Here is a 55,613-nt window from a genome sequence, read left to right on the forward strand (position 1 = left end):
TTTCCACTACCTTGGGAATTGAGATGCCTAAGCCTCTCCTGGTGTGATCGAGTCATCCTGTGGACGCGGCTTGCCGCGTCCCATCGTCACCAATCCCTTGGGCGCAAGCGGATGGATATCCGGTAGGATGCCGCCGTCATTCCATCTGGATGTTCGCGTCCCTGACGACCGGCCCCCATTTGGCGAGCTCGGCTTTCACATGCGCTGCGAGTTCCTCCGGGGTCGAGCCGACAATGGTGGCGCTGAACTCCTTCATCCGCTCGGCAACGGCGGGGTCGGCGAGCGCCTTCTTGGCTGCGGCATTGAGGCGCATTACCACCTCGTTCGGCGTCTTTGCCGGCGCGAAGAGTGCGTTCCAGGTATAGGTCTCATAACCTGGAATGCCGGATTCCGCGACCGTCGGCACGTCGGGGAAGGAGGGTGCGCGCTCAGCCGTCGTCACTGCCAGCGCCCTCAGCGTGCCCCCCTTGATGTGGCTAGATGAGGAGGGCAGGTTGTCGAACATGATCGGCACCTGGTTGCCGATGACATCGTTCAAAGCCGGGCCGGCGCCCTTATAGGGGATATGCTGCATGCTGACGCCGGCCATGGATTTGAAGAGTTCGCCGGAAAGATGCAGCGGCGTGCCGTTGCCTGACGAAGCGTAACTGTATTTGTCGGGTTCCGCCTTCAGCAGCGTGATCAATTCCGGCACTGTCTTTACCGGCAATTCCGGATTGACGACCAGCACGTTCGGCACGACGACGAGCAGCGAGATCGGCGCGAAATCCTTCTCGGGATCATAGGGGGTCGATTTGAGGATCAGCGGATTGAGGGCGTGGGTCGCGACCGTGCCCATCAGGATGGTGTAGCCGTCGGGGTCGGCGCGGGCGACGTTGCCGGCGCCGAGATTGCCGCCGGCGCCGGCGACGTTCTGGACGATCACCTGCTGGCCGAGATCTTCCGACATCTTCTGCGCGACGATGCGGGCGACGACATCGGTCGAGCCGCCGGCGGCGAAGGGCACGACCATGGTGATCGCACGATCCGGAAAATCCGCGGCAACGGAAGCCGTGCCGAGACCGAGCGTCGCAGCCAGGCCGAAAACGAGCGCAAGGCCCGTGCGTCGCGTCATGTTGGAAAGCGCCATTCCTATCTCCTCCCACGATTTCAACAGCAACCCCCTACCCGGGGAATGAAGAGGGTAGGGCAGGAGGCGGGAAAGACAACCGCGAGAAAGTGTAGGAGAGGTCAGACTTTAGTTGCTGTCCTGGGAAAAGCGGATGCCGGTCATTTCGCGGAAGCGAGTACGTCCTCGTTGGCGGCGTCGAACTGCAGCCGGGCGAGGCGCGCATAGATGCCGCCGTGGCGGATGAGGCTCTGATGCGTGCCCTCCTCGACGACGCGGCCCTGATCCATGACGAGGATGCGGTCGGCCTTCAGGACGGTGGCGAGGCGATGGGCGATGACGAGCGTCGTGCGGCCGTCGACCAAGCCGTCGAGCGCCTTCTGCACCAGGGTCTCGCTTTCGGCGTCAAGGGCAGACGTCGCCTCGTCGAGCAGCAATACGGGCGCGTTCTTCAGGATGGCGCGAGCAATGGCGATGCGCTGCCGCTGGCCGCCCGAGAGGGTGACGCCGCGTTCGCCGACCTCGGTCTCATAGCCGCTTTCCAGCCGGGCGATGAACTCGTCGGCCTGGGCGGCAAGCGCTGCGGCGCGGACCTCCTCACGCGAGGCACCGGGGCGGCCGAAGGCGATGTTGTCATGGATCGAAGCGGCAAAGATGGTGACATCCTGCGGCACGATGGCAATGCGCCGGCGCAACTCGTCCGGTGTCGTCAGCCGGGCGTCGACACCGTCGATCGTCACGCTGCCCTGTTGCGGATCGTAGAAGCGTAGCAGCAGCGAAAAGACGGTGCTCTTGCCGGCACCGGAGGGGCCGACGATGGCGACGGTTTCGCCCGGTGCGATGGCGAAGTTCAAGCCATGCAGCGCCGATTTGCCGGGACGTGAGGGATAGGCGAAATGCACGTTGGAAAATTCGACGCGGCCGCGGCTGGGCGAGGGCAGGGCTTCGGGGCTGGCAGGGGCGGCGATCGGCGAGACCTCGTCGAGAAGCTCGGTCAGACGGTCGGCAGCGCCGGCCGCCTGCGAGAGTTCGCCCCAGACCTCCGACAGTGCGCCAAGCGATCCGGCCGAAATCACGGCATAGAGCAGGAACTGACCGAGCGTGCCGGCCGAAAGCGTGCCGGCAAGCACGCTGTGGGCGCCGACCCAGAGCACGGCGACGACGCTGCCGAAGATCAGCGTGATGGCTATGCCGGTCAGCAAGGCGCGCGAGCGGATGGCGGCGCGGGCGGCCTCATAGGCGGATTCAACGGCGCCGCCGTAGCGCGTCGCTGCGGCATCTTCGCCGTTGAAGGCCTGGACCGTGCGGGTTGCGGCGATCGTCTCGTTGGCAAAGGCGGACGCTTCGGCAAGCGTGTCCTGCGCGGCGCGGGAGCGCCTGCGCACCGAGCGGCCGAAGGCAACGAGCGGGAAGACGATCAGCGGGATCGCCCCGATGACGAGGCTGGAAAGCTTCGGCGAGGTGACGACCATCATGCCTATGGCGCCGAGACAGAGGATGAGGTTCCTGAGCGCCACGGAAGCAGTGGCGCCGACGGCAGACTTGATCTGCGTCGTATCGGCCGTCAGACGCGAGATGATTTCGCCGGACTGATTGACGTCGAAGAAGGAGGGCGACAGCCGCGTCACATGGGCAAAGACATCACGGCGAAGATCGGCAACGATGCGTTCGCCGATGGTAATGACGAAATAATAGCGCAGCGCGCTGGCGATCGCGAGCACGATGGCCATGACCATCAGCATGGCGAAGTAGCTGTTGATGAAGCGGCCGTCCGACTGGGTGAAGCCGTGATCGATCATGCGGCGCACGGCGAGCGGCAGCGCCAGCGAGGTGACGGCAGCAAGCGTCAGCGAAATCAGCGCCCCGGCCACCAGGCCGCGATAGCGCATGAGATAAGGCGTCAGTCTGCCGAGCGGCCGCAACGACCGCCTTTTGTTTTCTTCAGCCCGTCCCTGTTCTGCCAAATCATCTCCGATCGCCTGAGGACCCGCTAATGCGGCCTGTTGGCTCTTGTTATCCCGGCGTCCTTCATGTATAGGCACGCCATCCTAATGGGAAGCCGTAGCCATCACGACTGCGGCTTCATTTATTCAATCGGTTCGGTGGCCGCAACTGCATGCGGCAAATTGAACTCCGGTATCGCAGGAAGATTGTTATGAAGGCAGGCATCCATCCCGACTATCACATGATCAAGGTAGTCATGACCGATGGCACCGAATACGAAACCCGCTCGACCTGGGGTTCGGAAGGTGCTGTCATGAACCTCGAAATCGATTCCAAATCGCATCCGGCCTGGACCGGCGGCAACCAGCAGCTGATGGACCGCGGTGGCCGCGTTTCCAAGTTCAACAAGCGTTTCGGCGGCCTCGGCCTCTAATCGCCTCTGCTCAACGGAATTTGAAAAAAAGGCCCGGTTCTGCCGGGCTTTTTTGCGTTCGCAGGCTGGCGCGGTAGCGCAGCAAATGAAAAACCGGCCGCGCAATGCGCAGCCGGTTCAAACGGAATTTGTCAGATCGGTCAGTTGTTGCCGAAGGCCGTCTGCAGCAGGGAAAGCTGGGCCTGCACGCTGTTCTGATTGTCGTGAACGATGACGGCTTCGGCCGGGCGATAGATTTCGCGATCAAGCAGGGCGATGCGGTTCTGCAGGCGTAGCGAGCGCTCGACGAGATCGCGGAAGGATTCCGGCAGATCGCCCCAGCCCGGTGCGGCGCGGTCGACGTTGAAGCCGTCCAGGCGGACCTTGTTCTTCTCGGCCAGGACCTGATCGCGGGACATTTCGCCGTTGTTGACGGCGCGCTGCAGCAGCAGCCAGGAAGCCATCTGCATCAGGCGGGTGGTCAGCCGCATCGATTCCGCGGCGTAGAGGACGGAAGCCATGCGCGGCAGGACCTTGGAGGCTGCGCGGCCCTGGCCGTCGAGATAGGCGGCGGTCTCCTCGACCAGCGACATGCCTTCGGCATAAAGCGCCTTGAACTGCGAGGATGCAGCCGCGCGGCCTGCAAAACTGATCGTGTTCAATCCAACTTCCGACATCGCAATAGTCCCTGTTGCACGCAGCTACTTATGGTCAGGTAACGCCGGCGCCGACGGAGAAGTTTCCCGAGCCGGTTTTTATGACTTTAAGATGGTATCATTAGCGCAAATGCGCAAGCCGTTTCTTAAGAAAGGGTTAATCTCCACAGTTTCATGGAAAACGCGCTGGACGCAGCAAAAAGAAGAGCCGCAAAAGCGGCTCTCAAGGTAAAACAGGGAGAAAAATCAGACCAATTCACCGCGTGGAAAACTGTCTGAGACCCAGAGGAAATCTGGATGAATATAGTAATACCTTATAAAGCTTAATATTTTATTAACATTGTGCTGAATTAAGACTTGAGGCTGGCTCGTTTTGCCTGCCATGGTCTTGTTTTTGAGGTTTTTGCCAGTCACGATCGGAAGAAGCTTTCCGCCGCCTGTCGTCCGGAGGCCTTGCGGGCGGCCTCGGCTTCCAGGCGGGTGATCTCGGTCTTCAGCAACTCCACTCGAGCCTTCAGCTCGTCCACAGAAAGCATGGAGAGATCGGCGCCGATCTCGTGGGCGGTTTTCTTCTGCGGCCGGTCGTCATCGATAAAGCTCATCGGTTCTCCTCCTTTTGCTGCAGGCAGCATGATGGCGAAAAATACGGGCGATGCGGAAGGAAGAATATAGGCCGATCCGGCCTAAACCCACCCTCGTCCTGAGCTTCCCGTTCATGAGTTACGGAAAAAACCGCAGCGCAGTTCTGCGGGACGCTCTATCCGAACTTTACAGCAGGATCGCCGCTTTCGGGAGACTTGCCGGTGCCGCGATCGGCAAGCGACATGCTTTCCGGCGTCAGCATCGGCGAAGTGCCGGTCGGGATCGTCGTATAGGCGTCGCGATCGCTGGCCGGGACGGCGGCGCGGATGCGGCTTCTTATAATGGCATAACCGGTGATCAGCACATGGGCGACCGCGGTGACCAGGAAAAGCGCATGCGGGGTGATCGCCGACATGACGGGGCCGCCGAGCGTTGGGCCGATGACCGTGCCGATGCCGTAGAGGAGCAGCAGGCCGCCGGAGACCTTGACGAAATCCTCCGATGCCGCGAAGTCGTTGGCGTGAGCGACCGCGATCGGGTAGAGCGTATTGGCCACCGCGCCGTAAAGGACAACCAAACCGATCAGCAAGGCGGGCGATGTCGGGTGGAGCATGAAGATCAGCAGGCCGGCGAGGGCGGCGATCGCCGACATGGCGGCGAGCACGTAGCGCCGGTCGATACGATCAGACAGTCGGCCGGCCGGCAACTGCATCATGGCGCCGGCGAAGATGGTGGCGCTCATCATAACGGCGATGCTGGTGTCGGAAAGGCCGGCGCCGGCGCCGAAGACGGCTCCTAACGTGCCGTAGGCGCCGTTGGCGATGCCGACGAGCAGGATGCCGAGGCAGGAGACGGGCGAATTGCGGTAGAGCGCCGGCAGGTCGAGACGCACGGCCTTCAGCGGCTGCGGCGAGGCGGCGGTCGAAAGCGTCGTCGGCAGCATGGCGATGCAATAGAAGATGCCGCAGATCATGAACAGTACCGGCGTGCGCACATCCTCGAGCGGGATCATCATCTGGCCGCCGACGACGCCGAGCAGTGTGATGCCGATATAGAGCGAGAAGATCGCACCGCGGCTTTCATTGCTGGCGCGCTCGTTCAGCCAGCTTTCGATGATCATCGACGTGCCGGCAGTGGAGAAGCCGGTGACGGCGCGCAGGACCACCCACCAGATGGGATCGATGATGATGCCGCTGACGAGCGCGATGATGGCGATGATCGAGATGAAGCCGGAGAAGGCTCTGACATGACCGACGCGGCGCACCAGTTTCGGCGCCACCAGGCAGCCGATGACGAAGCCTCCGGCCCATGAGGTGCCGAGCAGGCCGAGCGTCGTGGTGGCGTAGCCTTCGAGATTGCCGCGCACGGGAAGCAGGATGCCCTGCAGGCCGTTGCCCATGAAAAGGAAGAGCGTGCCAAAGAGCAACGCGGCGACGGACAGCAGATTTCTCTTCATTTCCCCAGACTCGGTCTCAGCGATTGTAAACGGACATAAGGCAAGACATGCGCCTGGCCAGCCTCAAGATGATTGATTGTGCCCCGGAATATCTTTACGGCGTGTCGAGATGCTCTTGTTCGCGCGGAAAAATGTCCGTCCTGTGACATTCCGAAAAATGGAAAAAATAAAGCATGACAAAGCTGATAGCCTTGCTGCTCATGCTTGCCATGGCGATACAGGTGATCAAGCCGCTCGGGCTCCCCGGCCTCCGGCGGCGCATGGATTTCTGGAAGATCGCGCTCATCGCCTTCGGTGTCTGGGCCGTGGCGCTCTTATCGCGCGACTTCCTGATGTAAGCCCGCACGTCCTCCAGGATCGTCAGTCCCGCAGGATGATTTCTCCGCGCATGACGGAAACGCAGCGTCCCGAGATGACGACATCGGTGACGATCCCGCCGGATTTCACGACATCGAGGGCAATGATACTGCGGCGGCCCATTTCAACGCCTTGTTCGATGATGATGCGGACGTCCATATCGGCGTCCGGCGCAAGCGAGACAAGATAGGCGCCGAGTGCTGCCGAAGCGCTGCCGGTCGCCGGATCCTCGGGCACGTTATCGAGGGGGGCAAACATGCGGGCGCGAATGTTCCACGGATTCTCGGCCGACCTGGCATAGACAAAGAGCGAGAAATCGTGGCCGCTCGTCGTCTGGCGGCCTGCGGCTACCTGGAAGCCGGCGAGGTTCGGGCGAGCGGCGGCGAGGGTTTCGAGCCCGTTCAATTCGGCGACGGCGAAGTTCAGGCCGACGGAGGCAAAGACCGGCGCGTGGGTGGTGGTGATGATGAGGCCCGGATCGAGCGAGATGCAACGGGCGACGGTTTCCTCGGCAATGGTGTCGCCGATCGTCAGCGGCTGCGGCGCGCGGATGGCGGTGGCCTCGATCTGTCCGCCGTTGCGTTTCAGGTCGACTTCGACGATGCCGGCCTTTTCCTCGAAGCGCAGCCTGTCGCCGACCGGCTTGCCGAAGATCTCGGCCTGCTGGCCGAGCACGTAGGCGGTGCCGACATTCGGATGGCCGGCGAAAGGGATCTCCATCGTCGGGGTGAAGATGCGCACGCCGGCGGAATTCCGATCGTCTTCGGGCGGCAGAACGAAGGTGACTTCGGAATAGTTGAACTCGGTGGCGATCTTCTGCATCGCCGCATCGCTCAAGCCCCGGGCATCGGAAATGACAGCAAGCGGATTGCCCTCGAAGCGGGTGGAGGTGAAGACGTCGACGGTGACGTAGGAGATGGTGTTCATGGCGGCTCCTGTTGTGGCAGGCCGTCATGAGTAAGCATGGTTTTTTAGGGAATGAAGCGGTTTCTTGTCGCCGTGACAATGAGAGCGGAGCGTCTTACGCGCCGAACTTATTGTCCACGCAACTTCGCCGGTGGCAATGGGGAGGAGCGCGTCTCTCCAGCCCCTCATTCCTGTGCTCTTCAGGGCTTCGCCCAAGGGATGTCACAGGAATCCAGCTATGGCGCGTCCGCACCGTGAGTGAATCAATATTTCAGGGAAAAGAGTCTTTCGCGCCCAATGGACCTGGGCGCACTGGGTTCCTGTGACGAGCACAGGAATGAGGGAGGCCGAGGGGATTAGCGGGAGCGGCACCGTTGTGATTGCCGCCCCCACCCAATCCCAAGTCCAAAAATCAGGCGGCCTTTTCCAAATCCTTCTTCCAGCTGCCCTTGGCGGCGAGGCTGTTCATCTCGGCGCGGTGGGTGAATTCGCGCTGGCCGGCGGCGACGTTTTCAGGCTTGCCGTTCCAGGCCTTGAGGGCGCTGTCCTGCAGGGCGCGGCCGTAGGAGAAGGTGACAAGCCAGGGCAGGTCGCCGGTGGCATTGATGGCGGAAAGATGGGCGGTCGCCTCTTCGGTCGTCTGGCCGCCGGAGAGGAAGGCGATGCCGGGAACGGCAGAGGGAACGGTCGCCTTCAGAACCTTGACGGTGCGTTCGGCAACTTCTTCGACCGAAGCCTTGCGGGCGTTCTTGCCGTCGATCACCATGTTCGGCTTCAGGATCATGCCTTCGAGGCTGACGCGGGCTTCGGCCAATTCCTCGAAGACGATCCGCAGCGTGGCTTCGGTGACTTCGGCGCAGCGGTCGATGTTATGGTCGCCCGGCTTGCCGTCCATCAGGCATTCCGGCTCGACGATCGGCACGATCTTGGCTTCCTGGCAGAGAGCCGCATAGCGGGCGAGCGCGTGAGCGTTGGCACGGACCGAGCCGCGGGTCGGCAGCGAGGACGAGATGGCGATGACGCCGCGCCACTTGGCGAAACGGGCGCCGGCTTCATAATAGCGGGCAAGGCGCTCGCCGAGGCCATCGAGGCCTTCGGTGATGGTTTCGCCGGGAAATTTGGCCATCGGCTTGGCGCCGATATCGACCTTGATGCCGGGAATCGAACCGGCAGCGCGGATGATGTCGACGAAAGGCGTGCCGTCGACGGCCTTCTGGTAGAGCGTCTCTTCGAAAAGAATGACGCCGGAGATATATTTCTTCATCGCCTCGTCGGAGCGGAAGAGCATCTCGCGGTAGTCGCGACGGCTGGTTTCGGTCGATTCGAGGTTGATCGTGTCGAAACGCTTCTTGATGGTGGAGGTCGATTCGTCAGCCGCAAGCAGTCCCCGGCCACCTGCAACCATCTGCACTGCAATGTCTTCCAGTCGTTCGCTCATTCGATCTCTCCACAGCGTTAACATCGGCGGTTTAAGAATATAGGACGGCGATAACAGAAGTTTATAGTGAGGAAAATGGAAGGCTAAGTCACTGAAACGATTGAAATCAGTTCAATCGTTTGAAAAAATGAGATTTTTTTCGTCCCTTGAGCAAAAGACCGCGGAAGGCGTCTCGCCACTGCGGTCTATCCACATGTAAAACCTGCAAAATCGCGTTTTGCGGCGCCGCACCGACTATTGCAAGATGCGACGCCGAATGCGTTTTTTCCCCCGAGGCGCTCTTTCTATCTGGCAGCGTTGAGGACGGCGACGCCGGGAAGTTCCTTGCCTTCCATCCATTCGAGGAAGGCGCCGCCGGCGGTCGAGACATAGGTGAAATCGTCGGCAACGCCCGCATGGTTGAGCGCCGAGACGGTGTCGCCGCCGCCGGCAACCGAGGTGAGCTTGCCGGCTGCCGTGCGCTCGGCGGCGTATTTCGCGGCAGCGACCGTTGCGGTATCGAAGGGCTCGATTTCGAAGGCGCCGAGCGGACCGTTCCAGACGAGCGTTGCGGCGCGCTTGATCCAGGCGTTGATGGCCTCGACCGATCTCGGGCCGACGTCGAGCACCATGGCATCGGCGGGAATGGCGTTGATGTCGACCGTCTCGTTTTCCGCACCCGCCTTGAATTCGCGGGCAATGACGCCGTCTTCCGGCAGGATGATGGCGCAGCCTGATGTCGCGGCCTCGATCATGATCTGCTTGGCGGTATCGGCGAGGTCATGCTCGCAGAGCGACTTGCCGACATTCGTGCCGCGCGCGGCGATGAAGGTGTTGGCCATGCCGCCGCCGATGACGAGGGCATCGACCTTCTTCACGAGATTCATCAGGAGGTCGATCTTGGTCGAAACCTTGGCGCCGCCGACAATTGCGACCACCGGGCGGGCAGGGGCGCCGAGGCCCTTTTCCAACGCTTCCAGCTCGGCCTGCATGGTGCGGCCGGCATAGGCCGGCAGGTGATGGGCAATGCCCTCGGTCGAGGCATGGGCGCGGTGGGCGGCGGAGAAGGCGTCGTTGACATAAATATCGCCGTTGGCGGCAAGCGCCTTGGTAAAGACGGGGTCGTTCTTTTCCTCGCCCTTGTGAAAGCGGGTGTTTTCCAGAAGCAGGATATCACCGTCGTTCATCGCGGCGACGGCGGAAGCGGCAGTCTCGCCAATGCAGTCAGAAGCCGTCGCCACAGCGTGGTCGAGCACTTCCTCGACGGAAGGGGCGATCAGCGACAGCGACAGATCCGGCGAAGGACCGTCCTTCGGCCGGCCGAAATGGGCAAGGAGGATCACCTTGGCGCCCTTGTCGGACAATTCGAGGATCGTCGGCGCCACACGCTCGATGCGCGTCGTATCGGTGACCTTGCCATCCTTGACCGGAACGTTGAGGTCGACGCGGACGAGAACGCGCTTGCCGCTGATGTCGGTGAGATCGTCGAGGGTCTTGAAAGCAGGCATGGGGAGGATCCAGTCTTGGTTGGCGGAAGTTGCGCCGACCATAGCAAGGATCATTCGAGACGCAAGGCGTTCAACGGCCGTTTTCGCGTCTGGCTTCGTCGCCTCCTGCCGATGCTTTCGGCGAGCCTTCGGAGGCCGCCGCTTCGCGATTCCGGCGTCCCTTCAGTCGCTCGCGGATGCGCTGAATGATGTCCTTGAGATTGATGAAGATCGGCAGGGTGATTGCCGGTTCGACCGCTTCGAGCGACATGCCGACGGAGGTGACGTGGTCGTGTTCGTCGAGATCGCGGACGATGAGAATGATCGAGCCGAGGCGGACGCGGTCGGCATAATCGGCCTTGCCGCCGAGGCGCTGCCGCATCAATTCGGCGATCGTCAGGCCTTTTTCGGACTCGTTGAGCAGGCCGGGACCGTAAGCGGCGTCAAGATCGGCGGCGGGGCGGGCAGGCGAGAGCGCGAAGGCGCCGAAGAATTCTGCATCGTCTTCGTCCACGGGCGCACGGCTGGCGAAGAGCCGGTCGAGCAGGCGGGAGTAGCTTGGCACGATGAAGAGGTAGACGAGATCGTTTTCGCGCAGGCGCCCGGCATATTGATAACGCATCGACTTGCCGTCGCGGATGACGAGCGAGGGCGTCGCCCAACGCGGGATGCGCTCGCCTCGCAGCACCGGACTATCCTTGATGACGCGATAGGAGAGCAGTTCGTGGTTGGCGGCGCCCGGCAGGTCGACCTCGACCTTGTCGACGGCGCCGATGCGCGGCGGAATGATGAGGCCGAGCTTCTTGGCGACGGGCTTGATCGTCCAGCCCTGGACGAGCAGAGAGACTAGCACGATGATGAAGGCGGTATTGAAATAGAGCTGGCCGTTCTCCAGCCCGCCGAGGATCGGCATGATGGCAAGCAGGATGGAGACGGCGCCGCGCAGGCCGACCCAGGCGACGAAGCCGATTTCCTGCTGCGTGTAATCGAAGGGAAGCAGCGACAGCCAGATCGCCAGCGGCCGGGCGACAAAGATCAGGAAGAAGGCGAGCAGGATGGCGGGCACGATGATGACGGGGAATTGCGACGGGGTGGCGAGCAGGCCGAGCACCAGGAACATGATGATCTGCGCCAGCCACGTCATGCCGTCCTGGAAGCGTTTGATGGTGCCGATCGCCTGCATCTTGCGGTTTCCGGCATAGATACCGGCAACATAGACGGCGAGGAAGCCGCTGCCGCCGACCGCGCCGGCGAAGGAGAAGACGAGCAGGGCGAGAGCCAGCACGAAGATCGGGGTCAGGCCGCGGTCGGTGTCGAGTTTGCTGACAATCAGCACGATCATCATCCCGCCGAGCAGGCCGAGGATGACCCCGAGGCCCATCTGCTGCACAAACATGGCGAGCATGCCGATGTTGATGCCGGCGTAACGCTCGCCACTCGCCAGGACTTCGACGAGAGCAATGGTGAGGAAGATCGCCATCGGGTCGTTGGTGCCGGATTCGACTTCGAGCGTCGAGCGCACCTTGTCGCGAATATTGATGCCGCCGATGCGCAAGAGGAAGAAGACGGCGGCGGCATCCGTCGACGCCACGATCGAGCCGAGCAGCAGACCTTCGAGCCAAGTGAAGTTCAAAAGCCACATGGCGGCGAAGGCAAAGAGCGAGGCGGTGATCAGCACGCCCACGGAGGCGAGCGTGAGAGAGGGCACGGCTGCCAGCCGGAAGGCCTGCATCGGCGTGCCGAAGCCGGAATCGAACAGGATGACGGCCAGCGCGATGGAGCCGAGAATATAGGCCAGATAGTTGTTGCTGAATTCGATGCCGAGGCCGTCGACGCCGGCGGCAAGGCCGATCATCAGAAACAGCAGCAGCAACGGGGCGCCGAAGCGGAAGGCGAGCAGGCTCGAAAAAGCGGCAAGAAGCACGAGCGCCGTCGCAACCAGCACTACGATATAGAACGCTTCCATGCCCACCCCTTTCCATCGAATGCTTGCAGATGCGGCCACCCCCGGCCGATCTGCCTTGTCTCAACCCCTCCACTACGCGCGTCGATGCATCAGTAAACGGCAAAACGGCAGAGAAGGGTAGGCCTTGCGGCTTAACCTCGTCTCGTGCTGCATCATGCTGCTGAACGGCTGCCGGACGGCCACCGACACGGAAATGCTACGGGAGAAACTCTCTACAAAGAATGTATAATCAAATCAGGCAAGAGCAGGGCGAAAGGCACGGAGATCAATTTTTCCTGCCGATAAACTGCGGCAGGATAAGGCCCGCTCCTGCGTCCAACGCGGCCCGTTTCGCTTGGTAACGGGAAGAAGGGATCGCAGCCGCGGATTGGGCGAGTGCTCTCACAACACTGCCTGAAGTATGATCACGGCGAGAAACGAAACACCGATGACCGCGGCAACCCGGATGACCAGACGATCAGCCTTTGCCAGCACGGCAGGTCTGACGTCCCGCTTCGGGTGAAACCGCTGCCGCCGCTTGAGGGTGGTGTGGGACAAGCGTTTGTGCGCCTCTGCCATTTATCGCCTCCGCTGGATCATTTCAGCCGTTGTGCAGCGTTATGCATTTCCCAATCTATCACGCTTGGCCAGCGGATTGCCAATCGTGATTCCATTCGTTGCGGCATACGGATTCCATCGCTCGGAGGCGCTTCCAAAAAGGAAGATGATGCAGATGGACTGTCAGTCTTGGGGGTCCTCGCCGTCGTCGGTCAGATCCTCGACCGGAACCAGGAAAACGACGAATTCGTCGTCGATGGTCCTTTGCGGATCGTCGTCGAATTCATAGGCGTGCTCGACTTCGCTGGCTTCCTCGGCGGTCGCCTTGCGCAGGCTGAGCGTCGCCTTGCGGTCCCACAGGGGCTTGCCTTCGGATTTCAGAACGGTCAGGTCGTCGCGAAAATCTTCCGCCTCGAAGAAATGCGTGGCTTCTTCATGGTTTTTCGAACGAAAGCTGGCAACGGCACGGCCGGCGATTTCAACGGTAAAGTAATCCATCCATCTCTCTTTATCTGCCCAGGGACGCGATGCGGCTGCAGGGCTATCAACGGCGCCGTCGCCGGTTTCGAACCGATCTGGCGTGAGGCCTATAACAAAACGGCCCGGTTTCCCGGGCCGCTTTCGAAGATTCAATCGTCAGGCTCTCAGATGAGCTTGGCGAAGGCGACGGCCGTGTCGGACATGCGGCTGGAGAAGCCCCATTCGTTGTCGTACCAGGACAGGACGCGCACGAAGTTGCCTTCCATGACCTTCGTCTGATCGGTCGCGAAGATCGAGGAGTGGCTGTCGTGGTTGAAGTCGCGGGAGACCAGCGGCTCGTCGGTGTAGCCGAGGATGCCCTTCAGCGCGCCATTGGAGGCGGCCTTGATGGCTTCGTTGATTTCGCCGACCGTGGTCGCCTTCTTGGAGACGAACTTGAAGTCGACGACCGAAACGTTCGGGGTGGGAACGCGGATCGAGGTGCCGTCGAGCTTGCCCTTGAGGTGCGGCAGCACGAGGCCGACGGCCTTGGCTGCGCCGGTCGAGGTCGGGATCATTGAAAGGGCGGCCGCGCGGGCGCGATACAGGTCCTTGTGCATCGTGTCGAGCGTCGGCTGGTCGCCGGTGTAGGAGTGGATGGTCGTCATGAAGCCGTGGTCGATGCCTACGGCGTCGTCGAGAACCTTGACGACCGGCACCAGGCAGTTGGTGGTGCAGGAGGCGTTGGAGATGACCATGTGCTCCTTGGTGAGCTGGTCATGGTTGACGCCGTAAACGACGGTCAGGTCGGCGCCGTCGGCAGGGGCCGAGACGATGACGCGCTTGGCGCCGGCCGTCAGATGAGCGGCGGCCTTGTCGCGGGCAGTGAAAATGCCCGTGCATTCCATGGCAATGTCGACGCCGAGTTCGCGGTGCGGAAGCGTTGCCGGATCCTTGATCGCCGTAACCTTGATCGGCTTGCCGTTGCCGACGGTGATCGTGTCACCTTCGACCTTCACGTTTGCCGGGAACTTGCCGTGGATCGAGTCGTAGCGCAGGAGGTGGGCGTTGGTCTCGACCGGGCCGAGGTCGTTGATGGCGACGACTTCGATGTCGGTGCGACCGGATTCGACGATAGCGCGAAGGACGTTACGGCCGATGCGGCCGAAACCATTGATGGCAACCTTGACTGTCATGTTCATTCACTCCCGATAGAATAGGGCCCCATGGAGAGGGCCTGGAATTGAGGAGATGGAGAGCGCCTCAAGGCGCCCTCTTTAAAGCTTTGCTTCGGCAGCCGCAACGACGGCGTCGGCGGTGATGCCGAAATGCTTGTAAACGTCCTTGACCGGGCCGGACGCGCCAAAGCCCTTCATGCCGATGAAAGTGCCTTCCGGTCCGATGAAGGCGTCCCAGCCCTCGCGGACGGCGGCTTCGACGGCGATCTTGACCGGCGAGTTGCCGAGAACATCCTTCCGGTAGGCGTCCGGCTGCTCGAAGAACAGTTCTGTGCAGGGCACCGAGACGACGCGCACCGAAACACCCTTGGCTTCGAGAACGGCGCGAGCGGCGACGGCGATTTCGACTTCCGAGCCGGAGGCGAAGATCGTCACCTTGGCGTCGGCATTGCCGGCGAGCGTATAAGCGCCCTGTTCGCAAAGGTTCTTTTCGCTGTATTCGGTGCGGGCCGGGTTGAGGTTCTGCCGCGTCAGGGCAAGGCCCGACGGACGGTTGTGCGTCTTGATGGCGATCTGCCAGCATTCCGCCGTTTCCGTGGCGTCGGCCGGCCGGAAGACCAGCAGGTTCGGGATGGCGCGCAGGCCGGCGAGCTGTTCGACCGGCTGGTGCGTCGGGCCGTCTTCGCCGACGCCGATCGAGTCGTGCGTCAGGACGTGGATGACGCGGATGCCCATCAGTGCTGCGAGGCGGATCGGCGGGCGGCAATAATCCGAGAAGATCAGGAAGCCGCCGCTATAGGGAATGAGGCCGCCATGCAGCGCGATGCCGTTCATGGCGGACGCCATGCCGTGCTCGCGGATGCCCCAATGCACGTAACGGCCGGCGAAATCCGTCGGCGTGATCGAGTGCATCTGGCTGGTCTTGGTGTTGTTCGACGGCGTCAGGTCGGCGGAGCCACCGAGGGTTTCCGGCACGAAGCCGTTGATGATTTCGAGTGCATCCTCGGATGCCTTGCGGGTTGCAACCGTCGGCCTGGTCTCGGCGAGCTTCTTCTTATACGCGCTGATCGCAGCATCGAAACCTTCCGGCAGGTCGCCTGCCATACGGCGGGAGAATTCCGCTCTGGCCGGCGATCTGGATAGAGTTTCTTCCCATGCCTTGACGATATTGTCGCAGCGGGTGCCGGCCGAACGCCATGCCTCGAGAATGTCGGAAGGGACGACGAAGGGCTCGTAATCCCAGTTCAGAGCCTTGCGGGTGGCGGCGATTTCATCGGCGCCGAGCGGGCTGCCGTGAACCTTGTGGCTGCCGGCCTTGTTCGGCGCACCAAAGCCGATGACCGTCTTGCAGGCGATGAAGGTCGGGCGATCAGACTTGTGGGCGGCCTCGATCGCATCCGCGATGGCGGCCTGATCGTGACCGTCGATCTCGATGGTGTTCCAGTGGACGGCCTTGAAGCGGGCGATCTGGTCGGTCGAATCCGACAGCGAGACGGCGCCGTCGATGGTGATCGAGTTATTGTCCCAGAAGAGGATCAACTTGTTCAGCTTCAGATGGCCGGCAAGCGCGATCGCCTCATGGCTGATTCCTTCCATCAGGCAGCCGTCGCCGTTGATGACGTAGGTATAGTGATCCTGCAAGTCCGCACCGAATTCCTCGCGCAGCTTGCGCTCGGCGATCGCCATGCCGACGGCGTTGGCGATGCCCTGGCCGAGCGGGCCGGTCGTGGTTTCGATTCCGGTCGCATGGCCGTATTCCGGGTGGCCGGCGGTCTTGGAGCCGACCTGGCGGAACTGCTTCAGATCCTCGACCGTCATATCGGGATAGCCGGTCAAATAGAGCAGCGAGTAGAGGAGCATCGAGCCGTGGCCGGCAGAGAGCACGAAGCGGTCACGGTTCGGCCAGTGTGGCTTCTTCGGATCAAAGCGCAGATATTTGGTGAACAGGACCGTTGCCACGTCAGCCATGCCCATCGGCATGCCCGGGTGGCCGGAATTCGCCTTTTCAACGGCGTCCATGGCGAGGAAACGGATCGCATTCGCCATCCGGTCGTTTTGTTCGGGAGAGGTCATGGCTTTTCCGCAAGCTCCGAGTGTCGGGGGATGGCCTCGAGCCTCCAAGACCATCGAATGAAAGCGGCAGAGACATAGCAGTTGGAACGGGCAAGTCAATAAATGGCGGGCCGAATCCGGCGGGGCTGCGGCGATTTTTGACATTTGCTCGCGCGATTATACAAATGACAAATTTTATGCTGCAGGCACCGATAAAACGCTCATCCACAAGATAGGCCGGCGGACGGGTAGGGGCATTTATTGACGGGCCGTTGGCGAGCTGCATATCCTTTTTGAAATCACAGGATCGGTGCAGAATGCCGATTCGCGGATCCTGCGCGGGAATCGGAAAGGCATGATGCCCACAGGCAAAACCATGGAAGCAGCGCTGAACGAGCTGAGACAGGCAATTTCGAGCCTCGAAAACGCCGTCGACATGCGCATCGAGCGGCAGCGCGAGCAAGGGGAGATCGAGGGCGAGGTGCGGCGCGTGCATGCTGACCGCTCCCGGCTGGCGCAGGAGCTCGACCAGGCCGAATTCCGCGCCAATCGGCTGGAAGAGGTCAATCGCGAAGTATCGCGGCGGCTGGTGACGGCCATGGAAACGATCCGCGCGGTTCTGGATCGCTGATAAGAAAGAACATGACATGGCGCAGGTGACGGTAACGATCGACGGCAAGGCCTATCGCATGGCATGCGAGGAAGGGCAGGAAGATCATCTGACTGATCTTGCCACGCGTTTCGATCGCTATGTCGGCCATCTCAAGGGTCAGTTCGGTGAGATCGGCGATCTCAGGATCACCGTCATGGCCGGCATCATGATCATGGACGAAATTGCCGAACTGACGCGCCGCGTTGCCGGCCTGGAATCCGAGCTCGAGTCGCTGCGCGGCAACCGCGACACGGTGCTTGCCGCGACCGCCCGCACCGAGGAAACGCTGGCGGCAGCGCTCAGCGAGGTGTCGAGCCGCATCCGCGGCATCACCGACAAGCTAAACGGTCGCTCCGCCCCCGAGCTCAATTGACTTCAATTAAATCGGTCCGGCCTGCCGTCGCCACTGGCGCGTCGATGCAAACGCCCTTATATATCGCGATGCGGTCTGCGCCTCTCGACAGGAACCACAATCCCTGGGGCCATACTCGATCCAAAGGGAGCTGTCCCTGGCCAGGCCCGTGGGCCTGGACACACGGTGCCCACCTACGTTTGTAGGCGCCCAGGATCGTAAACATCCATCGGTCGTCGTGGATCGCACTTCTCTCCATCGCCGGCAAAGGCAGCAGATCGATAGGCGAACGCGGCTCGTGCGTCGGCCTTTTTTGCGCAGGTGCGACTACCTCCTTTATGACGGTATCGTGATATCTGGATGACGCATTCTCGCTTCTGCGATTCAGCACCCCTAAAACGCGTCGCATCAAAATTTGATTCATGCGCTTTAGCCCTTTGTTTTATGCATGTCATTGTCCGGAACAGCTGCACAAGTCCGGGCGACATGCATTAATCGACCGGATAGGGCCCTTCGGCGAAATTTTCGTCGTGATAGCCTTTGGAGCCGACCTCGAGCGACAATGGGCTGCGCCATTCGCGTTTCTGCCGCAGGCAATCGAGCACGAAGCGGAAATCATAGCGCGGCTGCCAGCCGAGTTCGCGCCGTGCGCGCTCGTTCACGTAGACGCGGTCGAGCGCCGGGAACATCTTCCAGCCATGTTCGGCATAGAGGCCGCGGACTCCCGGAAAGAGCCGCTCGACGGCCGCAGGCGCGTCGCGCCTGATCTCGGCGAGATCGTCTGGTGAAAACGGCGTGGTGGCCGAGATGATGTAGCGACTGAAGCCGATCGGACGCGCCTTTTCGAGGGCGAGGAGATGGGCGCCGACCACATCGGCGATATCGACGCGGCGATGGAGCAACTCGTTGGCCTGGGCATTTGCCGGCGAATAGGCGTTGCGAATGTCAGGATCGTCGTCGCTCTCGGGAAAGAAACGCGACGTCCTCAGAATAGCGACCGGCAATGCGAATTTGCGAGCGAAGAGTTCGCACATACTTTCGGCAGCGAGTTTGGTCACGCCGTAAATGTTCCTCGCGACCGGAAGCACGTCCTCGGTGATCCATGCGGCCGGTTGGCCGGCGGCCGGCGTCAATGCCGCGCCGAAGGTGCTGGTGGTGCTGGTGAAGACGAAACTTGCAACGCGTGCGGCGGCCGCCTCTTCAAGCAGGTTGAGCGTGCCGCCGATATTGGTGTCGACGAAATCCTGACTGCCGTGAGTGGCCACATGCGGCTTGTGCAGCGTGGCGGCATGGATGACGCGGCTGATTCCCGACATCGCCTGCCGGACGAAGCCGCGGTCGCCGATGGAGCCGACTGCGTCGGTGAAATCCGAAGGCTTGATGTCGATGCCGCGCGCCGATCGGCTTTGCGCCTTCAGGACGCGCATCAGCGCCTCGCCGAGATGGCCGGCGCTTCCCGTCACCAGTATCGTCATCGCATTTTCTCCAGACCGTTTCCGCGGCGGAGGCTATTGAGACCGGCATTTTCGGACAACGCATAAATTATGCATGGGGATGCAGGAAAGCTGCAGGCTCGGCGACGGTGGTGACGAGGCGCCCGGCGCTGCCGTCGGAAAGCATGATCCGTTCCCAGGTGACGCGGCCGGCGACAATCGGCAGGCGCGCATTGCCGTTGGCGCCGGTATCGAATGTCAACGACATGAGCCTGCCCTCATGCCAGCCGCAGGCCTCCAGCGATTGTTCGGCGGCGGCGATCTCGGCGGAAGCGTAGGGGAAAAGAGAGCGGCCGAGTAAAGCGTCGATCGGTGCACGCCATTCCGACTGCCGTGGACGGGAGGCGGACAGCAACCGGTGGGTACTGTCGCAGATCAGATGCACAGGCCGGAGGCAATCCTCGACCAGCCGTTTCAAAGCGGCATCGGCTGCGGCATGGTGCGGCGAGGCGAAAATTCGTTCCAGCTTGACGGCCTGCTCCGGCGAGAGGGCAAGTTGATCTCGCTCCCAGCGCGAGACGGTCGCCTGATTGACGCCGAGGAGTTCGGCGAGGTGTTGCTGCTTCATGCTGCGCAGCAGCCGCATGCGGCGTATGCCGGCCCCCGATATCGTCATTTGTCCCGCCTCTTGTCTTTTGGCCAGCATAGGATTGCGGCCGGCCGGGAGGCAAGGTGGGGTGCCCCGGTCATTGTTGCGGCGGGCCTTCGAGATCGCTTCTCAGCCGATCGAGGATCGACAGTGCATGACCGGCATAGGCGCTGATCCAGCGATCGTAGATCTGCTTGATCGGCAGGCTGTTCAGGTGGTTCCAGCGTTCGCGCCCCTCCTTCCTGGCGATGACCAGATCGGCTTCCTCCAGCACTTTCAGATGCTGCATCACCGTGCAGCGGTCCATGTCAGGAAACATCTCGCAAAGGGTCCCTGTGGTGCGGGGGCCATCCTTGAGCAGATCGAGAATCTCGCGGCGGCGATGATGCGCCAATGCCTTGAAAACAGGATCGTCGGTTGATTCGCTTGACATGTTATATTTTTATAACATAATGAGCGCAGACACAATGGAGAAGAGGAGCAATGCTATGTCACTCGGAATCCGCATTTCCGGCCGCATCGGCCGTCCCGTCACAGAGGTGTTCGACGCCGTCGTCAATCCGAAGAAGCTCAGCAGCTATTTCACCACAATCGGTGGGGCGAGCGCCCCGCTCGTCCAGGGCACGACCGTAACCTGGTGGAAGGATGCGCCGGTCGAGGTCGTCGAACTCGTGCCGGAAAGTCGCATCGTGCTCCGGTGGGATGGCGGCACCGGCGAGGACAAGACGAGGTACAAGACGCTGGTAGAGATGAATTTCAAACCGCTGGAGGATGGCGGTACGCTGGTGACGATTGCCGAGAATGGCTGGCGCGAGGACGAAGCCGGCCGGCGCGGCACCTATCTCAATTGCGAAGGCTGGACGCAGATGCTTTGCTGCATGAAGGCCTTCGTCGAGTACGGTATCAACCTGCGCGAAGGCATGTTCCTCAGTGAGATGAAGGGTGAACCGGCCAGCGCGCCCGATGAGTGATGAATGAGCCGGCGTCGGGCTCTTCGGTCCGACGCCGGCTCGCCGCGGCGCGATCGTCGGAGGCACGGATACGGCCGAGACTTCGCTTGCCTGTCACACTGCGGGTGCTAGTTTCCGGAGTCGATACTTCATTTCGGTTTCCAGGAGATTCATATGCAGCTTGGCATGATTGGTTTGGGCCGCATGGGCAACTACATGGTCCAGCGCCTGATGCGGGGCGGTCACGAATGCGTCGTCTATGACGCAAGACCCGAAAGCGTTGCCGAGCTCGCAGGCCTCGGCGCGATCGGAAGCGCGTCGCTCGAGGAATTCGTCTCGAAGCTGCAGCATCCCAGGGCGATCTGGCTGATGCTACCGGCGGCGATCGTCGATAAGGTGCTTTCGAGCCTGGTGCCGCTGCTTCAGAACGGCGATATCGTCATCGACGGCGGCAATTCCTATTATCACGACGATATCCGGCGCGGCGCCGAACTGATCACCAAAGGCATTCATTATGTCGATGTCGGCACTAGCGGCGGCGTCTTCGGCCTGGAACGCGGCTATTGCCTGATGATCGGCGGCGAAAAGAGCGCCGTCGCGCATCTTTCGCCAATCTTCGCAACACTCGCCCCCGGCGTCGGCAAGACGGAAGCATCGCCCAATCGCACCGCCGAAGCGGCTGCGGCCAGCACCGCGGAACAGGGCTACCTGCATTGCGGCCCGCATGGCGCCGGCCATTTCGTCAAGATGGTCCATAACGGCATCGAATACGGCCTGATGGCCGCCTATGCCGAGGGCATCAACATCCTGAAACACGCCAATATCGGCGCCGCCTCGCATGAGGCCGATGCGGAGACCGCGCCGCTCGCCCATCCCGAACATTTCCAATACGATTTCAATCTGCAGGATGTCGCCGAAGTCTGGCGCCGCGGCAGCGTCATCACCTCGTGGCTGCTCGATCTCACCGCCGATGCGCTGCATGCCGATCCGGCACTTTCGAAGTTTGCCGGCCGCGTCTCAGATAGCGGCGAGGGGCGCTGGACGATCATGGCGGCAATCGATGAAAGCGTGCCGACGCCGGTGCTGAGTGCGGCTCTCTACGGCCGCTTCGCCTCGCGCGACAATGACGAGTTCGCCAACAAGATTCTGTCGGCGATGCGCGCCGGCTTCGGCGGCCACGTGGAAAAGGCGGCGCCGAAATCTTAAGGGGCCGCAGCTGAATCCTGTTTTAAATTAACTATTAGAGCATGATGTCGTCCGAAAATCGCTGACATTTTTCGGCATCATGACTAGCCATTGGTATGGTTTTCCTGCCGCCTTGCTGGCGGCTGCGGTCACGAGTATCCATTGCGGAAAGGGAGATGTCGGGGCTGCTTCAATCCAAGCGGCCGACACTCCATTGGAGGGCGGTCATGGGACGCGGCACGGCGGCGGGCTTAAAAGCCGCCATATTCGGCATCTTGGCATTCGTTGCGCTTTTCTCTGCGGCTTCGCCTGGTTTTCCCCAAACGCCTGTGCAGGCGCCGGCTTCAAATACCCCGCCGGCTCAGGTGCGTGAGATGATGCAGCTCATGCAGGCACCGGAGGTCAAGCAGTGGATGGCGACGCAGATGGCGGCACCCTCTGCGGCCGAATCGACGACCCAGAACCAGATGTCGGTTCTCTCGGGCCTGCTGCAGCATGCCCGCCGGCATGTCTCGATGGTGTCCGACGCGGCAATGATCTTGCCCTCGCAGATCGGCAATGCGTCCTCGCTGTTCTTCGGTGAGCTCGCCGCCACCGGCTGGAGTCGAATGATCGCGCAATTCCTGGCGATCTTCCTGCTCGGAGCCATCGTCGAAAGCATGGCCCGCTATGCCTTCCGCCGTCGTCGGCGGCGCCTGGCTCAAATGGCGGGCATGCATCTGACGCCGCGCGTCGTGCCGGCTCTCATTTTCGCCGCGGCAACCATGCTCGCGCTTTTCAGTCTCAGCTGGCCGCCGCTCAGCCAGAGCGTCGCAATCCTCTGCGCCATCGCGCTCATCGTCCAGCGTTTCACGATTTGCCTGGGCGGCGTCTTGGTCGATCTCATCGGGCTGGCGCGGGCCGAGGAAGAGCGGCAAGGCGCGACCGTGCCGACCATGCCGTCACGCGCCGTCGCGCACTTCTGGTATCGCCGCTCTGCGATCTTCGTCATTTATTTTATGCTTGGCTGGGCGGCTATCCAGTCGATGGAGCCGCTCGGCTTTTCCCCGAGCGCCCGGCTCTTCGTTGGCTACATCCTCGGCATCGGGCTGCTGTTGATCGCGATCGAAGCTGTCTGGTCGCGGCCTCAGAAGGACGAGAAGCGCGGTCATGGGATTTCCTGGGCGCTCACCATTTATTTCCTATTGCTCTGGGGGCTGTGGGTCACGGGGTTCAACTGGCTGCTCTGGCTCGGCATCTATGTGCTGATGCTGCCGCGGGTGCTCGCCGTCTCGACGATTGCGGTGAAATCGTTGCAGCAGACCGAGGCAAGCTTCCTTGCCACGCGCCGCATTGCGGCCGTATTGCTAGACCGCGGCGTGCGGGCGCTGATTATCGGATTCGCGGCCATCTGGCTCGGCCATCTGCTCGGCGTCGGCGCCGACACAATGGCGGCCGGCGACAAAATAGTCGATAAGATCGCCCGCGGCGTCATCGGCGGAATCATCATCCTGCTTGCTGCCGATCTGCTCTGGCACGTCGTTAAAGCCTATATCGACGGCAAGCTGCTCGGCTCGCCCTTGGACGGCGGCGCGACGGACGAGGAGAAGGCCAAACATGCACGGTTTCAGACGCTGCTGCCGATCTTCCGCAATATCCTTGCCGTGGTCATCGCCGTCATTGCGGTTCTCATGGTGCTCTCGGGCCTCGGCATCGAGATCGGGCCATTGATTGCCGGCGCCGGCGTCGTCGGCGTTGCGGTGGGTTTCGGCGCCCAGACGATCGTCAAGGACGTCATCAGCGGCATGTTCTATCTCTGGGACGACGCCTTCCGCGTCGGCGAATATATCGAAAGCGGCAGTCACAAAGGCGTGGTCGAGGCCTTCAGCCTGCGCTCGGTGAAGCTCCGGCATCATCGCGGTCCGCTGACGACGGTGCCGTTTGGCGAACTTGGCGCGGTAAAGAACCTGAACCGCGATTGGACGATCGACAAGATCAGCCTCAACGTTACCTACGACACCGATCTCGTCAAAGCGAAGAAGGTGATCAAGCAGATCGGCCAGACGTTGCTCGAAAACCCGGAATTCGGCCCGCACATCATCGAAACGCTGAAGATGAAAGGCGTCGAGCAGTTCGGTGAATTCGCGATCGAGATCCGCCTGTCGATGATGACGAAGCCTGGCGAACAGTTCGTTATCCGCCGCAATGCACTGGCGATGATCCGCAATGCCTTCAAGGAAAACGGCATCGAATTCGCCGTGCCGACGGTGCAGGTGGCCGGCGATCGCGCAGTGGACGTGGATGCCGCCGCGGCGCGCTATGCTGCGCATGCGCGGGCCGGCGGTGAGCCGGCCACCTGACGTCTCACATCGCCGCAGCGGCTGCGGTGAGCAGACCACCGATAATGGCCATGTTGCTTTTCCAGCTGTTGATGGCGCTGTCGCGGGCTGTGCCTTCCATGTCCCAGAAATTCAGCAGCATCACCGAGGCGGCAAGCGTGAAGATGATGAGGCCGAACGCTGCCGCGACGACGAAGAAACCCAGCGTCAGCAGGAGGCCGGCAGCAATTTGAAAGGCGCTGCCGGAAAGCAGCACCCATTTCGCAAAAGGTATGCCGCGGGCTTCGATGGCGTCGGAAATCGGCACGACGACGAAAAAATGATGGATGCCGCCGGCAACGAAAAGACCGCCGAGCAGCAATCTGCCGATGATGAGGATCAGGAAGGCCAAGTCATCCTGCATGTCCAGTCTTTCGCTCGCGTCTCAAATCTTGGTCATGACAGCAAACTCTTCGCAAGCTTACGAAAATGCAATGTACCAATACAGTTGCCTGCGCAAATTCGCCCCAATTGAGGATAATTGAGGCGCAGGCGGCGCGGCTGGGGTAGCGGCGGCATGGCTTCATAGAGCTTATATGCCCGTCATGTTACGTCTTCGAAAAATGATTCCCGCCGAGTTTGGAAATTGCGCAGGTACGAGATGTCGGGTCACGGCAATTTGGAAGAGATGGAAGCGACGGACGGGTTTTCTTTTCGCGCGCTTTTCAGGCGGTACAGGACGCCACTGACGGCAGCCGCGACACTCGTTGTCTTCTGTCTCGTCGGCTACGCGATCATGCAGCTCACCAACGAGGTTCGGTATGATGATGTCGTCGGTGCGCTGGCGGCGACCAGGCCGAGCGCGATCCTGCTTGCGCTGTTCTTCACCGCGCTCAGCTTCCTATCCCTGGTCTTTTATGATCTCAACGCCATCGAGTACATCGGCAAGAAGTTGCCGTTCCCGCATGTGGCGCTGACGGCCTTCAGTGCGTACGCCGTCGGCAATACCGCCGGTTTCGGCGCCCTTTCGGGCGGCGCGATCCGTTACCGCGCCTATACACGCCTCGGTCTCTCGCCGGAAGATATCGGCCGGATCATCGCCTTCGTTACCCTGTCCTTCGGTCTTGGGCTTGCAGGGGTCGCGGCGATCGCCCTCATTATCATCGCCAGCGAGATCGGGCCGCTGATCGGTGTCAGCGCGTTCCTTCTTCGGCTGATTGCCGGCTCGATCATTGCCATTCTCGGGGCTGTCATGATCATCGGCCGCGAAGGCCGCGTGCTCGACCTCGGTGCGGTGGCGATCCGCTTGCCGGATTCACGCACTTGGTCGCGTCAATTCCTGGTCACGGCCTTCGATATCGCCGCCTCGGCCTCGGTGCTCTATGTGCTCTTGCCGCAGACAGCGATCGGCTGGCCGGCCTTCCTGGCCGTCTATGCGATCGCCGTCGGTCTCGGCGTGCTCAGCCACGTTCCAGCCGGGCTCGGCGTGTTCGAGACCGTGATTATCGCCTCGCTCGGCAGCGCGGTGAATATCGATGCGGTGCTCGGATCGCTGGTGCTCTACCGGCTGATCTATCATGTGTTGCCGCTGTTGATCGCCGTGCTCGCGGTCTCCGCGACGGAGCTGCGTCGTTTTGTCGATCACCCGGCCGCCTCCAGCGTCCGGCGCATCGGCGGACGGCTGATGCCGCAGCTGCTGTCGACCTTGGCGCTGCTGCTCGGTGTCATGCTGGTGTTTTCGAGCGTCACACCGACGCCGGATCAGAATCTGGAATTTCTGTCCAACTATCTGCCGCTGCCGATGGTCGAAGGCGCGCACTTCCTCTCCAGCCTGCTCGGATTGGCGCTGGTGGTCGCCGCGCGCGGCCTTGGTCAGAGGCTAGACGGCGCTTGGTGGGTGGCGGTGTTCTCAGCCGTTGCGGCATTGACCTTGTCGCTGTTGAAGGCGATTGCGCTGGTCGAAGCTGCTTTTCTCGCCTTCCTCATCTTCGGGCTCTTCGTCAGCCGCCGGCTCTTTACCCGCCATGCGTCGCTGCTCAACCAGGCAATGACCGCATCCTGGTTAACGGCGATCGCCGTCATCGTCGTTGGCGCCGTCGTCATCCTGCTCTTCGTCTACCGCGATGTCGAATACAGCAACCAGCTCTGGTGGCAGTTCGAATTCACCGCCGAAGCGCCGCGCGGCTTACGCGCGGTGCTCGGTATCACCATCATCTCCTCGGCGATTGCCATTTTCAGCCTGCTCCGGCCGGCGGCCTTCCGGCCGGAGCCGGCGACGGAGGAGGCGCTGGCGCGCGCCGTCGACATCGTCAGAAAGCAGGGCAATGCCGACGCCAATCTGGTGCGGATGGGCGACAAGAGCATCATGTTTTCAGAGAAAAGCGATGCCTTCATCATGTACGGCCGGCAGGGCCGCTCGTGGATCGCGCTCTTCGATCCGGTTGGCGATCATCGCGCCGTGCAGGAACTCGTCTGGCGCTTCGTCGAGGCGGCGCGGGCGGCGGGCTGCCGCGCCGTTTTTTACCAGATCTCGCCGGCCTTGCTTTCCCATTGCGCCGATGCCGGCCTGCGCGCCTTCAAGCTCGGCGAACTGGCGGTGGCCGATCTCAGGACCTTCGAGATGAAGGGCGGCAAATGGGCGAATCTCCGGCAGACGGCAAGCCGGGCGCAGCGCGACGGGTTGGAATTCGCCGTTATCGAACCGCAGGATGTGCCCGTGGTCATCGATGATCTCGCCGCGGTTTCCTCGGCCTGGCTCGAGCACCACAACGCCAAGGAAAAGGGTTTTTCGCTCGGCGCCTTCGATCCCGATTATGTCTCCTCTCAACCGGTCGGTATTCTGAAGAAGGACGGCAAGATCGTTGCCTTTGCCAATATCCTCGTCACCGAATCCCGGGAGGAGGGCACGATCGATCTCATGCGCTTCTCGCCGGATGCGCCGAAGGGCTCGATGGACTTTCTGTTCGTGCAGATCATGGAATATCTGCGAGGTCAGGGTTTCACCCACTTCAATCTCGGCATGGCACCTCTTTCCGGCATGTCGAAACGCGAGGCGGCACCGGTCTGGGACCGCATCGGCAGCACCGTCTTCGAGCACGGCGAGCGCTTCTATAACTTCAAAGGCCTTCGGGCATTCAAATCCAAGTTTCATCCGCACTGGCAACCGCGCTATCTTGCGGTCTCCGGAGGGGGCAATCCGATGATCGCGTTGATGGACGCGACGTTGCTGATTGGGGGCGGGTTGAAAGGGGTAGTGAGAAAATGATCAGGACAATCCTTCTTGCCACGGCATGCGCCTGCATGCTCGCGGCCGCACCGGCTGATGCCGCCGAGGAAACCACGCAGAGCTTCGAAAGCGGGCTCATCCCGTCGCCCCACATCTTCCTGCCGGAAGGGGAGGTTAAGGGCACGGTGATGCTGATCTCGGATGCCGCCGGCTGGGGCGACTATGAGAAGGCGGAGGCCGACAGACTGGTTTCCGAAGGCGCCGTCGTCATCGGTGTCGACTTTCCTTCCTATATCCAGGCGCTTGACCGCTACGATGTCAGCCTCAATGACGGCTGCCTCTACATGGTCTCGGATATCGAATCTCTGAGCCAGCAGGTGCAGCGTGCGACAGGCAACAACGCCTATCATCTGCCGATTGTCGCCGGGATCGGCGAGGGCGGGGCCTTGGCACTGGCGATTGCCGCGCAGACACCGGATGCGACGATCGGTCAGACGCTTGCCGTCGATCCGAAGGCCGGCATCCCGCTGACCAAGGAACTTTGCACGCCGGCTTCGAAGAAGGCCGTCGGCGCACGCATGGTCTACGGTCTGAGTGACGGCCCGCTGCCGGACCCCGTTATATCGGTCTTCACGACCAACGCTGACAAGGATGGCAGGGCGCATGCCGAAGCGCTGAAGAAAGTCCATTCCGCGATCGAGATCCGCGATTCCACCGACGACGCGCAGACGGTCTTTGCCGATACGCTCGATGACCTCGTCACCGCCTCGGGCGCCTTCGGCAATCCGCTCGGCTTGCCGCTGGCGATCCTCGAGGCCACCCCCACCCTCGATACGATGGCGGTGATCTATTCCGGCGACGGAGGCTGGCGAGACATCGACAAGGAAGTCGGCGGCACCCTGCAGAAGGAAGGTATTCCCGTCGTCGGTGTCGATTCGCTTCATTATTTCTGGTCGGAGCGCAAGCCGGAGGAGACCGCCGGCGATCTTTCGAAGATCATCGATTTCTACCGCAAACAGTGGAAGGTGAAGCATGTGCTGCTCGTCGGTTATTCCTTCGGCGCCGACGTCGTGCCCGCGACCTATCAGCTGCTGAAACCGGCCGAGAAGTCCGCGGTGGCGCAATTGTCGCTGCTGTCGCTCTCCCACCAAGTCGACTACGTCATCTCCGTTCTCGGTTGGCTGGGCCAGAAGACGGAAGGGGCGGGAGGCGATCCGGTCGCCGATCTGAAGAACGTCGATCCCAAACTCGTGCAATGCGTCTACGGCAAGGACGATGACGACGACGTCGCCTGTCCGGCGCTGAAGGATAGCGGCGCCGAGGTCATCGAGCTGCCCGGCGATCATCACTTCGATGAGAATTACGACCTTCTCACCAAGACGATCATCGACGGACTGAAGAAGCGGCTGCAAGATTAGAGCAGCATCGTGCTTAGAGCCTTTCCTGGTTAGAGTTGGGAATCGCCGGACGTACTCGCCGCGGCGAAGCGGTGCGGCCGGTGGGCCGGGCATGTTTCCGCCAGGATCAGAGGCGATCGGCTCGGACGTACCAAGGGGTATGCCCATCGCCAATCGCCTCTGCCCGACGAAAACCTGCTCCGGCAGAATGCTTCAATCTAACCAGGTAAGGGTCTAACGTGCCAGCATCTCCTCGCTCCAGCCAAGCTCGGCGACGTCCTTGCCCCGAAACCGCGCATCGTCGGCGACGATGAATTCATCGAGTTGCGGCGGAGCGACGCCGGTGCCGGAAAGCATCGCGTGCACCTGGCCGCGATGATGGGTCTGGTGCTGGAAGAGATGGGCGAGCACGTCGTCCATGCGCTCCTCCTGAATGCGGTCGCCGCGATGGAGCCTGACGGTCGAGACCAGCCCCTCCGGGCTCAGGGCCTCACAGAGCGCCGTCAGGCGGAGGTCGACCGCCGCCTGCGCTGCGCTCAGCGATGCTATGTCGTCGAAGGGTTCTTCGATCTCGAAGGCCTGGTAGCCAAGCATGCCGCCTTCCATGCCATCGACATAGAACCAGTCGACCGTGATGATGTGGTTCAAGGTTTCCTTGATCGAGGGGAAGAAGCCCGTGCGCGGCGCTTCGAATTCGCCAGGTTTCAAGGCTGCGCAAGCGCGCAACAGACGGTGGTTGGCAAGGGCGTTGTTATAGGCAAGTTTGCGAAAGACCCTGACGGGATCGACGGTCGACATCGGCGGCTTTCCTCTCAAGCGCTTGCGGAATGTTTGCGTCAGTCATCGAGATTGCCGTCGCGCCAGACGAGATGACGCGGTGCTGCCGGCAGGTTCTCGATTTCTTGGGCAATGAAATAGGGCGGGATGTCGAGCGCGGTCAGGGCTGTGCGCGTCGCGGCAACCCATTTGAATTCGAGATGGTTGTCGCCGTCTTCGACGCGATGGACGATCTCATGCGGCCGAAAGGGAAATTCCGGTGGGATTTCCATCAGATAATAGAAGCCGAGTTCATGCCAGTCGCGCTGTTCGTAGTGGAAAAAATTCTCGACGGTCCAGAGGAGGCGCGAGACTGTGACGTTGAGGCCGAGTTCCTCCATCATCTCCCGTTTCAGCGTTCCTTCCGAGGTCTCGCCGATCTCCGCCGTTCCCCCAGGAAAGGTCCAGAAGGGCTCGTGCACGGCGCGATGAACGAGCACATGGCCATCGCGAAAGGCGAGGCCGGCGATGCGATGGTTGAAACGTTGAGCGCCCACAGTCAGGCGGATGTGGGTGCGCTTGCTCATGTCATTCTTATCCGAGATCGATTACGACGATTTCCGGCGGCACACCGAAGCGGACCGGCGCGATGGAGCAGCCGAGGCCGCCGGACACGATGATATTGCGCCCCTCCTCGACGATATGGCCATAGGCGTAGCGATTGCCGTAACGCGAGGGAACGATCGGCGAACGGCCGAGGAAACGGATCTGCCCGCCATGGGTGTGGCCGGACAGCGTCAGCGAGACGCGCTCGGGCACGCGCGGGAAGATATCGGGCTCATGAGCAAGCAGGATGACGGGCGCATCGTCGGTCACCTGCGCCATCGTGCCGTCGAGGTCGTCGAGGCCAAGCATGCGTGTGCGCCCCCATTTCCTGCCGGGCAGCAGCGCCAGCTGGTCTTCGAGGCCCGCGAACCAGAAGCCGCGGCCGTCCTTTTCGAGCCGAACGGCGCGATTGCCGTAGACCGGGATGCCGACGTCGGCAAGCGCCCGGTGTCCGAATGTTTCCATCCCGCCGTTCTTCTGGGCAGTCCTGTCCTCCCACCAGTCATGATTGCCCATGATCGCATGGACGCCGAGAGGGGCCTGCAGAGTGGCCAGCGCCTTCGACCACTGGCTCGAATGCACGTATTGCGTCACCATATTCATGCCCGAGGCGTAATCGCCGAGCAGGACGGTGACGTCGCCTTCGAGTTCATTCGCCCTGTGGCAGATCGCTGTGATGCGGTTTGCCGACATCCAGGGTTCGCAAGCATGAATATCGGCGAGCGCGACGACGCGGAGCTTCAGTCTCGGCGTCCATCCCGGCGGCGTCAGCCGGTAACGAGCGATGCCGAGCCGCGCCAGCGGTTCATAGGCGAAGGCGTAACCACCAAGCGACATGACGCCTGCGATCCCGCCGCCGACAAGCTTGAAAAATCCGCGGCGGGTGATCACTCAGTCGTCCTCCTGGAACAGCCGGAACTGCGCAGCCTCCATGTCCTTGGGCGGTTGCATTCCGAGATGTTTCCACGCGATTGCGGTCAGAACACGGCCGCGCGGCGTGCGCTGAATGAAACCCTGCTGGATCATGTAAGGCTCGATGATGTCCTCGATTGCGTCGCGCGGTTCCGACAGGCCGGCGGCGATGGTTTCGATACCGACCGGGCCGCCGCCGAAATTGACGGCGATCATGTTGAGGTAACGCTTGTCGAGCTGATCGAAGCCGACATTGTCGACGAGCAAGCGGGTCAGCGCCTCGTCGGCGATCTCGCGGGTGACGGCTTCCGCCCTTGCCACCTCGGCGAAATCGCGCACGCGCCGCAGCAGCCGGCCGGCGATGCGTGGCGTGCCGCGGGCGCGTCTGGCGATCTCGCGCGCACCTTCTTCGGTCATCGGCAGGTTCATCAGCCGCGCGCCGCGGCGCACGATCAGTTCTAGCTCCTCGACGGTATAGAAGCTCAGGCGCACCGGGATGCCGAAGCGGTCGCGCAACGGCGTCGTCAGCAGGCCGAGGCGGGTGGTCGCCGCCACCAGGGTGAATTTCGACAGATCGATTTTCACCGAGCGGGCGGCAGGGCCCTCACCGATGATGAGGTCCAATTGGAAATCTTCCATGGCCGGATAAAGGATTTCCTCCACCGCCGGATTGAGGCGATGGATTTCGTCGATGAAGAGCACATCGCGCTCCTCGAGATTGGTGAGCAGTGCGGCGAGATCGCCGGCCTTGGCGATGACAGGACCTGACGTCGAGCGGAAATTGACGCCGAGTTCCTTCGCCATGATCTGCGCGAGCGTCGTCTTGCCGAGACCGGGCGGACCGACGAAAAGCACATGGTCCAGCGCCTCGCCGCGGTTCTTCGCAGCCTCGATGAAGACCTTGAGATTGGCGCGCGCTTCCGCCTGACCGGTGAATTCGTCCAGCGATTGCGGGCGCAGGGTAATGTCGAGATCTTCGCCCCGCTTTTCCGGCGATATCAGGCGGGCGGGTTCGCTCATGCTCTTATTCCGTTTTGAATCCTGTCACAGCAATACACCAAAAAACGGTCGTCTCGATATCCAACCGTCGTTTTTCCGCGCTTCACCGCGCCAACTCCTTCAATCCCAGCCTGATCAGCTTAGCGCTGTCTGCGCCGTCGCCGGCCGTCTTCATCGCCGCCGCAACTGCATTGGCCGCCTGGTCTCTGCTGTAGCCGAGGTTGGTCAGCGCGGAGACCGCATCGGCGACCGGCGCGGCCGCGACACCTTCGCCGAGTTCCTGCTTGAGGGCGATATTGATCGCTTCCCCGGCAAAGGCCGGCGCCCGGTTCTTGAGCTCGGTGACGAGGCGCATCGCCACCTTCGGGCCGACGCCCGGCGCGCGGGAAACGGCGGCGCGGTCCTGCAGTGCAATCGCATTGGCGAGTTCGCCCGGCGTCAAGGTCGAGAGCACGGCAAGCGCGACCTTGGCGCCCACCCCTTGAACGCTTTGGAGCAGGTTGAACCACTCCCGCTCCAATGCAGTCATGAAGCCGAAGAGCTTCAACTGATCCTCGCGCACATAGGTCTCGATGAACAGCACGCAGGCCTCGCCGGCCGAGCCGAGTTTGGACAGAGTGCGGGCCGAGCAGTGGGCGACGTAGCAGACGCCGTGCACATCGACGAGCACATAGTCTTCGCCGATCTCGTCTATGGTGCCTTTCAGCTTGCCGATCATGGGGCGTGGTCTCTCAAGGGTGCGTTTCGGGCGTGATAAGTTCAACGGAGGGGAAATAAGATCGGTATCCGCCGGGGTCGCGGGTCAAAATCTTGTAGCCCCTTATCGCCGCATGGGCGCCGATGAGGAAGTCGGGCAATATCTGTTCGCGCCGTCCGCCGGCGCGACGGTAAAGCCGGAAGGCTTGAGCTGCGGCGAAGACAGCCGGCCAAGGCAGGTTCTCGCGGCGGAATTCATCCTGCGGAAGCAGTTGCTCGACTTCATCCATATCGTCGTAGCGAACGGAAAATTCGGAATAGATGATCGGATTTATGAGGACCGGGCCATCTCGGAAGACGTCGAGCATTTTTCGACGAGACCAACCGTGCCAGTCCGAACCGGCCACAGCCAGATCGACGAGTATGTTTGTATCGACAAGCGTTGCCATCAGCGATCACGGGTCATCGACATGAGGTCGTCGGCATCAATCGCCTGATCGCCGGTGCCTTCGAGACGGCGGATCGTCTGCAGGAAACGGTCGAGCCGGCCCCGATCCTCGATCTCCTGCTTGCAGTTCTTCGGCGAGAGAACCAGCTTGCCGTTCTCGATCGAGAAGATGACCTCGCTGTTGGCCTCGATGCCGGCGAGCTCTCTAAGATCGCGAGGAATGGTGACCTGGCCTTTGGATGTGACGCGCATCTTGCTGCTCCTTCGAAGTAAGAATTATCCTTACCGTTGGAACAAGTCAAGAACAGATTGCCCGGCCAGTGCTTGCCGCATTCGGTTGCTGCCGCGATTGTGGGCATGGCATATAGCGATCGCCAGGGCGTCGGCGGCATCGTCGCCCTTGAATTCGACTTTCGGCATCAGGATCTTCAACATCATGTGGATCTGATGTTTTTCGCCGTGGCCGACGCCGATGACGGCCTTCTTGACGGCGTTGGGGGCATATTCGGAGACTTGCAGACCGGCGCGGGCCGGCACCAGCATGGCGATGCCGCGGGCTTGGCCAAGCTTGAGCGTCGCCACCGCGTCCTTGTTGACGAAGGTCTGTTCGACCGCGGCCTCATCCGGCTTGTAAGCGTGGACGACCTCCGCCAGGCCGTCATGCAGCTGGCAGAGGCGGGAGGCGAGATCCATGTCTCCGTCGGAGGTCACGGTTCCCGAGGCCACAAACCGCAGGGAATTGCCCAGCGTGTCGATGATTCCCCAGCCGGTGCGGCGAAGTCCTGGATCGATGCCGACGATGCGAATCGTATTTTGCATGGTTTAACCTATAGCGACTGCGAAATAACTGCCATCGATATGTGAACAAAACAAAAACCTTCTCGAATAAGCCGCTCCATTTACCGCGAATTAAAACAGATGCTTGAATTCTAGTGTCAAATACGAAGGGGTCTCGTGTCGCAAAGAGATAAGCCCCCGAGGTTCTGTTTTAAGATCGGTCGATCAGGCTCACGCCGCCTGCCCGCGCCGGCAGACGCGTTCAGAAGGGGTTCGTCGTACATGGCTCAGAGATTTCAATCCCTGTCCTTCAAGGTCATTGCCACATTCATCCTGATGACCGTGCTGTCGATCGCGGTGATCGACGTGCTCGCCTATTTCGCCAGCAGCCGCATCTCAGACGAGCAGGCGCTGAAGGCCAAGGAGAGCGTGCTGATCTTCCGCGGCGACATGCTGCAGGACCAGCTGGCGCAGCTCGAGAACCAGGCCAATTCCATTGCCCGCATCGAGGCGCTGCAGATGTCGATCACCAGCCTGAAGAGCGGCTGGAAGACCATCGAGAAGACCTCCGGCGATGCCCGCGCCGAGCTGAAGAAAGTCTTCATCACGGCCAATCCCAACCCGGCCGATCAGCGCGAGAAGCTGATGAAGCCGGAAGGGCCGAGCGGCTTTTATTATTCGAACCATGAGAAGACGCAGGGCGAAGTCGCCCGCGACCTCGAAGACACTGCTTTCAGCGATCTCTTGATCGCCGATCTCGACGGTTCCGTTCTCTATTCCTACAAGAAGGAAGACGACTTCGCCGAGAATCTGAAGTCGGACGCCTGGAAGACGACCGGCGCTGGCATCGCCTTCGCCAAGGCGATCGAGAATACCGCCAAGGCGACCGATGATGCCGCACCGACAGGCTTTTCCGGGCTCCGCGTCGATGCGGCCAGCGGCAGGTCGGCGATCTTCTATGCCGTGCCGATCGTCAAGCTCGGCGCGGCCAAGGGCATCATCCTGTTCAAGGTGCGTGACGATATCGTCGCCAGCATCCTGGCAAAGGGGATTGTTCAGGGCAGCACCGCGCGGCCGGCGATCGTCTCTGCCGATGGTTCCGCGATCGGTCTCGATGCGAACGGCAAACTTGCGACGCTCGATGCCGCTCCCTTCACCTTCATCAAGGACGCGCTCGCCAGTTCGGCGATGACGGTGGCCGACTTCAACAGGACGGACGGCTCCGCGCGCGCCTATGTCCGCGGCATCGATTATCGCGGCGACCGCTTCCTCGTGGTCGAAAGCGTGCTGCTCAGCGAACTCAATGCCGGCTCGCTGGAGATCGCCACTTTGCTGACGATGATCGGCATCGGCGTGCTCGTCGTCATGGCGATCGCCACCGGCCTCGTCACCAATTTTCTGTTCTCGCCGCTTGCGCGGCTTGCCGGCGTCACGCGCGATGTCGCCGATGGCAAGCTCAACACCGAGATCGGCAGCCTGAGCCGAAAAGATGAGATCGGCACGATGGCCAACGCGCTTGCCCGCTTCCGGCAGTCGCTGATCGAAGGCCGCGAACTGGAAGCCGCCAACGAAGAGGCACGCCTACAGGCCGAGCAGGACCGCCAGCAGAACCTTGCCGAGCGCGAGGCAGAGGCGAAGACGCTGCAGCAGGTGGTGGAGGCGATCGATGAGGGCCTGCATCATCTGGCGAACGGGGATCTCGCCTATCAGATCGAGCGGCGCTTCCCGAACGAGCTCGAAAGCCTGCGCATCAATTTCAACGAAGCGCTCGCGACGCTGAGCGAAACCATGACGGCCATCGGCGGTAACTCGATGGCGGTGCGGGCGGGCTCCGAGGAGATGCGCACCGGCGCCGACGAGCTTGCCGGGCGGACCGAGCGCCAGGCCGGCTCGATCACCGAGACGGCGAACGCGATCAGCGCCATCACTCAATCCGTCCGCCGGCAGATCGAGCGGGCCGAGCAGGCCGAGCGCATCGCCCGCGACGCCAAGAAGGAGACGACCGGCTCCGGCCAGATCATGCGCGAGACGATCGCAGCGATGGAGGCGATCCAGACCTCCTCACGCCAGATCAACACCATCATCTCCGTCATCGATGACATCGCTTTCCAGACCAATCTTCTGGCCCTCAATGCCGGTGTCGAGGCGGCGCGCGCCGGCGAATCGGGCAAAGGTTTTGCTGTCGTCGCGATGGAAGTGCGTGAACTCGCTCAGCGCTCGTCGAGCGCCGCCAAGGAGATCTCCAGCCTGCTGCAGAAATCGACGCATGAGGTCGAAAGCGGCGTGTCGCTGGTGGAAAGGGCAGGGGTCGCGCTGACCGGCATCGGCGCGCATGTCGAGGCGATCAACGGGCAGATCAACGAGATCATGGATGCGACTCGCGAGGAGGCCAATACGCTGCGGGAGATCAACAGCGCCGTCGCCGAACTCGACGCGATGACGCAGCAGAATGCCGCGATGGTCGAGGAGACGACGGCAGCGATCCATCGGCTGGCGACGGAAGCCCTGGAAATGGATCGCCAGCTCGGCAATTTCACGCTCCCGCACGGCGATCATAGGCCGAGCGCCGAGGTGCATGTGCTGCGCCGTCACCGCTAGGCATTGCTTCCGGCATCCGGCAGGGGTCGCGTTCGCGCGGCCCTTTTGTTTGCGTGCATGGTTTGGAATGGTGCGGGTGCGAACCTACATAGGCTGCATCCTTCAACTGGCCGGCAGGTTTTCCATGGTTCCCTTCTCCATACTCGACCTTTCCCCCGTTGCCGAAGGCAGCACCGTCAGCCAGTCGCTGGAAAGCTCGGCGCGGATGGCTCGCAAGGCCGAGGAATTCGGTTACAAGCGCTTCTGGCTCGCCGAACATCATGGCATGCCGGGGATTGCCAGTGCCGCCACCGCCGTCGTCATCGGTCATGTCGGGGCGGCGACGAAAAGCATTCGCATCGGCTCCGGCGGCGTCATGCTGCCCAATCATTCTCCGCTCGTCATCGCCGAGCAGTTCGGCACATTGGAGGCGCTCTTCCCCGGCCGCGTCGATCTCGGGCTCGGACGTGCGCCGGGGACGGATATGCGCACGGCACAGGCGCTGCGGCGCAACCTTGAGGCCGGCGCCAACAGCTTTCCGAACGACGTGGTCGAACTGCAGCAGCTGCTCGGCACGCCGGTCGAGAACCAGGCGATCCTAGCCGTTCCCGGCAATGGTTCACATGTTCCGATCTGGCTGCTCGGCTCCAGCCTCTACAGCGCTCAGCTTGCCGCCATGCTCGGGCTTCCCTACGCCTTCGCCTCGCATTTCGCGCCCGACATGCTGCTCGATGCGATCGCGATCTACCGCGATCGCTTCCAGCCCTCGGCAACGCTCGAGAAGCCCTATGTGATGGTCGGCGTCATGGGCGCGGTGGCGGTGACGGACGAGGAGGCGCGCTATCATTTCACCTCCGCTCAGCAGCAGTTCGTCAACCTGCGCCGCAATGTCCGCGGTCCGTTCCCGCGTCCGGCGGCCGATATGGAGGCTTTCTGGTCGCCGATGGAGAAGCTGAACGTCGAACACACGCTGCGTTATGCCGTTGTGGGATCACCGGGGACGGCGGAGGCGAAACTGACGGAATTCATTAAGGAAACGCAGGCCGACGAGGTGATCATCTCGATGCCGATCCATGATATCGAGGCGCGGCTGAGGTCGGTGGAGCTGTTTGCGGGACTGGAGAATTTCATGCGGGTGGCTGCGTAGGCAACGCGCAGCTCGGCACTAAAAACCCGGCGCCGAGGCCGGGTTTTTCATGGAATCGTTTTGAAAAGTCAGGCCGAGAGCTTGGCCAGCACTTCTTCCGAGACCTCGAAGTTGGAATAGACGTTCTGCACGTCGTCGTCATCTTCCAGGCTGTCGATCAGCTTCATCAACGACTGGGCTTTTTCCTCATCCACCGGCACGTTGTTCTGGGCGCGCCAGACGGCCTTGACGGTTTCGGCTTCGCCGAGGCTTGCTTCCAGGGCTTTCGACACTTCGCCGAGAGCTTCGAAGGCGCAGGTGATGTAGTGGCCGTCCTCGTCGGTTTCGACGTCGTCGGCGCCGGCTTCGATCGCGGCTTCCATCACCTTGTCGGCATCGCCGACGGAAAGCTTGTAGGTGATTTCGCCGACATGGTCGAAGGAGAAGGACACGGAACCGGTTTCGCCGAGGGCGCCGCCGGCCTTGGTGAAGATCGAGCGGACGTTGGAGGCGGTGCGGTTGCGGTTGTCGGTCAGGGCTTCGACGATGATCGCCGTGCCGCCCGGGCCGTAACCCTCGTAACGGACTTCATCGTAGTTCTCGCCATCGGCGCCGGCTGCTTTCTTGATGGCGCGGTCGATATTGTCCTTCGGCATCGACTGGGCCTTGGCGTTCTGGATCGCCAGGCGGAGACGGGCATTCATCGTCGGGTCGGGCAGGCCGGCCTTGGCGGCAACGGTAATTTCGCGCGCGAGCTTGGAGAACATTTTCGACCGCACGGCATCCTGACGGCCCTTGCGGTGCATGATGTTTTTAAACTGTGAATGGCCAGCCATGGCACCCCTGTTCACGTCTCATTGTTCGGAATGGGCCGCCTTATAAGAGCGAAACGGTACCCGTTCAAGGAAAAAGCGGTGGATTTGCCGCACGGTGCGCGGGCCTGCCGTCCGTTTCAGTCAACCGTCAATCGCTTACGGCTGGCCAGGAAACCATGTCCGTCGCGGCGTCGGCAACGCAGCCCCTCGGTGGCGGAGGTGCACGAATAGGGTCCTCCAGGTATCGCCATAGTCGAGAATATGATCCTCGCTGCAGCAGGCTGTATCGCCAACCATCTTGAAGATGGAGGCGCTGCCGCGTGCCGACAGGATGAGGCGGACGTAGAGCGGCTCTTTGCGATCGCAGGCAAGCTCCGGACCACCGTCTTCGGGAACATACATTTCGACGCCGCCCTTTGGCGTATAGACACAGCCGATATTCCTTGTCGGGGTGCTGAAGACGATCTGGCCATTTTCGTCGGGCTTGAAGGTCTTTTCTGCCGCAAGGACCGTTGGCGCAAAGGCTGCGCAAAAAACCAAAGCCAGAATCGAATGGCTTGTTCGCAGGTGATCCTTTCTCGGCCAGGGCGCACTATCGCATATTCCCGCACGCCGAAAAGACGGCGTCGTCCACTGCCTCCGCGGGGAACAAAGGCGAAAGGATGACGTTTCAATCGAACTCCATCCAACGGAAAGGAACGGTCATGGCAAGTCTCAGCGAGGCGCGGGAGCAACCAGCACGTCAGCTTTGGGATCAGGTCAACGGCGTTCATGCCGGCATGCTCGGAATTTCCGGGCTTGATATGCACATGCAGCCGATGGCGCCGCATGCCGATCCCACCACCAACACCATCTGGTTCTTCACCAAGACCGACGCCGATATCGTCCGCGCCATCAAGCCCGGCAGCCGCGCGCATTTTTGCGTCATCGGTAAGGATCACGATTATCACGCCTGCCTCTCCGGCGTGATAGAGGTACGCCCCGACCCTTCCAAGATCGAGGAATATTGGAGTTCGATGGTAGCGGCCTGGTATGACGGCGGCAAAAAGGACCCGAAACTCACCATGCTTTCCCTGCATGTCGATGATGCCGAGATCTGGGTTTCCACCGGCAACACCCTGAAATTCGGGTGGGAGATCGCCAAGGCCAATCTCGACGACGACAAGATGCCCGACGTCGGCGTGAAACGCCACCTGCAGTTTGCCTGATACGCGGGCTTGAAGGAACCCGCCCCGGACCTTCTTACTGCACGCCTTTCATGACGTAGATCAGCGGCTTCTTCGGCAGCGTGCGCATGGAGACGGTGATGCTGTCATCGGGCGCATAAGCGACATCGAAGTCCTTGCCGAACATGGCGACGAAGGCACTGACCGGCGGGCCGCGGCGGTGCATCGGTAGGATCAGCGACGAGCGCAGCCGTTTGATGACACGGCTCATGCTGTCGGCGCCCATGGTCAGGCCGCCGTCGACCGGCACCATGACGACGTCGAGGCGGCCGATCTCGGTATAATGCGTATCCGTCAGCTCGTAATGCAGATGGCCGAGATGGCCGATGCAAAGGCCGGCAATTTCGAAGACGAAAATCGAGTTTCCATTCTGCTGCGAGCCGCCGAGGCCATAGCTGAAGCGGATATCCGTGGCGATGTTGCGGATATGGGCGTCGCCGACCACAAGATCGATCTTAGCTGCCTCGCCGGGAACATCGCTCCAGCCATGCAGCACATGCTTGATCCCCGGCTCAGGCGTCAAGGTGAAGTGGGTCGTATGAGCCTTGTTCATCGTTACGACGTCTGGAAGCGCCGCCGGCCGATACCAGCCGTTATAGTCGGTCGCGATGATGATGCCGGCGGGCGTATCGATCTCGAAAGTGGAGTGGCCGAGGAAGGTGAATTTGACGTCCTCGCCCTCGGAGACGGCAGGTGCGACCGGCTGGGCGCCGGAAAAGCTGGCGAAGGTCGCCTTGGGGATTGTCTGCGCGATGGCCTGGCACTGGCTGACGGGCGCTCGCTGTTCCTGCGCCGGTGCTGCGCGATCCGACACGATGAAAGCGGCAAGGCATGCGATCGCGAGGACAAGATGTTGCGGCCTCATGCCACCCCTCCGGCGCTTTCACGTGAAGGCCGGAGAATGCGGCAAGAGGTCGCAGGGGTCCAGACCGGGGCTGCTCACATTTGCGTGTTGGAGCGGCGTCTACCGCCAGAATTCCGGCACCGTCTCCGCCAGCCGCGGGCCGAGCCGGAGCGGCGCGATCTTTTCGGCCAGTCCCGTGGCGTCGGAAATCTCGACGCCGACGCCGCAGATCGTCGCCGGGCCGCTCGCCGCTTCCATGCGGCCCTTCGGCATCTTGGAGATGAAGCGGTTGAGCGGCTCCTCCTTGTCCATGCCGAGCGAGGAATCGTAATCGCCGCACATGCCGGCATCCGACATATAAGCCGTGCCGCCGTTCAGAATCTGCGCATCGGCGGTCGGCACATGAGTATGCGTGCCGACGACGAAGCTGGCGCGGCCGTCGACGAAATGGCCGAAACACTGTTTCTCGCTGGTCGCTTCCGCATGGAAATCGAAGATGATCGCATCGGCCTGCTCCTTCAGCGGGCAGGCGTCGAGGATCACCTCCGCCGATTTGAAGGGATCGTCGAGTTCCGGATGCATGAAGACCCGACCCATGACATTGGCGACGAGCACGCGCGCGCCGTTCCTGGCATAGAAAAGGCCGGAGCCGCGGCCGGGCGTGCCTTGGGGATAGTTGGCCGGCCGCAGAAACTGATCGTGGCGCCCCGCAAAGGCGACAGCTTCCTTCTGGTCCCAGACGTGATTGCCGGTCGTTACCACATCTGCGCCGGCATTGATCGTCTCCAGAAAAATGTCCTCGGTGATGCCGAAGCCGCCGGCGGCGTTCTCGCCGTTGACGATGACGAAATCCAGCCGGAGGTCGGAGATCAAGCCGGGGAGGCGGTCCCAGACCGCCGTGCGTCCCGTCTTGCCGACCATGTCACCCAAAAAAAGCAGCCGCATTCCCTATCCAATCCAAGAGGCAAAAAAGCGCAGGCCGCTTTCTGTCAGGATGGCATCCAGGCTTATGTCATGCGGCTCGTCGGGCACATGTGCCACTTCCTGGCAGTCGAATGCAATGCCGATCAGCTTCGGATGCAGGCGTTTCTCTCTTAGCCGGCTGATGGCGCGGTCGTAGTAGCCGGCGCCGTAGCCGATGCGATGGCCACGAATATCGAAGGCCGAAAGCGGCACCAGCATGATCTCGGGATCGAGAATGTCGGCCTCCGCGCCGGGAGCCACTGTGCCGAAGCCGGTCTCGATGAGAGGCACGTCTTGCGTCAGTTCCCGAAAGGCGATGGTCTGCTTGTCGAGGATCGCCGGCACGCACAGCCGCGCGCCGCGCGCTGCAAACCGGGCCATCAGCGGCCGCAGATCGGCCTCGGACCGGATCGGCAGGAAACCGGAGACGATCGTGCCCGGCGCAAAGGCGACAGCCTCGCCGGCATGATCTGCCATTGCAAGGCTTTTGGAGATACGCTCCTCAGGAGAGATGGCGTCCCGGGCGGCCAGCCGTTCATTGCGCAACTGCGCTTTCAGTTCTCGTGCGGTCATTCGATCTGCCAGATGTGAAAGGTTCGGCCGAGCATAGACGGCTGGAGGTCCGATGCAAATGCAGGGTGCGACAGGAGCGCAGCGGTTTCACGCCGTGTCAGCCGCGGCCGCGATCGTCAGGGGATGCCTATCGCCCCTGCGTCGATTCGTGTGCCGACGTCGGCAGCGCGACGGCCATTCGCCGCATTGTTTCCTCGAACAGAGGAGTTCCGCCCGGCATCCAACCGAGCGCGCGGATTTTCGTCGTGCTCATCGGATTGAGCGCTTTGCTGTCGGCCGGAGCTGGCAGCGCATGAGGACAGTCCGTCTCACGGCGGATGGGTGCAAGGATGTCGCGGGTGTCGACGACGATGTCCGACACGTTGAAGATCTCACCGGAGATGCGGGTGCTTTCCGTCTCCAGCATCAGCCGCACCGCGCGCCCGAGGTCACGGCCGTGAACCTCCGTGCCTGCGCGGGGAGCGACTGGCCGGCCGGCGCGATAATCGTCGATGAGGCCGTCCCATTTGTTTGGCGAGAGATCGCCATAGATGCCGGTCGTCCTCAGACTGACGCCGGCAAAACCCGGAGTCGAGAGGTGGGTCAGCGCGCCTTCGGCGTCGAGTTTGATCTGGCCGTAGAGCGTCTCCGGCTTCGGCAGCGTCGTTTCTGTGAGCTCGGTTCCGGGCGGATGTTCGCCGTAGGCAGCGCGGCTGGACAGGAAGACGCAGCGGCGCGTGCCGGCACGTTTGGCAGCTTCGAAAAGCCGGACGGTGCCGTCGAGGTTTAACCTGTGGAAGGTCTTCGGATCGTCGCCTTCGCCGCCGCGATATTTGCCGGGAACATGGCTGAAGGCGGCGTGGACGAAGAAATAGGCGTCGTCGAAAATGTCGATCTGATCCTGGTCGGGATCGAGGGAGAGCGCTGCGAACTCGACCGGGCGGGAGAAGAGGCTGGGATGCGGCGCCCGGCGGCCGCCGACGACCACCTGATAGCCGGCGGTCAGAAGCTCCTCGACGACATAGCGGCCGACGAGACCCGTTCCGCCGGATACCAATACCTTCATGCTGCCCCTTCCGGATTGTCCAGCGCCGCGATCTCCGGCACATCGCTATCATTGTGGAAGCGATACCACAAATCGATCAAGGGTTGTAACCGTACTGCCTTGGGATGATCCTTTTCCCACGGTTTTTCATATTGGTAGTGCAGGATCGAAATGCTCTTCCAGTCCCAGAGCGCCGGCATGGTGAACCATACATATTGCAGCATGTTGAAATAGACCGGCAGGCCGTGCCACTCCGGGAAGAAGGTCTCAAGAAAGGTCTGATCGGTGCGGCGCCAGAAGACTTCCGGCGTGTCGAGCCTTTCGAGCATGTGCCGAAACGTGTCATGCGACGGCGTTGCGACGAAAACGCCGGAATTCATCCGGCGGAAGTCGGCGAGGCTTTCGTAGACATTGGGGGCGGCGGAAAATTCCGGATAGAAGAAGAGCCTGTCGACGTTTTTCAGCACCAGGGCATCGGCATCGATGAAGACGCAGCGCTCGTATTCGACGAGTTGCCAGAGCCTGAGCTTGCAGAAATTGTCGAGCGGCGAATGGAACGCCGGCTTGCGGCCCTTGGTGAAAGGCGCTGCGGAATGAAGTTGGCCGCGGGCGTGGCGTTCGTTGAAGACGTCGGAGAGCGGCAGATGCTCGACCTCGATCAGGCGGCAGCCGAGAGCTTCCAAGGGCGCGAGGGCGGCTGCATCGACGCCACCGGTATGGAGGACGACGATATCGGCGGTGGTGCCGGTTCGTCGCAAGGATCGGGCAAGCGCAGTCGCACCAATGCCGTAGTCGGCGTTGGTGACAAGGGTGACGTAGGCGAAACGGTGGCGTGGCTGTGTGGTCACGTGCGCCATCACCGCCCTAATGAATCATCCGGCGAGGTGTGTCTCTGTACACCGGCGGCGAGTTTGGCGAGAACGCCGGCCCCACTCGCCGTCATCCCAGGCCTTGAGCCTGGGATCCCTGCGACTGCTGCTGACGGAGGCGCTGTGGATGCTCGGCTCAGGGCCGAGCATGACGGAGGGTGGGGTGGGGGGAAGGAGTCATTCACAACGCAGACGCCGGTACCACGGAGGCCATCTGCCAGCGAAACCAGGCAATGCCGGTCACGGCTTAAACTAACTTGTTGAGGGAATTTTATTGCGTCCTTCAAGCGAATTCGCTCCTGCTCATGACACCGATTTCAGCCGCTTGCCTTCCGGATCGTGGTTGATCGTCGCGGCAATATCCCTCGTCCAGGCGGAGACGGCCGGCACGCGGGCGCGGTCGACGCGGTAGGCAAATTTCTTCGCGACATCGACGATCTCGCCGAGCAGGCCGGCCTCCAGGGTGATCGGTTCGAGGCCGAGATCGAGGAATTTTTCGTTGCGAACGATCAGCTCGTTTTCGGCGGCTTCCTTGCGCGGATTGGGCAGCCAGGCAATCGTGGCGCCGCTGATCTTGGCGATCATCTCGGCAAGGTCGCGCACCCGGTGGGTCTCCGTCATCTGATTGAAGATCTCGACGCGGGCGCCGCGGGCAGGAGGATTCTGCAGTGCCAGCTCAATGCAGCGCACCGAATCCTGGATATGGATGAAGGCGCGGGTCTGGCCGCCGGTGCCGTGCACGGTCAGCGGATAGCCGATCGCCGCCTGAATGAGGAAGCGGTTCAGCACCGTGCCGTAATCGCCGTCGTAATCGAAACGGTTGATGAGCTGCGCGTGGCGTCGCGTCTGTTCGGTATGCGTGCCCCAGACGATGCCCTGGTGCAGGTCGGTGATCCGCAAGCTGTCGTTCTTGGCGTAGAACTGGAAGAGAAGTTGATCCAGGCACTTGGTCATGTGATAGATCGAGCCGGGATTGGCGGGATAAAGAATCTCCTGGCTGACCGTCTTGCCGCCCGCTGTTTCGATGCCGACCGGCAGATAGCCTTCGGGAATCGCTGCGCCCACAGTCGAATAGCCGTAGACGCCCATGGTGCCGAGATGGATGAGGTGGGCGTCGAGGCTGAGCTCGGTCAGTGCGTTCAAGAGGTTATGTGTGGCGCTGACATTGTTGTTGACTGTGTAATTCTTGTGGCGGTCGCTCTTCATCGAATAGGGAGCGGCGCGCTGCTCGGCGAAATGGATGATGGCATCGGGCCGGTGCTCGGAAAGCCATTTCTTCAGGAGCTCATAATCCTTGGCGAGGTCGATCAGATTGAAGTGGATGCGGCGTCCCGTCTCCGCATGCCAGATGCGGGTGCGTTCCTGGATCGAATCCATCGGCGTCAGCGATTGAACGCCAAGTTCGGTGTCGATCCAGCGGCGCGAGAGATTGTCGAGGATATGGATGTCATGACCGGCGTCGGAAAGGTGGAGCGAGGTGGGCCAACCAATGAAACCGTCTCCGCCCATAACCGCAATTTTCATCACATCGTCTCCTGATCAATCTCATTTATCGGGAATAGTTAGGAATTATGACAATCATTCAATGCTTGTCGCTCGGGCATTCATTGCTTGCCTGTCGAGAAGCGTTGCGCCAAAGAGGGCACCGGAGTTTGGAGAAAATTATGACGGAACGCCCTTTTTCCATCTCGGGAGAGCTGACCGAGACCGGACACCGCCTCGTCCAGCGGGTCTATTATGAAGATACGGATTTCTCCGGCCTGGTCTATCACGCCCGCTATTTGCATTTCCTGGAGCGCGGCCGCACCGATTATTTGCGCTGCCTCGGCGTCGAGCAGCGCGAGCTCGTCAGCGCCGACGAGGAGGGGCTTGTCTTCGTCGTCCATCGCATGGAGATCGACTTCAAGAGCCCGGCGCGCATGGACGACGTGCTGACGATCCTGACGCACACGGAAAAGGCCGGCGGCGCCAAGATGGTGCTCAACCAGCAGATCCGTTGCGGCGAGATGCTGCTAATTTCAGCCAAGGTGATCATCGCCGTCATCAACGCCAAGGGGCGGCCGAGAAGGCTGCCGGAAACGCTGGCGGTGAAATTCCTGGAAGGCAGTATGCCCTTATAGCGCCGAATCGCCTGAAATTCGGCCTTGTCAAAACTTGAGCTTTCTGGGAAGGAATTCTCCGCGCTGCGGGATGGCGCTCTTTCGGCAGCCGGACCTTGCTCTGGTTCAAGTAATCCATGGAACAAAATCTTGCGAATACAGGCTTGCTGTCACAGTCCGGCACTAACGATCTATTAACCATAATAGTGTCTTACTGGGAAAGTCGGAGTTTGTGCGGTGCACGCCTTCCTTTGACCAAATTTGACGGCAAGAAGGCGGAAGATGAGCTTGGAAGCTTGACCAGGGCTTTGGGCGGCGGCCGCCGGACACTTCTTGCGAGATCACTTTGTGCCGCCCGGTCCAGCACCGGGCGTTTGGATTCGGGGATTTTGGATCAATGGAACAAGTAGGATTGGCAGCAGCCACGACGGACGTCAGCCTCTGGTCGCTTTTCATGCAGGCCGGCATCGTCGTCAAGCTCGTCATGCTCGGGCTCATCGCAGCCTCTGTGTGGACCTGGGCGATCGTCATCGACAAATACCTGGCCTATGGCCGCGCACGGCGCCAGTTCGACAAGTTCGAACAGGTGTTCTGGTCGGGCCAGTCGCTGGAAGAACTCTATCGCTCCCTGTCGGAGCGCAACAATACCGGCCTGGCGTCGATCTTCGTCGCGGCCATGCGCGAGTGGAAGAAATCCTTCGAACGCGGCGCCCGCTCGCCGATCGGCCTGCAGATGCGAATCGACCGTGCGATGGACGTGACGCTCGCCCGTGAAACAGAATATCTCGGCGCCCGTCTCGGGTCGCTTGCGACGATCGGTTCGGCCGGTCCGTTCATCGGCCTGTTCGGCACGGTCGTCGGTATCATGACCTCGTTCCAGGCGATCGCCGGCTCGAAGTCGACCAATCTCGCGGTCGTGGCGCCCGGTATCGCCGAAGCGTTGCTCGCCACCGCGATCGGCCTTGTCGCCGCTATTCCGGCGGTTATCGCCTATAACAAGTTCTCCGCCGATGCCGGCAAGCTCTCGGCGCGTATGGAAGGTTTCGCGGACGAATTCTCCGCCATACTTTCGCGCCAGATCGACGAGAAGCTGCAGCCGCGTGCTGCCGCTCAGTAACCAACGGAGTATTCTGACATGGGTATGGCTGTTGGAGGCAATGGCGGCGGGGGCGGTGGACGCCGCCGTCGCGGCGGTCGGAATAGGGCCGTCATCTCCGAAATCAACGTGACGCCGCTCGTCGACGTCATGCTGGTGCTTCTGATCATCTTCATGGTCGCCGCACCGATGATGACCGTCGGCGTGCCGATCGACCTGCCGGAAACGCAGGCCAAAGCATTGAATTCCGAGACGCAGCCGATCACTATTTCCGTCAAGAACGACGGGGAGGTGTTCTTGCAGGAAACCCCGATCCCGGCCGCCGAGATCGCCGCCAAGCTCGAGGCGATCGCCACCACCGGTTATAACGAACGCATCTTCGTGCGCGGCGACGCAACTGCGCCTTACGGCGTCATCGCCGACGTCATGGCGCGCATCCAAGGCGCCGGCTTCAAGAATATCGGCCTGGTGACGCAGCAGAAGAAGGACCAATAGCGTTCAAGATGAAGACCAGCGTCGTCACATCTGCTGTTCTGCACTGCCTGGTGCTTACCTGGGCGATGGTGTCGCTGAGCGCCCCGGAATCCTTCAAGGTGGAGGATTTCGAGGCGATGCCGGTCGATCTCGTGCCGGTAGAATCCATTACCCAGATGCAGCAGGGCGACAAGAAGGCGCCGAAGAAGGAGACGTCTGCGCCAGTGCCGACGACACGGCCGCCGATCGCGCAGCCGGCCGAAAATGCCGGCGACAACAATATCGACCTGAAGACGCCGCCGGTGCCGAACGCCAAGCCGAGCAACAGCGAGGCGGCTGCCGCCAATTCCAGCGAAAAGCCGCAGCCGAAGACCGATCCTGTCCCGAACGATGTCAAGGATATCGTCAAGGAGGAAACAGAAGTCGAGCAGCCGAAAGAAGTCGCCTCCATTCCGCCGCCGAAACCCGTCGAAGTGACGCCGCCCAAGCCGGAGGAAAAGCCACCGGAAGAACAGGCCAAGCCCGAGGAGCCGCCGAAGCCGGAAGCCGAGGCGCTGCCGGACAACGTGCCGACCCCCGTCGCCAAGCCGCAGGTGAAGCCGCCGGAACCGCAGAAGCCAGCCGAAAAACCGCCGGAAAAGGCCCAGGAGCAGCCGAAGACCGCTGACAAGCCGACCGAGAAGAAGAAGGCGGACCAGAAGCAGGAAACGGCGAAATCGGCTTCATCGATGAAAAGCGATTTCAATGCGGACGAGATTTCAGCCTTGCTGAACAAGACCGATCCTTCCGCCGGCGGCGCCAAGCGCTCGACGCAGGAGGCATCGCTGGGCGCCAAGAAGAGCAATGGTGGTTCCAAGCTGTCGATGAGCGAGATGGATGCGTTGAAGAGCGCCATCGCCGGCAACTGGACGGTCATCCCCGGCATGGAAGGCATGGGCGACGTTCGCATCAAGGTCCACATGAATCTCGACCAGGACGGCAATATTATCGGCGAGCCGGAGGTTGAGGCAGTCGGTGGTGACAACGAGTCGACGCGCCGGGCACTCGCCGGCGGCGCTTATCGCGCCATCATGAAATCGGCACCTTTCTCTTCCCTTCCAAAAGACAAATACGATGCCTGGAGCGAAGTCGTCGTCAATTTCGACCCGAGCGATCTGGGAATTTAAATGCTGAAAGGCTTTTACTCCATGAACAAGTGTTCCTTTTTCCGCGCAATTGCGGTCGCTGCCGGTCTCATGACCATTGCTGCGTTGGCGACACCGGCGAATGCGCTGGTCGAGATCAACATCAACAAGGGTAACGTCCAGCCATTGCCGATTGCTGTAACGGATTTCCTTCAGGGCAACATGGGCGCGCAGGTCTCGCAGGTGATTGCCGCCGACCTGCAGCGTTCCGGTCTGTTTGCGCCGATCAACAAGACAGCCTTCATCGAGAAGATTTCTAATCCGGATGCTTCGCCGCGGTTCGAGGACTGGAAGGTCATCAATGCCCAGGCGCTGGTAACTGGTCGTGTCACACAGGAGGCGGACGGTCGTCTGCGCGCCGAGTTTCGTCTCTGGGATACATTTGCCGGGCAGCAGATGACCGGTCAGCAGTTCTACACGCAGCCGGAGAACTGGCGGCGCGTCGCTCACATCATTGCTGACGCAATCTATAAGCAGATCACCGGCGAAGAGGGCTATTTCGACACCCGTGTCGTCTTCGTTTCCGAATCCGGCACCAAGCAGCAGCGCAAGCGGCAGCTGGCGATCATGGACCAGGATGGCTTCAACGTGCGCATGCTGACCGACGGCAGCGACCTGGTGCTGACGCCGCGCTTCTCGCCCAACCGGCAGGAAGTCACCTACATGTCCTTCGCCAACCAGCAGCCGCGCGTCTATCTGCTGCAGCTCGAAACCGGGCAGCGCGAGGTCGTCGGCAACTTCCCGGGCATGACGTTCTCGCCGCGCTTTTCGCCGGATGGGCAGAAGGTGATCATGAGCCTGCAGCAGGAAGGCAATTCCAACATCTATACGATGGACCTGCGCTCGCGCACGACGACGCGGCTGACCTCGACGGCGGCGATCGATACTTCGCCCTCCTATTCGCCGGATGGCGCCCGCGTCAGCTTCGAAAGCGACCGCGGCGGCAAGCCGCAGATCTATGTGATGAATGCGGATGGTTCCGGCCAGACCCGCATTTCCTTCGGTGACGGCTCCTATTCGACGCCGGTCTGGTCGCCGCGCGGCGATCTCATCGCCTTCACCAAGCAGTCCGGCGGCAAGTTCTCGATCGGCGTGATGAAGCCGGACGGTTCGGGCGAGCGCATCCTGACGACCGGCTTCCACAATGAAGGCCCGACCTGGGCGCCGAACGGCCGCGTGCTGATGTTCTTCCGCCAGGCGGCAGGTGCCGGCGGTCCGCAGCTCTATTCGATCGACCTCACCGGTTACAACGAGCAGCTTGTGAAGACACCAACCTACGGTTCCGACCCGGCTTGGTCGCCGCTTCTGGAGTAGCAGGCGCGGCAATGCCTTCATGTCGCCTCAGAATCATGAAACCGGGCGGCTACGGGACAAATCAGTAAATTGTTAACCATAATCTTTGAGGGGCGGTTAACCGAGTGCGGTTACTGTCCGGAAACCCTGAAATCGCAAGGAGACCCGGCCATGAGCCGAATTCACACCCCGGCAATGAGCCGCATGCAGAATTTCGCCCGCAACCCCGTCATGATCGCGCTTCTCGCCGGTCTCGCGCTCGCAAGCTGCGCCAAGAAGCCGCCGAACAGCGCCGGTGAACTCGGCCTCGGCGCCGGCGCGGGTGGTGCCGCAACGCCGGGTTCGGCACAGGACTTCACGGTCAATGTCGGCGACCGCATCTTCTTCGATACCGACTCCTCGTCGATCCGCGCCGATGCCTCGCAGACGCTCGACCGTCAGGCGCAGTGGCTCGCCCGTTACCCGAACTACCAGATCACTGTCGAAGGTCATGCCGACGAACGCGGCACGCGCGAATACAACCTGGCGCTCGGCGCCCGACGTGCTGCCGCCGCCAAGGATTACCTCGCTTCGCGCGGCGTTCCGGCGCAGCGCATGAAGACGATCTCCTACGGCAAGGAACGCCCAGTCGCCGTCTGCGACGATATTTCCTGCTGGTCGCAGAACCGCCGCGCGGTCACCGTGCTCGGCGGTGCCGGCATGTAATTTGCCGATATCATTCGTCTCCGGAAGGCGGTCCCGTCAGGGGCCGCCTTTTCTTTTTGACCACACTTTGGCCAGACTCCGTTGCTTTTTGACAGCAATTGGAAAAGTCTCCTGTTCGTGCCTCCAAGCGCGAAGAATCACTGGGACAGGACGATACATATGAAGAAACTTGTCGTGGCAGGCATGCTGTGCCTCGCGGCTGTGACCGGGAGCGAACGGGCGGCCTATTCGGCCTCGTTCTTCGGGCTGCATCTGGGCGGCCGATCCGCGGAAAACCAGGCGGCGGCGCCCGTTATCAAGGTGCAGAGCGGCGACGCCGAGGTTCGCGTGCAGCAGCTCGAAGAGCAGCTGCGACAGCTGAACGGCCGAATCGAGGAGATGAGCTTCCAGCTGCTGCAGATGCAGGAGACGATCCGCAAGCAGCAGGAAGACAATGAATTCCGCTTCCAGCAGCTTGAAAAAACCGGTTCCGGCGGTGGTGGCGCCAAGGCGCCTGTCAAGAAGAGCGAGACTGATGCCGCTCCGGCAGCGTCCGGTGGCGATGATGTCGCGAGAGTGATCCAAGCACCGCAGGGAGCCGAAACGGCTCCCTCCACCGATGTGCCTGATAATACCGGCCTCGGCCAGCCGCCGAAGCAACTCGGCTCAATCGACTTCGATCAGAACGGCAACCCGATCGGCGGAACCGTCGACGAAAATGCCACCATCGGCTCCGGCCCCATTCCCGATGCAAATGGCCGCACACCCCAGCAGACGGCCTCGCTCGGCAGTGAGGCGGATCAGTACAAGGCAGCGTACGGCCACGTCCTGTCAGGCGATTACGGCACTGCAGAGCAGGAATTCAACCAGTACATCGCCCGTTACCCAAGTAGCGCGCGGGCCGCTGACGCCAATTTCTGGCTCGGCGAAGCGCTCTATTCGCAAGGTAAATATAACGAGGCGGCCAAGACTTTCCTCAACGCTCACCAGAAATACGGCAGCTCGGAAAAGGCGCCGGAAATGCTGCTGAAACTCGGCATGTCGCTTGCGGCCCTCGATAATAAGGAGACGGCTTGCGCGACGCTGCGCGAGGTCTCGAAGCGCTATCCGAAGGCGTCACGCGCCGTCATAAGCAAGGTTGCGAGCGAACAAAAACGCCTCGCCTGCTAAGGTCTTCCGGAATGTCTCCGGAAGCCGCATCGCCTCGAGCGGCGATCCTCCAGCTCCTCGAATCGCTTCAAAGTCCTGCGCGCCTTCTCGTCGCGATATCGGGCGGCAGCGATTCCATCGGCCTGCTTCTCCTCCTCGACGAAGCCGTGAAGGCCGCGCCTCATCGCAAGATTTCACTCTGTGCTGCCACTGTCGATCACCGGCTGCGGGCCGGCTCCGCGGACGAAGCGCAACAGGTCGCCGCGCTCTGTGCATCGCTCGGCATTCCCCACATCATCGCAGTCTGGCAGGGCGAAAAGCCGAAAACCGGCATCATGGCCGCGGCCCGCGAGGCTCGCTACGACCTCTTGGCGGAATCGGCAGAGAGGCTCGGCGCCAGTCTCATCGTCACCGGCCATACGCTCGACGATCAGCGTGAAACATTGCAGATGCGCGGCGTGCGAACGGAGCAGCTTTCATCAGGCATCGCCGATGCGGTGCTTTTCGATCGGCGGTTCTGGATTTTGCGGCCGCTTCTCTTTTCCAGCCGGACAGATATCCGCGCTTTTCTCAAAGATCAGGGTGTTTCGTGGATCGACGACCCCAGCAATGAGGATGTGAAATACGAGCGCGTGCGGGTGCGCCGGCAGCTATCCGCCGATCGAGCGACGGAGACGGATATTCGTGCGGCCTGGGAAGCGCGGCTGGCTCTGTCGTTGCGCGCCGCCGAATGGCTGGACCGCCATTTCAGGCTTCATGGCGGCCTGCTTGGGCAGGTATCTGTTGATGGTTTGCGGCAGGATCGCGCAGTTCTGGACTATGCGCTCGGCCGTCTGACAGCCGTCTTCGGCGGGCAGGCATTCGTGCCAGGAAGGGCGCATATGGAGCGCCTTCTCTCGTTTGTCACCGGCGGGGAACCGGGGCGGATGACTACCGGTCGAGTCGTGTTCGATCGCAGGCGTGACGGGCTTTATTTGGCGCGTGAGAACCGGGGGATTGTACCGATGATTTTGCGGCCGGGAGAGGCGGGGGTGTGGGATGGGAGGTTTGAAGCCGTAAACGGTTCCGGAGCGACCGTAAGGATAGAAGCGCAGGCCACCAGTTCCTCCCTCATTCCTGTGTCCTCAGGGCTTCGCCCGAGGGATGTCACAGGAATCCAGTCACCGCGCGTCGCCGCGGTGAATGACTCGACAATAAGTAGTGAGTCTTCCGCGCCCAAGGACCTGGGCGCCCTGGATTCCTGTGACGAGCACAGGAATGAGGGGGAGTGGAGCAGGGGCCTGCCCAAGGCGGCATGGAAACGTGCCGTCGCCTCAGCGCCGGCTTTTTCCGTCGATGGAGACCCCCTATCTCGGGAATCTTCCGGCTCGATCCATCTGACGTCCTATTTCGCACCCTTCGACCGCTTTTTGACACGATTTGATTTCATCTTCGCCGATAGGCTTTCGGCGGTTTTCGCGATGGCGCCCTATGCGGGACTGCCTTTAAGAAGTATTGACGGAAAAACCATCTGACCTGGGGGATTGCCTTGGCAACAGCACGGCGCAACCCTATGTTAGAATGAATAAGACGGTCGCCATGAGGCGGCTGTCCCAGTGCTGGGGAGTTCAATGAACCCTAACTTACGTAATTTTGCCTTGTGGGCGATCATCGCGCTTCTGCTGATCGCCCTGTTCAGTATGTTTCAGACGGCGCCGGCGCAGACGGGCTCCCGCGAAATCCCTTATTCGCAGTTTCTGCGTGAGGTCGATGCGGGCCGGGTGAAGGATGTCGTGGTCACGGGCAACCGTGTTTCCGGAAGCTATGTTGAAAACGGCACCACCTTTCAGACCTACTCCCCTGTAATCGACGACAGCTTGCTCGATCGCCTGCAGCAGAAGAATGTCCTGGTTTCCGCCCGTCCGGAAACGGATGGTTCCTCGGGGTTTCTGAGCTATCTCGGCACGCTCCTGCCGATGCTTCTCATTCTCGGCGTCTGGCTGTTCTTCATGCGGCAGATGCAAGGTGGCTCACGCGGCGCGATGGGCTTTGGCAAGTCCAAGGCCAAGCTTCTGACCGAAGCGCATGGCCGCGTGACCTTCGATGATGTCGCAGGCGTCGACGAGGCCAAGCAGGATCTCGAAGAAATCGTCGAATTCCTGCGTGATCCGCAGAAATTCCAGCGTCTCGGCGGCAAGATCCCACGCGGCGTGCTGCTCGTCGGCCCTCCGGGTACCGGCAAGACGCTGCTCGCCCGCTCGGTCGCCGGTGAAGCCAATGTTCCATTCTTCACGATTTCCGGTTCCGACTTCGTCGAAATGTTCGTCGGCGTCGGCGCAAGCCGCGTGCGCGACATGTTCGAACAGGCGAAGAAGAATGCGCCCTGCATCATCTTCATCGACGAAATCGATGCGGTCGGCCGCCATCGCGGCGCCGGTCTCGGCGGCGGCAACGACGAGCGCGAGCAGACGTTGAACCAGCTGCTGGTCGAAATGGACGGCTTCGAGGCGAATGAAGGCGTAATCCTGATCGCCGCCACCAACCGTCCCGACGTTCTCGACCCGGCGCTGCTGCGTCCCGGCCGTTTCGACCGGCAGGTCGTGGTGCCGAACCCTGACATCGTCGGGCGCGAGCGCATCCTCAAGGTGCATGCCCGCAATGTGCCGCTGGCGCCGAATGTCGATCTCAAGGTTCTCGCCCGCGGCACGCCCGGTTTCTCCGGGGCCGACCTGATGAACCTCGTCAACGAAGCCGCCCTGATGGCCGCCCGCCGCAACAAGCGTGTGGTCACCATGCAGGAATTCGAGGACGCCAAGGACAAGATCATGATGGGCGCCGAGCGCCGCTCCTCGGCGATGACCGAGGCGGAGAAGAAGCTCACCGCCTATCACGAAGCAGGCCACGCCATCACCGCGCTCAATGTCGCTGTCGCCGATCCGCTGCACAAGGCGACGATCATTCCGCGCGGCCGTGCGCTCGGCATGGTCATGCAGCTTCCCGAGGGCGACCGCTACTCGATGAGCTACAAGTGGATGGTGTCGCGCCTCTGCATCATGATGGGCGGCCGTGTCGCCGAAGAACTCACCTTCGGCAAGGAGAACATCACGTCGGGTGCCTCCTCCGACATCGAGCAGGCGACCAAGCTTGCCCGCGCCATGGTCACCCAGTGGGGCTTCTCCGATCAGCTCGGTCAGGTCGCCTATGGCGAGAACCAGCAGGAGGTGTTCCTCGGCCACTCGGTTTCGCAGTCGAAGAACGTGTCGGAAGCGACCGCGCAGAAGATCGACAATGAAGTCCGCCGCCTGATCGACGAGGCCTATACGCAGGCCCGTACGATCCTGACGGAAAAGCACGACGAATTCGTCGCTCTCGCCGAAGGCCTGCTGGAATATGAGACGCTGACCGGCGAAGAGATCAAGGCGCTGATTCGCGGCGAGAAGCCGTCTCGCGATCTCGGCGACGACTCACCGCCGAGCCGTGGTTCGGCCGTGCCGAAGGCCGGCGCGAGGCCTGCGACCAAGGGCGACGAGCCCGAAGCGGGCCTCGAACCGCAGCCGCATTGAGCCGCCAGCGCCATATTGAACAAGGCCGGATTTCCCAAGCGGGAGATCCGGCCTTTTCTATTGGTAACGGGATATAATCATTTTTCTTGCTAATTTACGTGCCGATCGCCGCATTTTGTGGCATTCCGCTGAATTGAGGCAAGCATGAATCACGCTCCTGGATTGACGACATTCCATTGAAGCCAGATTCGCTTGGAACGGTGCGCTGCCTTGAATGGCGCGC

At 61.6% G+C, this 55,613-nt stretch carries 54 protein-coding genes and 1 other RNA gene; 22 read left to right on the forward strand and 33 right to left on the reverse strand.

Annotation, left to right across the window (positions count from 1 at the left end; all coding sequences use genetic code 11):
• Positions 1-136 precede the first annotated feature (136 nt).
• Positions 137-1,129 carry a Bug family tripartite tricarboxylate transporter substrate binding protein gene (locus GGI60_RS19980; protein WP_183918050.1) on the reverse strand — a complete coding sequence of 331 codons (993 nt, stop codon included), beginning with the start codon at positions 1,127-1,129 and terminating at the stop codon, positions 137-139.
• A 140-nt stretch (positions 1,130-1,269) separates the two neighbouring features.
• Positions 1,270-3,072: an ABC transporter transmembrane domain-containing protein gene (locus GGI60_RS19985; protein ID WP_183918052.1), complete on the reverse strand. Its 1,803-nt coding sequence runs from the start codon at positions 3,070-3,072 to the stop codon at positions 1,270-1,272.
• Between the two features lie 191 nt (positions 3,073-3,263).
• On the opposite strand from GGI60_RS19985, the gene rpmE reads away from it, so the two are divergent.
• A complete protein-coding gene (rpmE, locus tag GGI60_RS19990) occupies positions 3,264-3,485 on the forward strand; it encodes a 50S ribosomal protein L31 (protein WP_003566413.1) in 222 nt (73 codons plus the stop codon).
• Positions 3,486-3,625: 140 nt separating this feature from the next.
• Here the strand turns inward: rpmE and GGI60_RS19995 are convergent, their stop codons facing one another.
• The 3 genes from GGI60_RS19995 to GGI60_RS20005 all read right to left on the reverse strand — a co-directional run bounded on the left by GGI60_RS19995 (position 3,626) and on the right by GGI60_RS20005 (position 6,158).
• On the reverse strand, positions 3,626-4,141 hold the full coding sequence (locus GGI60_RS19995) for a DUF1465 family protein (RefSeq protein ID WP_004679442.1): 516 nt from the start codon (positions 4,139-4,141) through the stop codon (positions 3,626-3,628).
• A gap of 389 nt (positions 4,142-4,530) precedes the next feature.
• Positions 4,531-4,722: a DUF1192 domain-containing protein gene (locus GGI60_RS20000; protein ID WP_183841359.1), complete on the reverse strand. Its 192-nt coding sequence runs from the start codon at positions 4,720-4,722 to the stop codon at positions 4,531-4,533.
• Positions 4,723-4,877: 155 nt separating this feature from the next.
• Entirely contained in the window at positions 4,878-6,158 is a 1,281-nt protein-coding gene (locus GGI60_RS20005; RefSeq protein ID WP_183918054.1) for an MFS transporter, read from the reverse strand.
• Between the two features lie 173 nt (positions 6,159-6,331).
• On the opposite strand from GGI60_RS20005, the gene GGI60_RS20010 reads away from it, so the two are divergent.
• Positions 6,332-6,496, forward strand: coding sequence for a hypothetical protein (locus tag GGI60_RS20010; RefSeq protein WP_097664134.1), 165 nt, complete (start codon positions 6,332-6,334; stop codon positions 6,494-6,496).
• A 22-nt stretch (positions 6,497-6,518) separates the two neighbouring features.
• Here the strand turns inward: GGI60_RS20010 and GGI60_RS20015 are convergent, their stop codons facing one another.
• The 8 genes from GGI60_RS20015 to tkt all read right to left on the reverse strand — a co-directional run bounded on the left by GGI60_RS20015 (position 6,519) and on the right by tkt (position 16,538).
• Positions 6,519-7,442: a PhzF family phenazine biosynthesis protein gene (locus GGI60_RS20015; protein WP_183918055.1), complete on the reverse strand. Its 924-nt coding sequence runs from the start codon at positions 7,440-7,442 to the stop codon at positions 6,519-6,521.
• A 391-nt stretch (positions 7,443-7,833) separates the two neighbouring features.
• A complete protein-coding gene (locus GGI60_RS20020; protein WP_183918057.1) occupies positions 7,834-8,859 on the reverse strand; it encodes a class I fructose-bisphosphate aldolase in 1,026 nt (341 codons plus the stop codon).
• A gap of 284 nt (positions 8,860-9,143) precedes the next feature.
• Positions 9,144-10,346, reverse strand: coding sequence for a phosphoglycerate kinase (locus GGI60_RS20025; protein ID WP_183918059.1), 1,203 nt, complete (start codon positions 10,344-10,346; stop codon positions 9,144-9,146).
• Positions 10,347-10,416: 70 nt separating this feature from the next.
• Positions 10,417-12,291, reverse strand: a complete 1,875-nt coding sequence (locus GGI60_RS20030; protein WP_183918061.1) for a potassium/proton antiporter — start codon at positions 12,289-12,291, stop codon at positions 10,417-10,419.
• A gap of 381 nt (positions 12,292-12,672) precedes the next feature.
• Positions 12,673-12,849, reverse strand: a complete 177-nt coding sequence (locus GGI60_RS20035) for a hypothetical protein (protein ID WP_183918063.1) — start codon at positions 12,847-12,849, stop codon at positions 12,673-12,675.
• 162 nt (positions 12,850-13,011) lie between these two features.
• Complete coding sequence (locus GGI60_RS20040) at positions 13,012-13,326, reverse strand: hypothetical protein (RefSeq protein ID WP_183918065.1); 315 nt, start codon at positions 13,324-13,326, stop codon at positions 13,012-13,014.
• Positions 13,327-13,472: 146 nt separating this feature from the next.
• A complete protein-coding gene (gene gap / locus GGI60_RS20045) occupies positions 13,473-14,483 on the reverse strand; it encodes a type I glyceraldehyde-3-phosphate dehydrogenase (protein WP_183918067.1) in 1,011 nt (336 codons plus the stop codon).
• 81 nt (positions 14,484-14,564) lie between these two features.
• A complete protein-coding gene (gene tkt / locus GGI60_RS20050; protein ID WP_183918069.1) occupies positions 14,565-16,538 on the reverse strand; it encodes a transketolase in 1,974 nt (657 codons plus the stop codon).
• A gap of 334 nt (positions 16,539-16,872) precedes the next feature.
• Between tkt and GGI60_RS20055 the strand changes: the two genes are divergently transcribed.
• The 3 genes from GGI60_RS20055 to ssrS all read left to right on the forward strand — a co-directional run bounded on the left by GGI60_RS20055 (position 16,873) and on the right by ssrS (position 17,770).
• Positions 16,873-17,148 carry a DUF4164 domain-containing protein gene (locus GGI60_RS20055; protein ID WP_009994078.1) on the forward strand — a complete coding sequence of 92 codons (276 nt, stop codon included), beginning with the start codon at positions 16,873-16,875 and terminating at the stop codon, positions 17,146-17,148.
• A gap of 16 nt (positions 17,149-17,164) precedes the next feature.
• Positions 17,165-17,542 carry a cell division protein ZapA gene (locus GGI60_RS20060; RefSeq protein ID WP_183918072.1) on the forward strand — a complete coding sequence of 126 codons (378 nt, stop codon included), beginning with the start codon at positions 17,165-17,167 and terminating at the stop codon, positions 17,540-17,542.
• Between the two features lie 69 nt (positions 17,543-17,611).
• Positions 17,612-17,770: non-coding RNA, 6S RNA (ssrS, locus tag GGI60_RS20065), on the forward strand.
• 242 nt (positions 17,771-18,012) lie between these two features.
• Here ssrS and GGI60_RS20070 read toward each other — a convergent pair.
• The 3 genes from GGI60_RS20070 to GGI60_RS20080 form a co-directional block, all read right to left on the reverse strand.
• A complete protein-coding gene (locus GGI60_RS20070; protein WP_183918074.1) occupies positions 18,013-18,996 on the reverse strand; it encodes an NAD-dependent epimerase/dehydratase family protein in 984 nt (327 codons plus the stop codon).
• A gap of 67 nt (positions 18,997-19,063) precedes the next feature.
• A complete protein-coding gene (locus GGI60_RS20075) occupies positions 19,064-19,630 on the reverse strand; it encodes a helix-turn-helix transcriptional regulator (protein ID WP_183918076.1) in 567 nt (188 codons plus the stop codon).
• 70 nt (positions 19,631-19,700) lie between these two features.
• Positions 19,701-20,036: a helix-turn-helix transcriptional regulator gene (locus GGI60_RS20080; RefSeq protein WP_183918078.1), complete on the reverse strand. Its 336-nt coding sequence runs from the start codon at positions 20,034-20,036 to the stop codon at positions 19,701-19,703.
• 55 nt (positions 20,037-20,091) lie between these two features.
• On the opposite strand from GGI60_RS20080, the gene GGI60_RS20085 reads away from it, so the two are divergent.
• The 3 genes from GGI60_RS20085 to GGI60_RS20095 all read left to right on the forward strand — a co-directional run bounded on the left by GGI60_RS20085 (position 20,092) and on the right by GGI60_RS20095 (position 24,077).
• On the forward strand, positions 20,092-20,574 hold the full coding sequence (locus tag GGI60_RS20085) for an SRPBCC domain-containing protein (RefSeq protein ID WP_183918080.1): 483 nt from the start codon (positions 20,092-20,094) through the stop codon (positions 20,572-20,574).
• Positions 20,575-20,727: 153 nt separating this feature from the next.
• A complete protein-coding gene (gnd, locus tag GGI60_RS20090) occupies positions 20,728-21,759 on the forward strand; it encodes a phosphogluconate dehydrogenase (NAD(+)-dependent, decarboxylating) (protein ID WP_183918082.1) in 1,032 nt (343 codons plus the stop codon).
• A 206-nt stretch (positions 21,760-21,965) separates the two neighbouring features.
• Positions 21,966-24,077 carry a mechanosensitive ion channel family protein gene (locus GGI60_RS20095; RefSeq protein ID WP_183918226.1) on the forward strand — a complete coding sequence of 704 codons (2,112 nt, stop codon included), beginning with the start codon at positions 21,966-21,968 and terminating at the stop codon, positions 24,075-24,077.
• A 4-nt stretch (positions 24,078-24,081) separates the two neighbouring features.
• On the opposite strand, the gene GGI60_RS20100 is transcribed toward GGI60_RS20095, so the two are convergent.
• A complete protein-coding gene (locus GGI60_RS20100) occupies positions 24,082-24,459 on the reverse strand; it encodes a DoxX family protein (protein WP_183918083.1) in 378 nt (125 codons plus the stop codon).
• 237 nt (positions 24,460-24,696) lie between these two features.
• On the opposite strand from GGI60_RS20100, the gene mprF reads away from it, so the two are divergent.
• Positions 24,697-27,300 (forward strand): bifunctional lysylphosphatidylglycerol flippase/synthetase MprF, encoded by a 2,604-nt coding sequence (mprF, locus tag GGI60_RS20105; RefSeq protein WP_183918229.1) that lies wholly within the window; start codon positions 24,697-24,699, stop codon positions 27,298-27,300.
• Complete coding sequence (locus GGI60_RS20110) at positions 27,297-28,679, forward strand: virulence factor family protein (RefSeq protein ID WP_183918085.1); 1,383 nt, start codon at positions 27,297-27,299, stop codon at positions 28,677-28,679. Before mprF ends, GGI60_RS20110 begins: the two co-directional genes overlap by 4 nt.
• A gap of 213 nt (positions 28,680-28,892) precedes the next feature.
• Here the strand turns inward: GGI60_RS20110 and GGI60_RS20115 are convergent, their stop codons facing one another.
• From GGI60_RS20115 to ruvC, 8 genes are all read right to left on the reverse strand, one after another.
• Entirely contained in the window at positions 28,893-29,456 is a 564-nt protein-coding gene (locus GGI60_RS20115) for a DinB family protein (protein ID WP_183918087.1), read from the reverse strand.
• Between the two features lie 38 nt (positions 29,457-29,494).
• Positions 29,495-30,001, reverse strand: a complete 507-nt coding sequence (locus GGI60_RS20120) for an NUDIX hydrolase (RefSeq protein ID WP_183918089.1) — start codon at positions 29,999-30,001, stop codon at positions 29,495-29,497.
• Positions 30,002-30,008: 7 nt separating this feature from the next.
• Positions 30,009-30,911, reverse strand: a complete 903-nt coding sequence (locus tag GGI60_RS20125) for a metallophosphoesterase (protein ID WP_183918091.1) — start codon at positions 30,909-30,911, stop codon at positions 30,009-30,011.
• Entirely contained in the window at positions 30,912-31,952 is a 1,041-nt protein-coding gene (ruvB, locus tag GGI60_RS20130; protein ID WP_183918093.1) for a Holliday junction branch migration DNA helicase RuvB, read from the reverse strand. It abuts the gene before it with no gap.
• An 82-nt stretch (positions 31,953-32,034) separates the two neighbouring features.
• Positions 32,035-32,649 carry a Holliday junction branch migration protein RuvA gene (gene ruvA, locus GGI60_RS20135; protein ID WP_004669783.1) on the reverse strand — a complete coding sequence of 205 codons (615 nt, stop codon included), beginning with the start codon at positions 32,647-32,649 and terminating at the stop codon, positions 32,035-32,037.
• A gap of 13 nt (positions 32,650-32,662) precedes the next feature.
• Entirely contained in the window at positions 32,663-33,076 is a 414-nt protein-coding gene (locus tag GGI60_RS20140) for a type II toxin-antitoxin system VapC family toxin (protein WP_064811280.1), read from the reverse strand.
• Positions 33,076-33,327, reverse strand: a complete 252-nt coding sequence (locus GGI60_RS20145; protein ID WP_183918095.1) for an AbrB/MazE/SpoVT family DNA-binding domain-containing protein — start codon at positions 33,325-33,327, stop codon at positions 33,076-33,078. Before GGI60_RS20145 ends, GGI60_RS20140 begins: the two co-directional genes overlap by 1 nt.
• Before the next feature lie 30 nt (positions 33,328-33,357).
• Positions 33,358-33,894: a crossover junction endodeoxyribonuclease RuvC gene (gene ruvC, locus GGI60_RS20150; RefSeq protein ID WP_183918097.1), complete on the reverse strand. Its 537-nt coding sequence runs from the start codon at positions 33,892-33,894 to the stop codon at positions 33,358-33,360.
• A gap of 240 nt (positions 33,895-34,134) precedes the next feature.
• Here ruvC and GGI60_RS20155 point away from each other — a divergent pair, with 240 nt between their 5' ends.
• Entirely contained in the window at positions 34,135-36,450 is a 2,316-nt protein-coding gene (locus tag GGI60_RS20155) for a methyl-accepting chemotaxis protein (protein WP_183918099.1), read from the forward strand.
• A gap of 124 nt (positions 36,451-36,574) precedes the next feature.
• Positions 36,575-37,576 carry an LLM class flavin-dependent oxidoreductase gene (locus GGI60_RS20160; protein ID WP_183918231.1) on the forward strand — a complete coding sequence of 334 codons (1,002 nt, stop codon included), beginning with the start codon at positions 36,575-36,577 and terminating at the stop codon, positions 37,574-37,576.
• Positions 37,577-37,644: 68 nt separating this feature from the next.
• Here GGI60_RS20160 and GGI60_RS20165 read toward each other — a convergent pair whose 3' ends face one another.
• Positions 37,645-38,391, reverse strand: a complete 747-nt coding sequence (locus GGI60_RS20165; RefSeq protein ID WP_183918101.1) for a YebC/PmpR family DNA-binding transcriptional regulator — start codon at positions 38,389-38,391, stop codon at positions 37,645-37,647.
• Positions 38,392-38,526: 135 nt separating this feature from the next.
• Complete coding sequence (locus tag GGI60_RS20170) at positions 38,527-38,910, reverse strand: hypothetical protein (RefSeq protein ID WP_246720441.1); 384 nt, start codon at positions 38,908-38,910, stop codon at positions 38,527-38,529.
• A 164-nt stretch (positions 38,911-39,074) separates the two neighbouring features.
• On the opposite strand from GGI60_RS20170, the gene GGI60_RS20175 reads away from it, so the two are divergent.
• Positions 39,075-39,578 (forward strand): pyridoxamine 5'-phosphate oxidase family protein, encoded by a 504-nt coding sequence (locus GGI60_RS20175; protein WP_064683346.1) that lies wholly within the window; start codon positions 39,075-39,077, stop codon positions 39,576-39,578.
• Positions 39,579-39,612: 34 nt separating this feature from the next.
• Here GGI60_RS20175 and GGI60_RS20180 read toward each other — a convergent pair whose 3' ends face one another.
• The 6 genes from GGI60_RS20180 to GGI60_RS20205 form a co-directional block, all read right to left on the reverse strand.
• Positions 39,613-40,461 carry an MBL fold metallo-hydrolase gene (locus tag GGI60_RS20180; protein ID WP_183918103.1) on the reverse strand — a complete coding sequence of 283 codons (849 nt, stop codon included), beginning with the start codon at positions 40,459-40,461 and terminating at the stop codon, positions 39,613-39,615.
• A gap of 99 nt (positions 40,462-40,560) precedes the next feature.
• Positions 40,561-41,385 (reverse strand): TIGR00282 family metallophosphoesterase, encoded by an 825-nt coding sequence (locus tag GGI60_RS20185; protein WP_097604023.1) that lies wholly within the window; start codon positions 41,383-41,385, stop codon positions 40,561-40,563.
• 3 nt (positions 41,386-41,388) lie between these two features.
• A complete protein-coding gene (locus tag GGI60_RS20190; protein WP_183918105.1) occupies positions 41,389-41,976 on the reverse strand; it encodes a 5-formyltetrahydrofolate cyclo-ligase in 588 nt (195 codons plus the stop codon).
• Positions 41,977-42,103: 127 nt separating this feature from the next.
• The gene (locus GGI60_RS20195; RefSeq protein ID WP_183918107.1) at positions 42,104-43,021 is read right to left on the reverse strand and encodes an NAD(P)-dependent oxidoreductase; all 918 of its coding nucleotides are present in this window, start codon (positions 43,019-43,021) and stop codon (positions 42,104-42,106) included.
• Positions 43,018-43,857 carry a glycosyltransferase gene (locus GGI60_RS20200; RefSeq protein WP_183918108.1) on the reverse strand — a complete coding sequence of 280 codons (840 nt, stop codon included), beginning with the start codon at positions 43,855-43,857 and terminating at the stop codon, positions 43,018-43,020. The genes GGI60_RS20195 and GGI60_RS20200 overlap by 4 nt, the downstream gene beginning before the upstream one ends.
• 315 nt (positions 43,858-44,172) lie before the next feature.
• On the reverse strand, positions 44,173-45,393 hold the full coding sequence (locus GGI60_RS20205; RefSeq protein WP_183918110.1) for an NAD-dependent epimerase/dehydratase family protein: 1,221 nt from the start codon (positions 45,391-45,393) through the stop codon (positions 44,173-44,175).
• A gap of 140 nt (positions 45,394-45,533) precedes the next feature.
• Between GGI60_RS20205 and ybgC the strand changes: the two genes are divergently transcribed.
• From ybgC to ftsH, 9 genes are all read left to right on the forward strand, one after another.
• Positions 45,534-45,989, forward strand: coding sequence for a tol-pal system-associated acyl-CoA thioesterase (ybgC, locus tag GGI60_RS20210; RefSeq protein ID WP_183918112.1), 456 nt, complete (start codon positions 45,534-45,536; stop codon positions 45,987-45,989).
• A 376-nt stretch (positions 45,990-46,365) separates the two neighbouring features.
• Entirely contained in the window at positions 46,366-47,085 is a 720-nt protein-coding gene (tolQ, locus tag GGI60_RS20215; RefSeq protein WP_004671617.1) for a protein TolQ, read from the forward strand.
• Between the two features lie 18 nt (positions 47,086-47,103).
• Entirely contained in the window at positions 47,104-47,559 is a 456-nt protein-coding gene (gene tolR / locus GGI60_RS20220; RefSeq protein ID WP_003542730.1) for a protein TolR, read from the forward strand.
• Positions 47,560-47,567: 8 nt separating this feature from the next.
• Positions 47,568-48,704, forward strand: coding sequence for a hypothetical protein (locus tag GGI60_RS20225; protein WP_183918115.1), 1,137 nt, complete (start codon positions 47,568-47,570; stop codon positions 48,702-48,704).
• Positions 48,705-48,725: 21 nt separating this feature from the next.
• Positions 48,726-50,036, forward strand: a complete 1,311-nt coding sequence (gene tolB, locus GGI60_RS20230; RefSeq protein ID WP_183918117.1) for a Tol-Pal system beta propeller repeat protein TolB — start codon at positions 48,726-48,728, stop codon at positions 50,034-50,036.
• A gap of 150 nt (positions 50,037-50,186) precedes the next feature.
• Positions 50,187-50,720, forward strand: coding sequence for a peptidoglycan-associated lipoprotein Pal (gene pal / locus GGI60_RS20235; protein ID WP_064683354.1), 534 nt, complete (start codon positions 50,187-50,189; stop codon positions 50,718-50,720).
• Positions 50,721-50,879: 159 nt separating this feature from the next.
• Positions 50,880-51,869: a tol-pal system protein YbgF gene (gene ybgF / locus GGI60_RS20240; protein WP_183918118.1), complete on the forward strand. Its 990-nt coding sequence runs from the start codon at positions 50,880-50,882 to the stop codon at positions 51,867-51,869.
• Positions 51,870-51,880: 11 nt separating this feature from the next.
• The gene (gene tilS, locus GGI60_RS20245; RefSeq protein ID WP_183918121.1) at positions 51,881-53,362 is read left to right on the forward strand and encodes a tRNA lysidine(34) synthetase TilS; all 1,482 of its coding nucleotides are present in this window, start codon (positions 51,881-51,883) and stop codon (positions 53,360-53,362) included.
• 96 nt (positions 53,363-53,458) lie between these two features.
• A complete protein-coding gene (ftsH, locus tag GGI60_RS20250; RefSeq protein WP_038691074.1) occupies positions 53,459-55,390 on the forward strand; it encodes an ATP-dependent zinc metalloprotease FtsH in 1,932 nt (643 codons plus the stop codon).
• Positions 55,391-55,613 lie beyond the last annotated feature (223 nt).

The organism is Rhizobium lentis (assembly GCF_014200175.1).
GTDB lineage: Bacteria > Pseudomonadota > Alphaproteobacteria > Rhizobiales > Rhizobiaceae > Rhizobium > Rhizobium mulingense.

What these genes read in the sequence shown, in the direction of transcription:
- GGI60_RS20225 (WP_183918115.1), top strand. Translation starts at nt 47,568, where the DNA reads ATGAAGACCAGCGTCGTCACATCTGCTGTTCTGCACTGCCTGGTGCTT.
- GGI60_RS20200 (WP_183918108.1), bottom strand. Translation starts at nt 43,857, where the DNA reads ATGGCGCACGTGACCACACAGCCACGCCACCGTTTCGCCTACGTCACC.
- GGI60_RS20035 (WP_183918063.1), bottom strand. Translation starts at nt 12,849, where the DNA reads ATGGCAGAGGCGCACAAACGCTTGTCCCACACCACCCTCAAGCGGCGG.
- tolB (WP_183918117.1), top strand. Translation starts at nt 48,726, where the DNA reads ATGAACAAGTGTTCCTTTTTCCGCGCAATTGCGGTCGCTGCCGGTCTC.
- GGI60_RS20025 (WP_183918059.1), bottom strand. Translation starts at nt 10,346, where the DNA reads ATGCCTGCTTTCAAGACCCTCGACGATCTCACCGACATCAGCGGCAAG.
- ruvB (WP_183918093.1), bottom strand. Translation starts at nt 31,952, where the DNA reads ATGAGCGAACCCGCCCGCCTGATATCGCCGGAAAAGCGGGGCGAAGAT.
- pal (WP_064683354.1), top strand. Translation starts at nt 50,187, where the DNA reads ATGAGCCGAATTCACACCCCGGCAATGAGCCGCATGCAGAATTTCGCC.
- gap (WP_183918067.1), bottom strand. Translation starts at nt 14,483, where the DNA reads ATGACAGTCAAGGTTGCCATCAATGGTTTCGGCCGCATCGGCCGTAAC.
- GGI60_RS20160 (WP_183918231.1), top strand. Translation starts at nt 36,575, where the DNA reads ATGGTTCCCTTCTCCATACTCGACCTTTCCCCCGTTGCCGAAGGCAGC.
- GGI60_RS20020 (WP_183918057.1), bottom strand. Translation starts at nt 8,859, where the DNA reads ATGAGCGAACGACTGGAAGACATTGCAGTGCAGATGGTTGCAGGTGGC.
- ruvC (WP_183918097.1), bottom strand. Translation starts at nt 33,894, where the DNA reads ATGCAAAATACGATTCGCATCGTCGGCATCGATCCAGGACTTCGCCGC.
- GGI60_RS20165 (WP_183918101.1), bottom strand. Translation starts at nt 38,391, where the DNA reads ATGGCTGGCCATTCACAGTTTAAAAACATCATGCACCGCAAGGGCCGT.
- GGI60_RS20120 (WP_183918089.1), bottom strand. Translation starts at nt 30,001, where the DNA reads ATGAGCAAGCGCACCCACATCCGCCTGACTGTGGGCGCTCAACGTTTC.
- tkt (WP_183918069.1), bottom strand. Translation starts at nt 16,538, where the DNA reads ATGACCTCTCCCGAACAAAACGACCGGATGGCGAATGCGATCCGTTTC.
- ybgF (WP_183918118.1), top strand. Translation starts at nt 50,880, where the DNA reads ATGAAGAAACTTGTCGTGGCAGGCATGCTGTGCCTCGCGGCTGTGACC.
- GGI60_RS20080 (WP_183918078.1), bottom strand. Translation starts at nt 20,036, where the DNA reads ATGTCAAGCGAATCAACCGACGATCCTGTTTTCAAGGCATTGGCGCAT.
- GGI60_RS20140 (WP_064811280.1), bottom strand. Translation starts at nt 33,076, where the DNA reads ATGGCAACGCTTGTCGATACAAACATACTCGTCGATCTGGCTGTGGCC.
- GGI60_RS20175 (WP_064683346.1), top strand. Translation starts at nt 39,075, where the DNA reads ATGGCAAGTCTCAGCGAGGCGCGGGAGCAACCAGCACGTCAGCTTTGG.
- GGI60_RS20010 (WP_097664134.1), top strand. Translation starts at nt 6,332, where the DNA reads ATGACAAAGCTGATAGCCTTGCTGCTCATGCTTGCCATGGCGATACAG.
- GGI60_RS20055 (WP_009994078.1), top strand. Translation starts at nt 16,873, where the DNA reads ATGATGCCCACAGGCAAAACCATGGAAGCAGCGCTGAACGAGCTGAGA.
- tolQ (WP_004671617.1), top strand. Translation starts at nt 46,366, where the DNA reads ATGGAACAAGTAGGATTGGCAGCAGCCACGACGGACGTCAGCCTCTGG.
- tilS (WP_183918121.1), top strand. Translation starts at nt 51,881, where the DNA reads ATGTCTCCGGAAGCCGCATCGCCTCGAGCGGCGATCCTCCAGCTCCTC.
- GGI60_RS20000 (WP_183841359.1), bottom strand. Translation starts at nt 4,722, where the DNA reads ATGAGCTTTATCGATGACGACCGGCCGCAGAAGAAAACCGCCCACGAG.
- GGI60_RS20075 (WP_183918076.1), bottom strand. Translation starts at nt 19,630, where the DNA reads ATGACGATATCGGGGGCCGGCATACGCCGCATGCGGCTGCTGCGCAGC.
- GGI60_RS20060 (WP_183918072.1), top strand. Translation starts at nt 17,165, where the DNA reads ATGGCGCAGGTGACGGTAACGATCGACGGCAAGGCCTATCGCATGGCA.
- GGI60_RS20115 (WP_183918087.1), bottom strand. Translation starts at nt 29,456, where the DNA reads ATGTCGACCGTCGATCCCGTCAGGGTCTTTCGCAAACTTGCCTATAAC.
- GGI60_RS20195 (WP_183918107.1), bottom strand. Translation starts at nt 43,021, where the DNA reads ATGAAGGTATTGGTATCCGGCGGAACGGGTCTCGTCGGCCGCTATGTC.
- GGI60_RS20180 (WP_183918103.1), bottom strand. Translation starts at nt 40,461, where the DNA reads ATGAGGCCGCAACATCTTGTCCTCGCGATCGCATGCCTTGCCGCTTTC.
- GGI60_RS19995 (WP_004679442.1), bottom strand. Translation starts at nt 4,141, where the DNA reads ATGTCGGAAGTTGGATTGAACACGATCAGTTTTGCAGGCCGCGCGGCT.
- GGI60_RS19980 (WP_183918050.1), bottom strand. Translation starts at nt 1,129, where the DNA reads ATGGCGCTTTCCAACATGACGCGACGCACGGGCCTTGCGCTCGTTTTC.
- GGI60_RS20070 (WP_183918074.1), bottom strand. Translation starts at nt 18,996, where the DNA reads ATGACGATACTGGTGACGGGAAGCGCCGGCCATCTCGGCGAGGCGCTG.
- ftsH (WP_038691074.1), top strand. Translation starts at nt 53,459, where the DNA reads ATGAACCCTAACTTACGTAATTTTGCCTTGTGGGCGATCATCGCGCTT.
- GGI60_RS20110 (WP_183918085.1), top strand. Translation starts at nt 27,297, where the DNA reads ATGATCAGGACAATCCTTCTTGCCACGGCATGCGCCTGCATGCTCGCG.
- ruvA (WP_004669783.1), bottom strand. Translation starts at nt 32,649, where the DNA reads ATGATCGGCAAGCTGAAAGGCACCATAGACGAGATCGGCGAAGACTAT.
- rpmE (WP_003566413.1), top strand. Translation starts at nt 3,264, where the DNA reads ATGAAGGCAGGCATCCATCCCGACTATCACATGATCAAGGTAGTCATG.
- GGI60_RS20095 (WP_183918226.1), top strand. Translation starts at nt 21,966, where the DNA reads ATGGGACGCGGCACGGCGGCGGGCTTAAAAGCCGCCATATTCGGCATC.
- ybgC (WP_183918112.1), top strand. Translation starts at nt 45,534, where the DNA reads ATGACGGAACGCCCTTTTTCCATCTCGGGAGAGCTGACCGAGACCGGA.
- GGI60_RS20015 (WP_183918055.1), bottom strand. Translation starts at nt 7,442, where the DNA reads ATGAACACCATCTCCTACGTCACCGTCGACGTCTTCACCTCCACCCGC.
- GGI60_RS20085 (WP_183918080.1), top strand. Translation starts at nt 20,092, where the DNA reads ATGTCACTCGGAATCCGCATTTCCGGCCGCATCGGCCGTCCCGTCACA.
- gnd (WP_183918082.1), top strand. Translation starts at nt 20,728, where the DNA reads ATGCAGCTTGGCATGATTGGTTTGGGCCGCATGGGCAACTACATGGTC.
- GGI60_RS20040 (WP_183918065.1), bottom strand. Translation starts at nt 13,326, where the DNA reads ATGGATTACTTTACCGTTGAAATCGCCGGCCGTGCCGTTGCCAGCTTT.
- GGI60_RS20030 (WP_183918061.1), bottom strand. Translation starts at nt 12,291, where the DNA reads ATGGAAGCGTTCTATATCGTAGTGCTGGTTGCGACGGCGCTCGTGCTT.
- GGI60_RS20005 (WP_183918054.1), bottom strand. Translation starts at nt 6,158, where the DNA reads ATGAAGAGAAATCTGCTGTCCGTCGCCGCGTTGCTCTTTGGCACGCTC.
- GGI60_RS20100 (WP_183918083.1), bottom strand. Translation starts at nt 24,459, where the DNA reads ATGCAGGATGACTTGGCCTTCCTGATCCTCATCATCGGCAGATTGCTG.
- GGI60_RS20205 (WP_183918110.1), bottom strand. Translation starts at nt 45,393, where the DNA reads ATGAAAATTGCGGTTATGGGCGGAGACGGTTTCATTGGTTGGCCCACC.
- mprF (WP_183918229.1), top strand. Translation starts at nt 24,697, where the DNA reads ATGTCGGGTCACGGCAATTTGGAAGAGATGGAAGCGACGGACGGGTTT.
- GGI60_RS20190 (WP_183918105.1), bottom strand. Translation starts at nt 41,976, where the DNA reads ATGACCGCACGAGAACTGAAAGCGCAGTTGCGCAATGAACGGCTGGCC.
- tolR (WP_003542730.1), top strand. Translation starts at nt 47,104, where the DNA reads ATGGGTATGGCTGTTGGAGGCAATGGCGGCGGGGGCGGTGGACGCCGC.
- GGI60_RS20185 (WP_097604023.1), bottom strand. Translation starts at nt 41,385, where the DNA reads ATGCGGCTGCTTTTTTTGGGTGACATGGTCGGCAAGACGGGACGCACG.
- GGI60_RS20145 (WP_183918095.1), bottom strand. Translation starts at nt 33,327, where the DNA reads ATGCGCGTCACATCCAAAGGCCAGGTCACCATTCCTCGCGATCTTAGA.
- GGI60_RS20155 (WP_183918099.1), top strand. Translation starts at nt 34,135, where the DNA reads ATGGCTCAGAGATTTCAATCCCTGTCCTTCAAGGTCATTGCCACATTC.